48 protein-coding genes, 1 tRNA gene, 1 pseudogene and 1 other annotated feature are annotated in these 57671 nt (G+C 38.6%); of the genes and pseudogenes, 14 read left to right on the top strand and 36 right to left on the bottom strand.

What is annotated here, in order from left to right; translation table 11 throughout:
- Positions 1-322: 322 nt before the first annotated feature.
- Positions 323-1246 (bottom strand): type I pantothenate kinase, encoded by a 924-nt coding sequence (gene coaA, locus ACO5V7_RS05955; protein ID WP_485485443.1) that lies wholly within the window; start codon positions 1244-1246, stop codon positions 323-325.
- A gap of 170 nt (positions 1247-1416) precedes the next feature.
- Between coaA and mvk the strand changes: the two genes are divergently transcribed.
- From mvk to fni, 4 genes are read left to right on the top strand one after another with little or no spacing between them, the layout of a single operon-like run.
- Positions 1417-2391 (top strand): mevalonate kinase, encoded by a 975-nt coding sequence (gene mvk / locus ACO5V7_RS05950; protein ID WP_485485442.1) that lies wholly within the window; start codon positions 1417-1419, stop codon positions 2389-2391.
- A complete protein-coding gene (gene mvaD, locus ACO5V7_RS05945; protein WP_485485441.1) occupies positions 2388-3410 on the top strand; it encodes a diphosphomevalonate decarboxylase in 1023 nt (340 codons plus the stop codon). Before mvk ends, mvaD begins: the two co-directional genes overlap by 4 nt.
- Complete coding sequence (locus tag ACO5V7_RS05940; protein WP_485485440.1) at positions 3397-4497, top strand: phosphomevalonate kinase; 1101 nt, start codon at positions 3397-3399, stop codon at positions 4495-4497. The genes mvaD and ACO5V7_RS05940 overlap by 14 nt, the downstream gene beginning before the upstream one ends.
- Before the next feature lie 9 nt (positions 4498-4506).
- The gene (fni, locus tag ACO5V7_RS05935) at positions 4507-5571 is read left to right on the top strand and encodes a type 2 isopentenyl-diphosphate Delta-isomerase (protein ID WP_485485439.1); all 1065 of its coding nucleotides are present in this window, start codon (positions 4507-4509) and stop codon (positions 5569-5571) included.
- 42 nt (positions 5572-5613) lie between these two features.
- Here the strand turns inward: fni and ACO5V7_RS05930 are convergent, their stop codons facing one another.
- Together ACO5V7_RS05930 and ACO5V7_RS05925 are read right to left on the bottom strand one after the other, a co-directional pair.
- A complete protein-coding gene (locus tag ACO5V7_RS05930) occupies positions 5614-5805 on the bottom strand; it encodes a hypothetical protein (RefSeq protein ID WP_048710930.1) in 192 nt (63 codons plus the stop codon).
- Between the two features lie 12 nt (positions 5806-5817).
- Entirely contained in the window at positions 5818-6804 is a 987-nt protein-coding gene (locus ACO5V7_RS05925) for a YeiH family protein (RefSeq protein ID WP_485485459.1), read from the bottom strand.
- A 121-nt stretch (positions 6805-6925) separates the two neighbouring features.
- Between ACO5V7_RS05925 and ACO5V7_RS05920 the strand changes: the two genes are divergently transcribed.
- Positions 6926-7762, top strand: a complete 837-nt coding sequence (locus ACO5V7_RS05920; protein WP_485485438.1) for an Rpn family recombination-promoting nuclease/putative transposase — start codon at positions 6926-6928, stop codon at positions 7760-7762.
- Between the two features lie 50 nt (positions 7763-7812).
- Here the strand turns inward: ACO5V7_RS05920 and rpiA are convergent, their stop codons facing one another.
- The 5 genes from rpiA to ACO5V7_RS05895 all read right to left on the bottom strand — a co-directional run bounded on the left by rpiA (position 7813) and on the right by ACO5V7_RS05895 (position 14221).
- A complete protein-coding gene (gene rpiA, locus ACO5V7_RS05915) occupies positions 7813-8481 on the bottom strand; it encodes a ribose-5-phosphate isomerase RpiA (RefSeq protein ID WP_485485437.1) in 669 nt (222 codons plus the stop codon).
- Positions 8482-8559: 78 nt separating this feature from the next.
- Positions 8560-11403 carry an excinuclease ABC subunit UvrA gene (gene uvrA / locus ACO5V7_RS05910; protein ID WP_485485436.1) on the bottom strand — a complete coding sequence of 948 codons (2844 nt, stop codon included), beginning with the start codon at positions 11401-11403 and terminating at the stop codon, positions 8560-8562.
- 63 nt (positions 11404-11466) lie between these two features.
- Positions 11467-12231, bottom strand: a complete 765-nt coding sequence (locus tag ACO5V7_RS05905; RefSeq protein ID WP_485485435.1) for an exodeoxyribonuclease III — start codon at positions 12229-12231, stop codon at positions 11467-11469.
- A 105-nt stretch (positions 12232-12336) separates the two neighbouring features.
- Positions 12337-13542 carry a sensor histidine kinase gene (locus tag ACO5V7_RS05900; protein ID WP_485485434.1) on the bottom strand — a complete coding sequence of 402 codons (1206 nt, stop codon included), beginning with the start codon at positions 13540-13542 and terminating at the stop codon, positions 12337-12339.
- Entirely contained in the window at positions 13529-14221 is a 693-nt protein-coding gene (locus tag ACO5V7_RS05895; RefSeq protein ID WP_039849301.1) for a response regulator transcription factor, read from the bottom strand. Before ACO5V7_RS05895 ends, ACO5V7_RS05900 begins: the two co-directional genes overlap by 14 nt.
- Before the next feature lie 190 nt (positions 14222-14411).
- Here ACO5V7_RS05895 and ACO5V7_RS05890 point away from each other — a divergent pair, with 190 nt between their 5' ends.
- From ACO5V7_RS05890 to purR, 5 genes are all read left to right on the top strand, one after another.
- The gene (locus ACO5V7_RS05890) at positions 14412-15236 is read left to right on the top strand and encodes a lipoate--protein ligase family protein (RefSeq protein WP_485485433.1); all 825 of its coding nucleotides are present in this window, start codon (positions 14412-14414) and stop codon (positions 15234-15236) included.
- 127 nt (positions 15237-15363) lie between these two features.
- Positions 15364-16716 (top strand): HD domain-containing protein, encoded by a 1353-nt coding sequence (locus tag ACO5V7_RS05885; protein WP_289015275.1) that lies wholly within the window; start codon positions 15364-15366, stop codon positions 16714-16716.
- Positions 16717-17537: 821 nt separating this feature from the next.
- Positions 17538-18359 (top strand): sugar-phosphatase, encoded by an 822-nt coding sequence (gene yidA / locus ACO5V7_RS05880; RefSeq protein ID WP_485485432.1) that lies wholly within the window; start codon positions 17538-17540, stop codon positions 18357-18359.
- A gap of 2 nt (positions 18360-18361) precedes the next feature.
- The gene (locus tag ACO5V7_RS05875; protein WP_485485431.1) at positions 18362-18706 is read left to right on the top strand and encodes an ASCH domain-containing protein; all 345 of its coding nucleotides are present in this window, start codon (positions 18362-18364) and stop codon (positions 18704-18706) included.
- Positions 18707-18923: 217 nt separating this feature from the next.
- Positions 18924-19751 (top strand): pur operon repressor, encoded by an 828-nt coding sequence (gene purR, locus ACO5V7_RS05870; protein ID WP_070443741.1) that lies wholly within the window; start codon positions 18924-18926, stop codon positions 19749-19751.
- Positions 19752-19833: 82 nt separating this feature from the next.
- Here the strand turns inward: purR and ACO5V7_RS05865 are convergent, their stop codons facing one another.
- From ACO5V7_RS05865 to ACO5V7_RS05850, 4 genes are all read right to left on the bottom strand, one after another.
- Positions 19834-20772 carry an AEC family transporter gene (locus ACO5V7_RS05865; RefSeq protein ID WP_485485430.1) on the bottom strand — a complete coding sequence of 313 codons (939 nt, stop codon included), beginning with the start codon at positions 20770-20772 and terminating at the stop codon, positions 19834-19836.
- A gap of 108 nt (positions 20773-20880) precedes the next feature.
- Complete coding sequence (locus tag ACO5V7_RS05860) at positions 20881-21690, bottom strand: metal ABC transporter permease (protein WP_485485429.1); 810 nt, start codon at positions 21688-21690, stop codon at positions 20881-20883.
- Positions 21639-22343, bottom strand: coding sequence for a metal ABC transporter ATP-binding protein (locus ACO5V7_RS05855; protein WP_485485428.1), 705 nt, complete (start codon positions 22341-22343; stop codon positions 21639-21641). Before ACO5V7_RS05855 ends, ACO5V7_RS05860 begins: the two co-directional genes overlap by 52 nt.
- A 188-nt stretch (positions 22344-22531) precedes the next feature.
- Complete coding sequence (locus ACO5V7_RS05850) at positions 22532-23848, bottom strand: SHIRT domain-containing protein (RefSeq protein ID WP_485485427.1); 1317 nt, start codon at positions 23846-23848, stop codon at positions 22532-22534.
- A gap of 218 nt (positions 23849-24066) precedes the next feature.
- On the opposite strand from ACO5V7_RS05850, the gene ACO5V7_RS05845 reads away from it, so the two are divergent.
- The 3 genes and pseudogenes from ACO5V7_RS05845 to ACO5V7_RS05835 form a co-directional block, all read left to right on the top strand.
- Positions 24067-25086, top strand: a complete 1020-nt coding sequence (locus ACO5V7_RS05845; RefSeq protein WP_485485426.1) for an SPFH domain-containing protein — start codon at positions 24067-24069, stop codon at positions 25084-25086.
- A 2-nt stretch (positions 25087-25088) separates the two neighbouring features.
- Positions 25089-25292, top strand: a complete 204-nt coding sequence (locus tag ACO5V7_RS05840) for a type II toxin-antitoxin system antitoxin (RefSeq protein WP_485485425.1) — start codon at positions 25089-25091, stop codon at positions 25290-25292.
- A 114-nt stretch (positions 25293-25406) separates the two neighbouring features.
- Positions 25407-25710, top strand: a pseudogene (locus tag ACO5V7_RS05835) (IS3 family transposase); the annotation flags it as partial.
- A 161-nt stretch (positions 25711-25871) separates the two neighbouring features.
- Here the strand turns inward: ACO5V7_RS05835 and ACO5V7_RS05830 are convergent.
- The 4 genes from ACO5V7_RS05830 to ACO5V7_RS05815 form a co-directional block, all read right to left on the bottom strand.
- Positions 25872-27161: an SHIRT domain-containing protein gene (locus ACO5V7_RS05830; protein WP_485485424.1), complete on the bottom strand. Its 1290-nt coding sequence runs from the start codon at positions 27159-27161 to the stop codon at positions 25872-25874.
- Positions 27162-27588: 427 nt separating this feature from the next.
- A complete protein-coding gene (locus ACO5V7_RS05825) occupies positions 27589-28713 on the bottom strand; it encodes a PIN/TRAM domain-containing protein (RefSeq protein ID WP_485485423.1) in 1125 nt (374 codons plus the stop codon).
- 15 nt (positions 28714-28728) lie between these two features.
- The gene (gene radA, locus ACO5V7_RS05820) at positions 28729-30114 is read right to left on the bottom strand and encodes a DNA repair protein RadA (protein WP_485485422.1); all 1386 of its coding nucleotides are present in this window, start codon (positions 30112-30114) and stop codon (positions 28729-28731) included.
- Positions 30115-30126: 12 nt separating this feature from the next.
- Entirely contained in the window at positions 30127-30690 is a 564-nt protein-coding gene (locus ACO5V7_RS05815; RefSeq protein ID WP_485485421.1) for a dCTP deaminase/dUTPase family protein, read from the bottom strand.
- Positions 30691-30942: 252 nt separating this feature from the next.
- Between ACO5V7_RS05815 and ACO5V7_RS05810 the strand changes: the two genes are divergently transcribed.
- The gene (locus tag ACO5V7_RS05810; RefSeq protein WP_485485420.1) at positions 30943-32046 is read left to right on the top strand and encodes an ABC transporter ATP-binding protein; all 1104 of its coding nucleotides are present in this window, start codon (positions 30943-30945) and stop codon (positions 32044-32046) included.
- A gap of 62 nt (positions 32047-32108) precedes the next feature.
- Here ACO5V7_RS05810 and ACO5V7_RS05805 read toward each other — a convergent pair whose 3' ends face one another.
- The 20 genes from ACO5V7_RS05805 to ACO5V7_RS05710 all read right to left on the bottom strand — a co-directional run bounded on the left by ACO5V7_RS05805 (position 32109) and on the right by ACO5V7_RS05710 (position 57657).
- Positions 32109-32447: a hypothetical protein gene (locus ACO5V7_RS05805; protein WP_485485419.1), complete on the bottom strand. Its 339-nt coding sequence runs from the start codon at positions 32445-32447 to the stop codon at positions 32109-32111.
- A gap of 39 nt (positions 32448-32486) precedes the next feature.
- A tRNA-Ser gene (locus ACO5V7_RS05800) sits at positions 32487-32574 on the bottom strand.
- A 219-nt stretch (positions 32575-32793) separates the two neighbouring features.
- A complete protein-coding gene (rlmH, locus tag ACO5V7_RS05795; protein WP_485485418.1) occupies positions 32794-33273 on the bottom strand; it encodes a 23S rRNA (pseudouridine(1915)-N(3))-methyltransferase RlmH in 480 nt (159 codons plus the stop codon).
- 516 nt (positions 33274-33789) lie between these two features.
- The gene (locus tag ACO5V7_RS05790) at positions 33790-35022 is read right to left on the bottom strand and encodes a S1C family serine protease (RefSeq protein ID WP_485485417.1); all 1233 of its coding nucleotides are present in this window, start codon (positions 35020-35022) and stop codon (positions 33790-33792) included.
- A 107-nt stretch (positions 35023-35129) separates the two neighbouring features.
- Complete coding sequence (locus tag ACO5V7_RS05785) at positions 35130-35933, bottom strand: MBL fold metallo-hydrolase (protein ID WP_485485416.1); 804 nt, start codon at positions 35931-35933, stop codon at positions 35130-35132.
- A gap of 12 nt (positions 35934-35945) precedes the next feature.
- Complete coding sequence (locus tag ACO5V7_RS05780; RefSeq protein WP_485485415.1) at positions 35946-36809, bottom strand: two-component system regulatory protein YycI; 864 nt, start codon at positions 36807-36809, stop codon at positions 35946-35948.
- Positions 36799-38154 (bottom strand): YycH family regulatory protein, encoded by a 1356-nt coding sequence (locus tag ACO5V7_RS05775; RefSeq protein WP_485485414.1) that lies wholly within the window; start codon positions 38152-38154, stop codon positions 36799-36801. Before ACO5V7_RS05775 ends, ACO5V7_RS05780 begins: the two co-directional genes overlap by 11 nt.
- Entirely contained in the window at positions 38144-40000 is a 1857-nt protein-coding gene (gene walK / locus ACO5V7_RS05770) for a cell wall metabolism sensor histidine kinase WalK (protein WP_298648624.1), read from the bottom strand. Before walK ends, ACO5V7_RS05775 begins: the two co-directional genes overlap by 11 nt.
- A gap of 82 nt (positions 40001-40082) precedes the next feature.
- Positions 40083-40799 (bottom strand): response regulator YycF, encoded by a 717-nt coding sequence (gene yycF / locus ACO5V7_RS05765; RefSeq protein WP_298648622.1) that lies wholly within the window; start codon positions 40797-40799, stop codon positions 40083-40085.
- A 28-nt stretch (positions 40800-40827) separates the two neighbouring features.
- A complete protein-coding gene (locus tag ACO5V7_RS05760; RefSeq protein ID WP_485485413.1) occupies positions 40828-42117 on the bottom strand; it encodes an adenylosuccinate synthase in 1290 nt (429 codons plus the stop codon).
- A 31-nt stretch (positions 42118-42148) separates the two neighbouring features.
- Positions 42149-43534, bottom strand: coding sequence for a replicative DNA helicase (gene dnaB / locus ACO5V7_RS05755; protein ID WP_485485412.1), 1386 nt, complete (start codon positions 43532-43534; stop codon positions 42149-42151).
- A gap of 185 nt (positions 43535-43719) precedes the next feature.
- Positions 43720-44172, bottom strand: a complete 453-nt coding sequence (rplI, locus tag ACO5V7_RS05750) for a 50S ribosomal protein L9 (protein WP_259949778.1) — start codon at positions 44170-44172, stop codon at positions 43720-43722.
- 19 nt (positions 44173-44191) lie between these two features.
- Positions 44192-46219, bottom strand: coding sequence for a DHH family phosphoesterase (locus ACO5V7_RS05745; RefSeq protein ID WP_485485411.1), 2028 nt, complete (start codon positions 46217-46219; stop codon positions 44192-44194).
- 302 nt (positions 46220-46521) lie between these two features.
- Entirely contained in the window at positions 46522-46764 is a 243-nt protein-coding gene (gene rpsR, locus ACO5V7_RS05740) for a 30S ribosomal protein S18 (RefSeq protein ID WP_005608178.1), read from the bottom strand.
- 22 nt (positions 46765-46786) lie between these two features.
- Positions 46787-47284, bottom strand: a complete 498-nt coding sequence (ssb, locus tag ACO5V7_RS05735; RefSeq protein WP_298648608.1) for a single-stranded DNA-binding protein — start codon at positions 47282-47284, stop codon at positions 46787-46789.
- A gap of 46 nt (positions 47285-47330) precedes the next feature.
- The gene (rpsF, locus tag ACO5V7_RS05730; protein ID WP_005608182.1) at positions 47331-47630 is read right to left on the bottom strand and encodes a 30S ribosomal protein S6; all 300 of its coding nucleotides are present in this window, start codon (positions 47628-47630) and stop codon (positions 47331-47333) included.
- Positions 47631-47754: 124 nt separating this feature from the next.
- Complete coding sequence (locus ACO5V7_RS05725) at positions 47755-53472, bottom strand: ZmpA/ZmpB/ZmpC family metallo-endopeptidase (RefSeq protein ID WP_485485410.1); 5718 nt, start codon at positions 53470-53472, stop codon at positions 47755-47757.
- A gap of 227 nt (positions 53473-53699) precedes the next feature.
- Complete coding sequence (locus ACO5V7_RS05720) at positions 53700-54833, bottom strand: 5-methyltetrahydropteroyltriglutamate--homocysteine S-methyltransferase (RefSeq protein ID WP_485485409.1); 1134 nt, start codon at positions 54831-54833, stop codon at positions 53700-53702.
- Between the two features lie 44 nt (positions 54834-54877).
- Positions 54878-55115, bottom strand: a binding site (T-box leader).
- Positions 55116-55277: 162 nt separating this feature from the next.
- The gene (locus ACO5V7_RS05715; protein ID WP_485485408.1) at positions 55278-56924 is read right to left on the bottom strand and encodes a hypothetical protein; all 1647 of its coding nucleotides are present in this window, start codon (positions 56922-56924) and stop codon (positions 55278-55280) included.
- Positions 56914-57657, bottom strand: coding sequence for an ABC transporter ATP-binding protein (locus ACO5V7_RS05710; RefSeq protein WP_298648592.1), 744 nt, complete (start codon positions 57655-57657; stop codon positions 56914-56916). Before ACO5V7_RS05710 ends, ACO5V7_RS05715 begins: the two co-directional genes overlap by 11 nt.
- Positions 57658-57671 lie beyond the last annotated feature (14 nt).

The following is a 57671-nucleotide window of genomic DNA, read 5'->3' as shown; positions in this document are numbered from 1 at the left end:
TAAAGAAACCATACTACAAGCTACAATTTTTTCACCTACATTGTACCACTACTATTCCGCATTTTAAAGAGCATTTTTAAGGATTAGAAAATAAATTTTCCGCACCAATTACAGATGTATTCCTTCTTACGATTCCCCGTACTCTTACTAAGAAACCCGTATGATTCACCTACTAAAACAGAGTAAATATGACTTTGTACAAATAGTCGAACTCGACCTCACAGAAATGGCGTGCGTTTCCCGAAACATCCGCATGACTCGTTCCGAGTCCTTTGCGGTGTTCCGGTCCAACGTTCCATTTCTGAGCGTTCGGTCTCGTATCCTAATATTTTTTAATTTGTACAAAATCTATGTGATGTCCCACTGTTTTATGGAGGATGAAGTCGGCGCGGGTTTTCGTTGGTAAGATGTACTCCTTAAGGTTCTGCAGGTTAGTCTTCTGCCACACATCTTTCGCCATCGCAATCGCGTCCGCACGATTCCCAATCGCATATTGATAGTAATAGTTATCCGGCTGTGATTTCGCACGATCCATCAACAATTCGAAACGCTCCAAGTACCATTGCTCAATCAGCGTTGCATCGGCATCTACGAAAATCGACCAGTCGAAGAAATCACTCACGTAAATTTCACGATTTGGCGGCAGTTGCAACACATTAATCCCCTCTACAATCAAGATGTCGGGCGACTCAATCGTCTGCACTTGCCCTGGCACAATATCGTAAATCTCATGCGAATACACCGGCGCATCTACGCTTGGATTACCGGTCTTCACTTCGAGTAAGAAATGAACGAGAGCTTCCATGTCGTAACTTTCCGGGAATCCTTTGCGATCTAAAATACCGCGGTTAATCAGCTCCTGAGTCGGTAATAAGAATCCGTCTGTGGTCATTAGAAACACTCGCTTATCCGGGTAGCGTTGTTGTAGCATCGTTTGCATCAAGCGTGCTGTCGTACTCTTCCCAACGGCCACACTCCCAGATACCCCGATAATAAACGGAACCGTCTTCTTCGTTTGATGAAGAAATTGCTGTTCCTCCGTGCGTAATTCAATATGTTTTTTAAAGTATAAATCGAAATAATCGAGCATTGGCACATACACTTCTTGCACGTCCTGTAGGGAAATGCGGTCGTTTAATGATGTTAAGTGCGCAAGTTCTTCTCTCGTCATTGTGAATGGATGTGCGCCTTCGTACTGGCTCCATTCACTTCTTTGAATTTTGTAATACGTGTCGTTTTCTTTCAACGGATTCGTCTCCTTCAGCTACTGAGTCCTATTCTTGAATTGTACCACATGTTGAACGCGGTTTCTATTTCTGATTCTCTTAAGTTTTTCCCATGAAATCGCCGTGTTTGTTTACGTAAGGGCGTGGATTTAGTAGAATGAAAAGTGAATATAAGGAAAGGATTTGTCGTATGAAACCACAAACAGGAACAGGTCTGGCAAATGGAAAGATTATTCTTGCCGGTGAACATGCCGTTGTGTACCACGAACCCGCGATTGCACTGCCAATTGACGCGGTTTACGTGAAGGCGGATATCGTCTCTGCAAAAGAGGGCCAAACGATTCAATGTGAACTTTATACAGGCGACGTGGATGAGATGCCTACTTCGATGGCAGGGCTACAGTTTACGATTCGCGAAGCTTTCAAAGCGGCCTCTGCAAAAGAAGTGACGGCTCATGCGTATACGCTCTCGATTGAGTCTACGATTCCTGCAGAACGTGGGATGGGATCCAGCGCTGCGGTCAGCGTTGCGGTGGTGCGTGCCATTTTTGATTTCTGTGATGCGACTCTTCCTGAAAAAAACTTATGGGACATCGTTCAAGGGGCGGAAACCATTTCGCATGGGAATCCGAGTGGCGTCGATACGGCGACAACGAGCGGGACACGTCCTGTATTTTTCCAAAAAGAACAAGAACTAAAAACGCTCGACCTCGATATGCCAGCCTACCTCGTGATTGCCGATTCGGGTGTCACTGGGAATACGAAGCAAGCGGTGCAGCATGTGAGCACCTTGCAAGACCGCATCATCGACCCTACTACACAGGAGACCGGTTCAGATGCGGTCCAATCGATTGGTGCCATCGTGAATGAAACGAAAGCGGCCCTCGAGGAACAAGACCCTCAAAAACTAGGGCAACTGATGAGTGAAAATCATGAGCTCCTCCAACAACTCGGCGTGTCGCATGACGTCATCGATACACTTGTCGATACGGCCCATCAAAACAACGCACTTGGGGCAAAAGTTACAGGCGGCGGCCTTGGCGGATGCATGATTGCCCTCGTTGAAACCGAGGAAGACGCCCTTCATTTACAAGAACAATTCATGAAACAAGGAGCGCAGGCGGTCTGGATTCAGTCGCTGGCGAAAAAGGAGAATACCAAATGACATCGAACATTGGAATCACGCGTGCGCATACGAATATCGCACTGATTAAATATTGGGGCAAGGAAAATAAGGAGCTCTTCATTCCGATGAATAGTAGCCTTTCTTTGACCCTCGAAGCCTTTTATACCGATACAAAAGTCGAACTCACAGACGCTTTAACAGAAGATGAATTCTATCTTAATGGCGCCAAACAAGACGAAGCGGCAACGGCTAAAATCACACGCTTCTTAGACTTGTTCCGCGCTGAAACAGGAGATACGCGTCGTGCTCGTGTCGAGAGCTTAAACTTCGTCCCTACAGCAGCGGGCCTTGCGAGCTCTGCTTCCGCCTTTGCAGCACTAGCTGGTGCGATGAACGAGGCGACAGGCCTTCAGTTGCCTGCCCAACAATTATCAACTTACGCACGTCGTGGAAGCGGCAGTGCTACTCGTAGTCTCTTTGGCGGATTTGTCGAATGGAATAAAGGAGACTCCAACGAGAATAGTATGGCGATTCCTGTCGACGATGCAAACTTTGACATCGGGATGATTATCATCGTCGTGAGCGCGGCCGAGAAGAAAATTTCGAGTCGTGCCGGCATGGAACTGGCCGTTTCTACTTCTCCGTTTTACGAAGGTTGGGTCACTTCAGCCGCGACCGATTTAGCCGACATCAAAGAGGCCATCAAGGACCGCGATATTCATCGTATCGGCTCTATTGCGGAATTTAACGGCATGAAAATGCACGCAACGATGCTGGCAAGTAACCCTCCATTCTGTTATTTCGAACCGGAGAGTATTATCGCCCAACAAACGATTCGCACGATTCGAGAAGAACGAGGCATTCCGGCCTACTTCACGATGGATGCTGGGCCAAACGTCAAAGTCATTTGCAAGGCGAATGATATTCCAGCGATTATGGAAGAGCTTGGCAAAGTATTCCCGAGTGAAAAACTCATCCCTACGCTTCCAGGAGAAGGCATTCGTAAATTGACAGAAGACGAATGGAACGCTTCTCGTGCGGCTTTTGAAGGGAAGTGAGCGCGTGACGATTACTTCAAAAGCTCCCGGTAAACTCTTTATCGCCGGAGAATATGCGGTTGTCGAACCCGGACACGGTGCCATTGTTGCAGCAGTGTCGCGCTACTTAACCGTCACAATCGACGAAGCTACTAGTGTAGGAACCTTAACCTCTACGCAAAATCCAGACGTCGTTGTGGAATGGACTCGCGAAGGTGAATTGTTCCGTGCAAAGGAAGAACATCCCTATAAACTGGTCGAAGAAGCGATTTTGGTCGCAGAACAGTATGTTCGTGAATGCGGAAAACTAACAAACGTCCTCTACTCGCTTTCGATTACAAGTGAACTCGATGACGCTAAGCGTGGTATTAAATACGGACTTGGTTCCAGTGGTGCCGTTGTAGTCGCAACGATTCGAGCCGTTCTTGATTTTTACGAAACTCCCCGCACCCCACTGCTCCTCTATAAACTGAGTGTTTTAGCGAATCTCCGCTTATCCCAACGTGGATCCTTTGGAGATATCGCAGCCTCTTCTTTTGGAGGAATGGTCTATTACACAAGTCCCGATCGAAGCAGTTTACTCGAACAATTACAAAGCCAAACTATCAAAGAAATCTGTGATAATTACTGGAAAGCCCTCTTGATTGAACGTCTTCCAGAAATTCCAGACTTCAACCTCTTAGTCGGATGGACAGGACAAGTCGCTATCACCGATTCACTCATTCAAGCCACTGAGAAGAAACGCAAAGTCGAAACCGATAGCGCCTTTTACAAGGAATTTCTCGCAAAGAGTCACACCATCGTTCAAGGCCTACAAACAGCTTGGAACAAACAAGACATCCCAGCCTTACAAGAAGGCATCCGTGCCAACCGTGCACTCTTAAATGAATTTGCACAAGTGATGCAGCTGGAAATCGAAACACCTGCACTCCAAACACTGTGCGAGCTCGCAGAACAAAATGGTGCCTGCGCAAAAACGTCTGGCGCTGGTGGCGGCGACTGTGGAATTTGCTTTACACAAAACGAAACTCAAAGACAACAAATTGAAACTCAATGGGCCAAGGCTCAAATTCAAGTACTTCCGCTTTCTATCGCTGAAGCCTGGTAAAGGAGATTAATGATGGATTTATTTCAACAACAAATGAATCGAAAGGACGAGCATGTGGGGCATGCGAACCAGCAATACCGTGCAACGAGTGCCCCCGAGTTTGTGGAAACGCGCTTCGTGCATCATCCCTTCACAACCGTTGATGTGGCTGATGTAACATTGCAGACCAAGCTTGCTGGACTCACCTTCGATGTTCCCTTTTTCATCAACGCCATCACGGGTGGTAGCCCACTCACGACTGCGTTAAACCAACGTCTAGCCATCTTGGCTCGTGAAACGGGTATGGGCATGGCCACTGGTTCGATGAGTATCGCGATGAAATTTCCGGAAAGTTCGGAAAGCTTCAAGGTGATTCGCCAGGAAAATCCAAACGGGATCCTCTTCGCAAACCTTGGTGCGCATTACGATGCTGAGGCTGCTAAACGCGCTGTCGATATCATCGAAGCCAACGCGATTCAAATTCACGTCAACCGTGCACAAGAACTCGTGATGCCAGAAGGTGACCGTGTCTTTAGTAACTGGCTTAAAAACATCGAAGAAATCGTCAAAGCGAGTGCCGTTCCCGTTATCGTAAAAGAAGTTGGATTCGGATTTAGCCGTGAAGCCATCGCGCAACTGGAAAGTATTGGTGTCGCTGCCATCGATATTAGTGGTACTGGCGGTACGAATTTCGCCAAAATCGAAAACGGCCGTCGCAAGGAAGATAAACTCGATTTCCTTGAAGACTGGGGCCAAACGACTTTAACGTCGCTCATGGAAGCCCAAGGAAGTCGCACCCCAATCATCGCTTCTGGCGGTGTGAAGACGCCACTCGACATGGCCAAATGCTTCGCTCTAGGAGCTAGCCTTGTCGGATTGTCTGGTGAAATGTTGCATCTCGTACGGAAAGACGACTCCCTTCCAGACGCAATCAATACGGTTCAAACCTGGAAAGAGCAACTGACAACAATCTTAACGCTTGTCGGTGCCGATAGTATTTCTAATCTCCAACAAGCTCCTATCGTAGTCGCACCAAGCCTCCAAAACTGGTGTGATGCCCGCGGGATTGATTGGAAACATCTTGCACAACGTTAAAAGCAAAAAGAGCTTAGGCAATGCCTAAGCTCTTTTCTATGTTTACGGGAAAAATAAGTAATGGATTATGCGCAGTACGTAGAAGAAAATCCCCACGATGAGTAAAACAACCATCGCGACATGCACATACGGTCCTACTGGTGTGTTCACGAAGGCTTGTAGTGCTGGAATTTTTGTATATAAGACAAAGTATAAGGCGCTAATCCAAAACCCGAGTCCTAATAATCTTTTCATGAGATGTCCTTTCTATAAAACGAAGTACTGCATGATCAAACTAGAGACAGCCACCATAAACCAAGTTGCTAGCCCCGTTAAGATTGGTTTTGCCCCTGCTTCTTGGAATTGTTTGAAGGACACTTGCATTCCGATACCGGCTAATGCCATTGCCATCAACCATTTAGACACTAATTTTGCATATGGTACAAGGAAGTTTGGGAATAAGTCCACGCTTGTAATAATCGAAGCGACCATGAACCAAATGATAAACATTGGCACGATTTTCTTCCATTGTACAGTTTGTCCTTCTTGTTTCATGCGACGTGCTTCGACGAGTGATAACACAATACACGCTGGAACAATCATCAACGCACGAGTTAGTTTTACGATTGTCGCGATTTCTAAAGCTTCCGCACTGTAACTTGCGCCAGCTGCGACCACGCTGGACGTATCGTTAATCGCTGTTCCTGCCCAAAGCCCGAACTGAGACGCGTCCATGCCCATCATATGTCCTAAGAATGGGAATAGGAATACCGCCATTACATTGAAAAGGAAGATGGTTGAAATCGACAACGCTACTTCATCGTCTTCCGCCTTAATGATTGGTGAAGCTGCAGCAATCGCTGAGCCCCCGCAAATTGCAGTCCCGAATCCGACAAGAATCTTCAATGGACGAGAAAGTTTGAAGAAGTTCCCTACAAATAACGCTGTTAAAAATGCAATCGAAATCGTCACAATCGTCACTGGGAACGATGACGCACCTGTTTGGCTCACTTGCGCAAACGACATTGTAAATCCAAGCGCGATAATGGAGTAATGTAATAATTTTTTCGCTGAATAATTGATGCCTGGTCTAAAATCACTTGGGATTTTCCAAAATTGGTTTAAGACCATCCCTAAAATAATGGCAAATACCGCACTTCCAATCACGGGGAATAAATCTCCGAGTATGACTGCGACAACTGCTACAGCAAATGTACAAAGCAGCCCTTTTCTTTTTTCCATGAATGATGACATTTCATCAGATCCTTTCAATACTAAATCTTTACTAGTATAGCACACTCCGTCTTGATTTTCGCACACAAATTGAAATGTCCTCCCTCTTTTTTGTCGTATCTCAGGATAGGAGGGATGAAAAATGAGAAAGATTTTACCAACAAATGATTTAATGTTTAAAAAAATGATGACAAGCGAAGGAAAAGAATATATCTTACAAAATTTTATTCAAGTTGTTACTGGGATGAAACTATCTAATGTGAAGCCAACCAATCCATATCAAATTCAAAAATATCGTGAAAATCTCGCTGGAGTAAACTTAGAAATGTACCAAACCATCGTGGATATTGCCGCAACAACAGAAGAAGGTATTGATATTATCATTGAAATGCAACTATATAAGCATAGAGGCTTCTTTGAACGTATTCGCTATTATATGGCATCAACTTATATGGATAGTTATTCTGCAGGCCATCAAACCTATAAACCTGTTATTTCAATTATCGTAACTGATTTTTCTGTTTTTAAAGAAGATCCTGAACCAAGAGTAGAAATCGGCCTTGTGAATTTAGAGAAAAATCGAGAAGTTTTAAATGAAAAAGGTCAACCTTTCGAACGTGTTTATCTCGTCAATCTAGCAACCACATTACCTAACCAGGACGAAGCCTTGAATGAGTGGAGAAATTTCCTTAAAAATGGTACAATCACGGCAAAAGCATCCAAAGAAATTCAAGACGCTTATGCTGTTGTTGATTTCTATAATTTAGATTCGGAGGAAATGAAGATGGCGGAACAAATGGAAAAATACGAAGAAGTCTATTGGAAAACAATCGAATATGCCAAAGAGACCGCTAGAGAAGCAGCACTTAAAGAAGGTCAAGTTTTGGCATTTCTTAAAATGAATCTTCCTATCACAGAAATCATAAAGCACACCGGATTATCTGAAGAAGAGATTCAAAAAATTAAAAATACACTATAACAAAACCCGCTTAGAATCACGCATCCGTGCTGACTCTAAGCGGTTATTTTTTAGAATTGTTTTACGACAACCCCATCTGGCGTTCCGACAAGCACGATATCCGTCATGTTGGTGAAGAGGCCTTGCTCTACCACACCTGTCATACCTTTAATTTTTTCTCCGAATGCGATTGGGTCTTTAATTGGATAAACATCCAAGTCGATAATGTAGTTTTTGCTATCAGTTAAGTAGCGTTCTTCGTCACGTTCGCGGAATGTTGGTTTGTATCCTAGCGCTTCAAAACGTTTAAATAATTGTTCTGATCCGTACGGCACCACTTCCACTGGTAATGGGAAACGACCTAGGTAGTCGACCATTTTTGATTCGTCTACAATCCATATTACGCTCTTTGATTGCTCGGCAACGATTTTTTCGAATAATAACGCACCACCGCCACCTTTGATTCCTGAAAAATCAGGAGCGATTTCGTCTGCGCCATCGATTGTGACGTCGATATAATCCACTTCATCCACGCTCTTCAATGGAATCCCAAGCGCTTCTGCTTGTTTCTTCGTTGCTAAAGAAGTCGTTACCCCAACAATTTCAAGTCCTTCTTCTTTTACTCGTCGACCGATTTCTTCCACAAAATAGTAGGCTGTCGAACCAGTTCCAAGACCAACCGTCATTCCACTTTCTACATATTCTGCGGCTTTCTTGCCGACTAATTCTTTCATGTTCATTCAAGTTTCCCCCTGAGAAATAATCTATGTTGAGTATAGCATAGCTAACTTCTTCAAACTATCTCTTCTCGTAAATTTCTACTTCTTTTTATGAGAGGTTGCTGCTTCTAAGGCGCGTTTTAAATAACGACCTGTGTGACTATTTTTATCCTTCGCCACTTCTTCAGGCGTCCCTGTCGCAATGACAAGTCCACCACCGCTACCGCCTTCTGGTCCCATATCAATGATATAGTCAGCAGTCTTAATGACATCTAAGTTATGTTCGATGACAAGCACGGTGTTTCCAGCTTCGACTAAACGATTCAACACTTCAAGCAGGCGTGCGATATCATCCGTATGCAAGCCAGTTGTTGGTTCATCAAGCACGTAGAACGTATTTCCTGTTGAAACACGTTGGAGTTCACTGGCTAACTTCATCCGTTGTGCTTCTCCTCCAGAGAGCGTTGTGGCAGATTGCCCAAGGGTGACATAGCCGAGTCCAACATCCTTAATCGTTTGTAATTTACGTTTGATTTTTGGAACGGCTTGGAAGAATTCTACCGCTTCATCTACGGTCAATTGAAGAATATCCGCGATACTCTTTCCTTTGTATTTCACTTCGAGCGTTTCAGAGTTATAACGCGTTCCGTGACAGACTTCACACGGCACATATACGTCTGGTAGAAAGTGCATCTCGATTTTCAAAATGCCGTCCCCTTTACAAGATTCGCATCGTCCACCCTTCACATTGAAACTAAAGCGCCCTTTCTTATATCCGCGGATTTTTGCTTCATTTGTTGTCGCAAATAAATCACGAATATCATCAAAAACACCTGTATACGTCGCTGGATTGCTTCGTGGGGTTCTTCCGATTGGGCTTTGGTCAATATCGATAATCTTATCGAGGCTCTCAAATCCAGAAATGCTCTTGAACTTCCCTGGTTTTTCCTTCGTACGCGTAATCTCACGCGCTAAAGCTTTCTTCAATACACTATTGACAAGTGAGCTCTTACCAGAACCCGATACCCCTGTAACGGCAACAAAGCGTCCAAGTGGCACATCCACATCGATATCGCGTAAGTTATTTTCCGCAGCGCCTTTTAAGTGAATCCAGCCCTTATCTTCCCTACGGCGTTCGCTTGGGACTGGAATGTATTTCTTCCCAGCTAAATATTGCCCTGTCAGCGATTTAGTATTCTTTTCCACTTCTTTTGGAGTTCCTGCAGCGATAATCTCGCCACCGAATTCACCCGCACCTGGACCGATATCAATCAAGTAGTCCGCAGCACGCATGGTATCTTCGTCATGTTCTACAACAATCAAGGTATTTCCAAGATCACGCATGCTCTTCAATGACTCAATTAAGCGGTCATTGTCGCGTTGGTGAAGTCCAATCGAAGGTTCATCTAAAATATAGAGGACGCCCGATAGATTAGAACCGATTTGCGTCGCTAAACGAATCCGTTGCGCTTCTCCCCCAGATAAGGTTCCTGCGGCACGGCTTAATGTTAAGTATTGCAAGCCGACATTGCGTAAGAATTTCAAACGAGAGCTTACTTCTTTTAAGATTGGAGCTGCGATTTGCTCATCTGTCTCCGATAAGTTTAAGTCTTTGAAGAAGTCAATCTCATCATCCACAGATAGAGAGAGGACTTCGCTAATATTTTTCCCGCCTACTTTGACAGATAGGGCTTGTTCATTTAAACGGAAGCCATGACAAGTCTTACAAGCGGATTCTGTCATATATTGGCGCATTTGTTCTCTTGTAAAATCACTATTGGTTTCACGATAGCGGCGTTCCACATTCACTGCCACGCCTTCAAATGGGATTTCTACATCTCGGACTCCACCAAATTCATTTTCATGATGGAATTGGAAAGTAGCATCTCCGGACCCATACAGAACCATATTGACTTGTGACTGTGTCAATTTTTCAAACGGAATATTCATCGGAATCTTAAATTGCTCACAAAATTGGCTGAGCATCGATGGATAATAGTTGGAGCTAATAGGATTCCATGGAACAAGCGCTCCTTCTTCTAATGTCAAACTCTTATCGGGAACAATTAATTCCAAGTCCACTTCGAGTTTTGATCCAAGGCCATCACATTCCGGACAAGCTCCAAATGGCGCATTAAATGAGAAAAGACGTGGCTCTAATTCGCCTACTGTAAATCCACAAATCGGACATGAATGGTGTTCACTAAAGAGATGTTCTTCCCCACCAATCACATCTACAATGGCATACCCCTCCGCTAAACGAAGGGCTGCTTCAATCGAATCGAACAAACGAGAGCGACTCTTATCACTCACCACGATACGGTCCACGACGATTTCGATATTATGCTTTTTGTTCTTCTCTAAATTCAGTTCTTCAGTGACTTCATGCATCTCGCCATCGACGCGCACACGCACATAGCCATCTTTTTGAATTTTTTCAAAGACTTTCTTATGCTCCCCTTTCTTTTGGACAACAACAGGAGCAAGCACTTGAATCTTTGTTTTTTCGGGCATTTCCATCACACGATTGACCATCTGTTCGAGAGATTGGCTTTCAATCGGTGTGCCATCATTTGGACAGATTGGTTTCCCAACACGTGCATATAATAGACGTAAATAATCATTAATTTCTGTAACCGTTCCTACTGTTGAACGTGGGTTTCTGGATGTGGTTTTTTGGTCGATCGCAATAGCAGGACTTAAGCCATCGATGCTATCTACATCGGGTTTGTCCATTTGCCCTAAAAATTGACGCGCATATGCAGATAGACTTTCCACATAACGGCGTTGTCCTTCAGCGTATAAAGTGTCGAAGGCTAACGAACTCTTCCCTGAACCAGATAATCCTGTAATCACAACAAATTGATCACGAGGAATACTCACATCAATGTTTTTTAAATTATGAGATCGTGCTCCATGCACGACAATATGGTCTTTTGCCATTTGAATACCTCTTTATAATTGATACATCCATTGTATCAAATTTTTGCAACACGAACAAATGTTCTACAATTCAATGTTCATTTCTACTGGACAATGATCGCTTCCGGTGACATCACTTCGGATTTTTACTTCTTGAAGGAAGGCTGTTAGCGGTTGTGAAATCACAAAATAGTCAATTCTCCATCCGACATTTCGAGCACGGGCCCCTCCCATGTAACTCCACCAACTGTAGGCTCCTAGCGTATCTGGATATAAGTAACGGAACGCATCTACCAAGTCATTGTTGACTACTTGATCAAATTTTGCACGTTCTTCTTTTGTAAATCCTGCATTCATCGTATTTGTTTTCGGATTTGCCAAGTCAATTTCTTTATGCGCCACATTTAAGTCCCCACAGAAAATCACTGGCTTTGTTTCTTCTAGTTTTTTAATAAAAGCAAGGAAGTCATCCTCCCAGACCTGGCGATACTCGAGTCGAGACAAGTCACGTTTCGCATTCGGAGTATACACCGTCACTAAATAGAACTTCTCGTATTCCGCTGTAATCACACGCCCTTCTTGGTCATGCTCTTCTATTCCAATTCCATATTCTACAGATAAAGGTTTTTCTTTCGTGAAAATGGCTGTCCCTGAGTATCCTTTTTTCACTGCTGAATTGAAGAATACCTCATATTCACTAAATTCCATTCCCAACTCTACTTGGTCTTGTTGCGCTTTTGTCTCTTGTAGGCATAAAATATCTGGATTGCTCTCTAATACATATTCTTGAAGCGCTCCTTTATTTAAAACAGAACGAATGCCATTCACATTCCATGTTGCTATTTTCATCTTGATTCCTCCCTCATAATGTCTCTTGTCATAGTATCAACTCTCTCGCTTTTTTGCGAATAAAAATAACCGAAAAGGAAAGCACGTAGCCGTCCTTCTCGGTATTTATTTGTGATTTGTCATTTCTTTTAAAGATCCTTGGTTTTCAGTGGGTAGACAAACATAGAAACTCGTTTGTCCGTTTTCCGACTCGGCAAACATGATTCCTCCATGAGAATGCACAATGTTTTCCGCAATCGCTAACCCTAAACCTGTGCCACCTGTTTCTTTTGAACGAGAGCCTTCTGCACGATAGAACCTTGTAAAGAGTTGATCCAATACTTCTTTTGAAATCGGGTCGCCTTCATTTCTAACCGCGATGGTAATGACGCCCTCTTTCTTCAACACTTCCATTAGGATGGTTGAATTTTCATGACCGTATTTAATGGCATTCGATAACAGATTGTTAATCACACGTACCATTTTCTCAGCATCTAATTCCAGCACCACGTCACGGTTTTCTGAAGGCACTTCGATTGCCATATGACGTTTTTGGGCTTCTAATTCAAAGTCCGCTGCAATTTGTTCAAGAAAATTCACAATCGGAATATCGTTCAGACGCAATGGAGCCCCATTCGGTCTACTCGTCGTGTATTCAAACAAATCATCCACAAGCAATTTCATTTGCTCGGCTTTTGAATATGCGATTTCTGCATAACGCTTCGCATCCTCCGTATCAATCTTCGGCTGATTCACAATCAAGCCTAAGTATCCAAGGATGGACGTTAGTGGTGTCCGGATATCATGTGAGACGTTTGTAATCAATTCATCTTTTGACTTTTCGATAGCACGTTCTTCTTCTAGAGCGTTCACCGTCGAATCTACAAGACGATTAATACTATTCACAACTTGTCCCATATCCCCACTTAACTGGAATGGAATTCGTCTATCGTATCGTCCTTCCGCAATCAAATGCAGTTCATCTAAAATATGATTCAATTGCATTTGTTGATATCTTCGCATTAATCTCCAATAGGTAAATGCAATTGCAAAAATAATGGAAGTAATCGTGAAGATATTTTTATAGAGCAGCATTTGATCTGTGCCAATTTGTAACACATCTCGTGCTGAGAACTGAATCGAAATAATTCCTGGCTCATTCACTAACTGACTAATCATCACTAAGATGCCGAGATAGAGTAGAAATACCACACAGAGAGTGACAATTCCCTCTAAAACCAGTTCACTGATTTCTTTACGCGTCAGCGTGAGAATGGTCGGTTCATTTTTTGCTTTTCCAATTTGAAGAATCTTTTGTTTATTTGTCTTCAATTTTATAGCCTACTCCCCATACTGTTTCGATGACTTTTTCTCCTCCAGTGGCTTCGGCAATTTTATCACGCAAATGACTTACGTGTACCATTACTGTTTTTGTAGAAACAATACTTTCTTGTTGCCATACTGTCTCAAAAATTTCATCAGCGCTAAATACTCGGTTTGGATGACTCGCTAATAAGAATAAAATTCCAAATTCTAATACTGTTAACTGAATTTCTTTTCCATCAGAAGTCGTCACTTGATGAGATTCTTTTTTGATTGTTAATGGTCCAATTGTAATTTCTTCGTTGGCTGGACCTTCTTGCGTAATGGTCGAACGGCGAAGTAATGATTTCACACGTGCAATCACTTCTAGTGGGTTAAATGGTTTAGTCACATAATCATCCGCCCCATTGGTTAATCCTTGAATCTTATCGATGTCTGTAGACTTCGCACTTAATAAAAGAATTGGTAATTGCGCATTTTCTTTACGAACTTCATGTACCACTGAGATTCCGTCTAGACGTGGCATCATAATATCCAAAATAATCATATCGATATCTGGATACATTTTTAATTTTTCGAGAGCTTGTTTTCCATCGTATGCTTTTACGATTTCATAGCTTTCATTTTTTAAATAAATGGTTAATAGTTCAACGATTTCGCGATCGTCATCTACTACTAAAATTTTCATGGGCATTCCCTCTTTTCGTTCTTTTTTCAACTTTATCCTATAAAAAAATTCCTATTTATGCTAGTCATTTTTAAGATTCTTGAATTTTACTTAATAATTTCCTAAGAAACGGCTTAAAAACGGCATATCGGACGACCCTATTCTGAACTTTTGTTATAATAAAACACGAAGAACTCTAAAGGAGAAGACTATGACATCATCACCGATTCAACACCAGACCGTTCAACTGGTCGCCACTCAAATCGAAAAGACCACTTCACTAGAACAAATCTTGACTCCTTTTGCTCTAGATGAAACTATTATTCGACATTTAACGAAGGAGCAAACGGGACCTTTCGTTCATTTTTGGACACTAGAAGATATTATTATTCTTGGGATGACCGATACAAAAGTCCCATTTCTAGAGGAAGGCTTACATCAACTTCGCTCACATGGATTTACTCCGATTGTCCGCCAAGCAGGAGGCCTCGCTGTCGTTAGTAACGAAGGGATCTTAAATATTAGCCTTCTTTTCAAAAACGAACAAATGCCTACAATCAATCAAGCATACGAGTGGATGCAGCAATTAATTCAGCAAAGCTTCCCTGAAGCTAGTGCATTAGGCGGTATCAATGCATTTGAAGTCAGTGATTCCTATTGTCCTGGGGATTATGATTTAAGTATTCAAGGAAGAAAAATTGCCGGGATCGCACAACGCAGGTTAAAAGACATAGTTTGTGTGTCCATTTACTTAAGTGTATTTGGAGACCAACGCTATCGCGGTCAAGTCGTTCGTGATTTTTATGACCATGCAATTCAAGGTCAAGAAACCAAATGGCATTTCCCAACGGTAAACGCTGATAGCATGTGGAATATTGGAGATGCTTTAGGACTATCCCTCACGATTGAAGAAGTACAAATCCGCGTCTTACAGGCATTAACGCAGATGGGGTGCTCTCTTGAAGAGACAAAAATCGACTTCACTCTCACTCCGGAATTTCAGAAAGCACTCGAGCGATTTATTCAAAGACAATAACCCTTCAAAAATAGCGTTATAAAGGCTTTTTTCAACAAAATCCTCTTGCATTTCCGCCAAAAATAGCATACACTGGAAGTGCTTATGATAACATTTCACAATCTAAACGAAAGAAGGAGTAAAACGAATGACAGAAGCATTCAAACGTGAAAAAGTATTTCGTGACCCCGTTCACGATTACATCCATGTGCAACATCCAATTATTCTGGAATTGATTAACAGCCGTGAATTACAACGACTCCGCAGAATTAAACAAACTGGTGCCTCTATGTACACTTTCCATACTGCAGAACATTCAAGATTTTCGCATTCTCTTGGAGTGTATGAAATTGCTCGACGCATTTGCGATAATTTTGCCAGAAATTACGCTACTCAAGAAGAAGGAGATGGCCTTTGGGACGATCGTAATCGCCTCGTAGTGTTATGTGCAGCTTTACTGCATGATGTAGGACATGGCCCTTACTCTCATACCTTTGAGAAAATTTTCGACACAAACCATGAACAAATCACTATTGATATCATCTTATCTGAAGGAACCGAAGTGAACCAAATTTTACGTAAAGTTTCTTCTACCTTCCCACAAGAAGTGGCTAGCGTGATTCAAAAAACGCATCCAAACCCTCAAGTAGTTCAATTGATTTCTAGCCAAATCGATGCGGATCGTATGGACTATTTGCTTCGTGACGCTTATTTCACAGGGGTTAATTACGGAACCTTTGACCTAACACGTATCTTACGTGTGATTCGTCCATATAAAGGTGGCATTGCGTTTACTTATTCAGGAATGCATGCTGTTGAAGATTACATCGTGAGTCGTTATCAAATGTATATGCAAGTGTATTTCCACCCCGTTTCTCGTGGAATGGAAGTCGTATTAAATCACTTATTAAAACGCGCTTCGGCTTGCTACAACTCAGAATCAAATCCTTTAAAACATTCTGCAACATTCTTAAAGCCTTTCTTCGAAGGAACCTGGACATTGGAAGATTACTTACGCCTCGATGACGGTGTATTAAATACGTACTTCTCTCACTGGCTCTTAGAAGAAGATGCGATTTTAAGTGACTTATCCGATCGTTTCATTAACCGTCGTCCATTCAAATCGGTGCCATTTAACCGCAAAAACGATGGTCCACAAGTCGAACGCATGAAACAAATCGTAGAAGCTGTTGGTTTTGATCCTGAATATTACACGGCCATCAACAACAGTTTCGATTTACCATATGATTTCTATCGTCCAGATTCTATTAAGCCAAGAACACAAATTGAACTCGTAGAACGAAACGGAAATATGGTTGAGCTTTCTCAAGTAAGCTCGATTGTAGAAGCCATTTCTGGAAAGGTTCGTGGAGACGAACGCCTCTACTTCCCTCGTGAAATGGTGACACGCGACATGCAAAACGAACTCTTTATGGACGACTACGAAGAGTTCCAAACGATCGCTGCACAATTGGACGTTTTCTCGAATCAAATGAAGTAACAGGATGTGAGGAAAAGCGTTTAGAGGCGATGACGGTTCGAAGGTTAGCCGCAAGGGACTTGGCACAAGTCGTGAGGACTAACCTCGAAAGGCTTGAGCCTCTGCTTTTCCGAACTCAACTTCACAGGATGTGAGCAATCGCGTCTAGAAATGGAACGTTGAACCGGAACGCCGGAAGGGACTCGGAACGAGTCGTGCGGACGTTTCGGGAAACGCACGCCATTTCTGCGATTGCGAACTCAACTACACAGGATACGAGGGCGAACGCTCAGGACTGAATCACTGGACCGGAGTAACGCAAGTGACTTGGCACAAGTCGTGCGGATACTACGGGAAGCAAAACTTCACAGTGCGAAGTTTTGCAGTCCTGTGAGCCCGAGTTCAACTTCGCAGGATGTGAGGCAGAAAGACAGAAGCCAAGAATGATTTCACAGTGTGAAGTCATTCTGCTTCGTTGTCTTTCGCCCGCAAAGTTTATTAGCCATTCTTGAATCACGGGTGGTGAAAAGAATGGCAATAAACCACTGCGTCGAAGTGGATGCGTATAAATATGGTGAGGCACCCGAGAGCAAGTGGCTTCTGCGAACTCAACTTCACAGGCTATAAGCATCATCTACCAATTACTTTTTATAAATAAAAAAACACAATATACCTTATAAGGTATATTGTGTTTTCCATATTTTACGGAACACTCCGAAAGTTTTACGTAATGGATTTATGTATAAGCATTGTATTTTTGCTCAGATTCTTATTTTAAAGACGTCTAATTATCCAGCTCAAAACCTTACTTAACGCTATTTAACAATTTTCAAGGAGGCACTATGTCTATCAAATTAATCGCCATCGATATCGACGGCACACTGCTCAATTCAAAACGCGAAATCACACCTCGAGTAAAGGCTGCTTTAAACGCTGCAAGCGCGCAAGGAGTCTATGTGGTTCTTTGTACAGGTCGTCCATACCTTGGTGTGGAAGGTCTTCTTCAAGAACTCGACCTCGTCAATGACCACGATTATGTCGTGACTTACAACGGAACTCTTGTACAACAAACAGGTTCGAAAAAAGCACTCGTTCGCTTCTCAATGACGCATGAGGACTTAGAACGCGTGAACGATTATGCTACAAAATATAATGTACACTACCATGCCATCGATGAAAAATCTATTTTTGTGCCAAATGAGACCGTTGGGAAATATTCCAAACACGAGAGCGATTTGGTGGGAATGCCAATCGTGCACCAATTATACAAGGATATTCCAACCGATAAAGAATTCGTCAAAATCATGTTCGTGGATGAGCCTGAAGTGTTAGAAGAATTACTTCCAAATCTTTCTGACGACTTCAAGAGTAGCTACAACATTTTCCGTAGTGCCGGCTTCTATCTCGAAGTGATTCACCCTGAAGCAAGCAAAGGAAAAGCCGTGCATCATCTAGCTGAAAAACTAGGACTTACACGCGATGAAGTAATGTGTATTGGAGACCACGAAAATGATCGTGACATGATTGAATACGCTGGTCTTGGTGTTGCAATGGGCAATGCCGTTGATTCCATTAAAGAAATTGCCAACTTTATTACAACCACAAACAACGAAGATGGCGTTGCTGTTGCCGTTGAAAAATTCGTTTTAAACAAGGAGAACTAGTCATGCTACATGAGATGACTCTTTTCCCAAAACCGTATGCTTCCATTGCCTCCGGTCAAAAAACGATTGAGCTTCGTCTCTATGATGAAAAGCGACAATCGATTCAAATTGGTGATCAGATTCGATTTTCCAATTCTGAAGATGATTCTAAGTCTACACTCTGCGAAGTAGTTCAGTTACATATCTTTAAAGACTTTAGAGAACTGTATGAAAACCTCCCACTACTAAAATGCGGTTATACTTCAGAAGACGTGGTCAATGCACATCCCGACGACATGTTGACTTACTATTCAAAAGAAAAACAAGCACTCTACGGTGTTGTCGGCATCGAACTCAAACGCATTTAAACTGTAAAACGGACTCACGATATGAGTCCGTTTTTAATTAACTTTTAAAGTACTTCTACATTTTGATAAGATATCTTTATAAAAATAGAACGTTCGTTTTATAAAGAGATATTTTTTGTGCTTTTTCCCGAATGATACAGTTTTTCGAAATTGTAATTTTCGTCATTTTATGTATAATAGTATAGAAGTAGTTCATTCAAAGAGGGAGGACGATTCAATGAAATTGAAAAGAAGTGAGCGTCTTATTGATATGACGCAACGTCTATTAGATAATCCACATACGTTAATTTCATTAACTACATTTACAACTTTGTACCAGTCCGCAAAATCTTCTATTAGTGAAGATATTGCTATTATTAAGAAGACTTTTGAAAAACAAGGTGTTGGGATTATTCGTACAGTCCCTGGTGCTGCGGGCGGAGTGATTTTTGTACCAAAAATCAAACGCGAACAAGCATTAGCTGCTGCGGAGAAATTAAAAGAACAAATGAATGATGCAAGTCGCTTATTGCCAGGAGGATATATTTATCTATCTGACTTACTGGCAAAACCAAATGTATTACATGATTTAGGAAAAATGATTGCATCTGCTTACGAAGATAAGAAGATTGATGCCGTTATGACCGTTGCAACAAAAGGGGTTCCTATTGCACAAACAGTAGCTAATTACTTAAACGTTCCTTTCGTCATTGTTCGTCGTGATTCAAAAATTACAGAAGGTTCTACTGTAAGTATTAACTACGTTTCCGGTTCTTCTTCTCGTGTGGAGAAAATGGAATTATCCAAACGTACACTTCCTAGTGGATCTAATGTATTAATCGTTGACGATTTCTTAAAAGCTGGCGGTACGATTAACGGAATGCGTAGCTTAATTCAAGAGTTCGATTCAACCACTGCAGGAGCGGTTGTGTTCTGTGAATCTGGAGTCTCTAATCACAATGTATCCGATTATTCTTCTATCATCAAAATTACAGAGATCGATACTGAATCTCAAAAAATCAAAGCTGTTTTAGGAAACTTCTTTGATACTCATGAATTTTTATAAGATAAAATGAAATAAAGCGAAGAACCTATAAGGGGTCTTCGCTTTTTGTATGCATAAAAAATTATCATATATGATAATTTCGCTAAATGAAAAATAAGAATAAGGACCACAAAGGCAATACCGCTAAGTAAGCAATGGTTGTCATGGTCACGATATTCGTGGCAAAATCAACATCTCCTCCTGCTTCTGCCGCTAAAATCGGCATAATAACCAGCGTTGGAATAGTGGATTGAATAATAAAGGTTTCTTTTAATAGCGTGTTATCTGTCCCACCAATGAGTAGAACAAGAACCATTAAAATTGGGAAAATAATAAAACGGCCAGCTAGAGCAAGTACTGTATCACGTTCTAACCGCAGTGTTCCAAGCCCGCTTTGTTTAAGATTAATCCCAATATACATTAGTGACAATGGAGTTACTAAACTTCCCACGATACTAATCGAATTCTGAGCAAAGGTTGGAATTGGAATCCCTAATGCTACCACTCCTAAAGCCACCAAAAACGCAATGAGTGGTGGTGAACAGAGATTCTTCCACTCGATTCCATTGTTTTTGTTTCCGCCAGGACGGTCAGTAGCTACAACATACGTTCCAACGGTAAAAATCGACAATGTATTCATCACATAGTAAACCAAGAAGTACGGCATCGCTTCTTCTCCAAAAAGGGAGAGGTTGAGCGGGAGCCCCATAAAGACCGTGTTCGCATTAACGAATGTATTGAGCATAATCCCTCGTCTTCCAACAGGAACTTTAAACAACACCACAGCGCCCCATGCGACGATATACCCTAGAATTACAGTAATCAATGGATAAAAACTTGCTCCAAAGAAACTGACGAGTTGATCTCCTGTAATAAATTTTAATACGGAAACAAAGATAGATGCTGGTAAAGCAATCTTCAAAATCAAATCCGCAATGCTCTTACTGAATCCTTTCTGAAACCATCCCTTGGCCTGCAAGAGATAACCGAGCGCGATAACAGCTAGTATCGTCACCAGACTCGATAACGCCTGTATAATCACATGCTTTTCCTCCAAATAATCTTATGACAGTTACTATACGCTCTCCTAGCCATTTCGTCAAACTGAGCCACAAAAAAAGCCTACCAAATGAATGGTAAGCTTTGTTCATTATGCTCTTTTACGAAAGGCACTCAGGATAAATGAGATGAATAAAATCACAAGGAACACACAAGTAATCGCAGCTCCCGGAGGTGCTTCGTAAATATAGGATGCTGAAAGGCCTGCAAAGAAACCAATCAGACTAATGATAATTCCGCCTATAATTACTCCGTTAAACTTACTGCTAACACGAAGCGCAATCGAAGCTGGCAATACGATAACGGCTGATACTAGAAGAGATCCTGCGATTGGCATCATCACAGCAATCACAACTCCTGTAATAATTGTAAAGAGATTCGTCATCAATCGAACGGGCAATCCCGCGGTCATCGCTGTGTCTTCATCGAATGATAGAACATAGAGTGGTTTACGGAAGATCGCATATAGACCAACTACTATGACAGCTAATAAAATCATAATCCACATTTGCTCTTTTGTAATTGTCACTATCGAACCAAATAAAAATTGGTCCACACTCATCGTTGAACGACCTTTTTGTAAGTTCATTAAAATAAGAGCAATCGCCATTCCACCAGACATCAAAATCGCAACGGTAATTTCGGAATATCCTCTAAAATACTTTCCAATGGCTTCAATAAAAATTGCTGCAATAATGACTACAATTAGTGTTGTGAACGTCGGATTCATCCCTAGAAGAAACCCTAGTGCAACTCCGACTAAAGAAACGTGCGATAAAGTATCCGCCATGAGCGACTGTCTTCTAAGAATTAAGAATAATCCAAGAATTGGCGTAATAAAAGCCATTGCTATTCCTGAGATGAATGCTCTTTGCATGAAACCATAGAAAAACATCTCCATGGAGAATCCTCCTTTCGTTGCAGATGGATATGTTTATCCACGTATTGTTCAAGTGCTTCTTCCTCATGAGTGACCATTAAAATGGCTTTCCCATGATGAACGCATGCATGATGTAATAAATGATAGAATCGTTCTCTAGAAGCTTTGTCCATACCCGCAGTTGGCTCGTCTAAAACGAATAAATCTGGGTCTGTTGCAAAAATTCGCGCTAAACAAATGCGTTGTTTTTGTCCCCCTGATAAATCTCCGATACGCTTATGACGCTCATCCCACATCCCAACGGATTTGAGAGAACGCTCGATATGTTCGTGATCTTCTGCTGTTAACTTTTTAAACCAGCGACCTTGTTGGTATCGCCCTGAAGCAACTAATTCATAAACATTCGAAGGGAAACCTACATTAAAAGAAGAAATCTGTTGCGGAGCGTATCCAATCGATAACTTCTCGCCATTTCTATTTTTCTTAGCAATCACTGCTTTTCCAGTCTTTGGAGTTAAAAGTCCCAAAATATTTTTTACGAGCGTTGACTTTGCGGCCCCGTTTTCCCCTGTCAAAATAACAAACTGACCTGGTTCAACCGTAAAGCTAATATCTTCAAGTACTGTCTCTTGTTCATATGAGAAAGAAAGATGTTCTACTGAAATATAATGCATAATTTCTCCTTTCTAAATCGTAGTGATTCTTTTTTATACAATGGATAGAATAGCATATCCACCTTATTGAGTCAATGATTCACTCTCTTCAATATTAGTCCCATTTTTGAATAGAAAACAACCTTCCAAGATTTTTCCTGGAAGGTTGTTTCATATTTCTATATCAATTAGTCGTTTAAGAATGAATGTTAGTCTTCTTTACGGTTACGACCCAGAACGATCATACCTAAACCTGCAAAAGCGACACTTGCTCCTGCTACAACTGTTGATAAAGCAGCAACCGTACCTGTATTTGGTAATTCTGGTGCTTTTTCTTCTGAAGCTGGCACTTCTGTTGTTTTTGGTTGTTCTACAACTGATTCGACTGCTGTTGTTGGTGTCTGCGTTGTTTCTTCTGTTGTTTCTGGTTGTGGAGTTGGAGCTGGCACTGCATCCGCTACAAATGTCCATGTTCCTTTGAATTTTAAATTCCAACCATTATGATCCCATTCACTGATTTGTTTTTCAGTAAAGTCATACGCAACAAATGTCCATGTTCCTTTGTTTGTGTCATCGTAGTAAGTTGTTTGTGTTGGTTGTTTGGCAACCACTTTCTTGTCAGCGTAATCAGTATCGTTTCTCTTAATATAATAATACTCTTCAGTTTCTTCTGGCATAAATCCATTAATGGCTGCTGGTAAATCCTTACCTTCTGTTCCACTCACAAATTCATAAGCCACTTTACGACTTGTTGGAGTAAAATCAAACTCATATGATGTAACAATTTCAGGAAGATTATTAATGTTGGCATATGATTCCAGTTTACTTCGTCCATCATATGTCAAATTAATTGGTGGCTCCACAAAAGTCCAATATCCTTCATTTTCTTCATCAATATGATGGCCAAAACCACCTATTTCGTCATCCCATTTACTTATTTTATCATATGCTTTTTTACTTTCTTCATTTCCATTTGAATTTGTGTAATCTACATACGATACTCTAATTTTTTGTGTTTCTTTTTCTAAATTTAATAAATTTTTAGGAAGCGTGATTCCAGGATAGGTATATTGAGTCTGATTTGAAACCTCTATTGAAGAAGAGACCAAAACGTAATCAAACCATTTCCATTTCCCTGTGAAGACTACATCGCCTCCTTGAACCGTTTTACTATCCGCATCAAACCCTTGGAATACCCAATAACCTTCTCCTTCAACGGCTTCACTTCCTTGTCTCTCTTCAACTACTCTTTTCATAGGACCAAATGGATATACTGTTTGTCCTTCCACGTAGTCAACGATATCTACTGTTGGTACTGATCGATCTATTACATCTTGAGGTAATACTTTTCCTGGAGTAACGCTTTCGTAGACATTTTCCGCATGGTAAACTTGTGGAGCTGCTTCCTGAGCGAATACCCCTTGTGTATTGGATACGATTGATGGTGCTAATACGCTTGCGATTGCCATTGTAGCAGTCATTCCTACAATTTTACGAATTACATTTTTCTTTTTGTTTGAATTCATTTTTATATTCCTCCTTTTTACTTACAAGTTCAGATTCTAACATAAATTTATTGTCATTGCAATCATTTTGTTTTTTATTTTCATTTACTATTCATCTTTTGGGCAAAAAGTTCTTTTCCTATTCATATTTATATTCCTCTCATCTTTATTATTTCTATTGACATACATATATTCATTTGATATCATTTAGATATCAAATAGACAAAGGAGTCTTTTTTATGAACGAAAAAATCTTAAAAACAAAGTCTAACGGTTTTGCTGCGTTATTTATCATTGTTCTAATGATTATTTTTGCAATTGCCAGCTTTATTTCTTCCATCTCCTTTTTGAAGAATGAAGCATTAACTATCGTTGGCGTTTTGCTTAGTATCTTTTTATTTATTGCATCGATCATTTCATTTGGTGGTCTGAAAGTTGTCAAACCTCAAGAGGCCATTGTTTTGACTCTTTTTGGGAATTATACAGGAACGATTAAAGAGCCGGGATTCTATTTTGTAAATCCTTTTAGCGTGGCAGTGAATCCTGCTGCTAAAACAAAACTAGGCCAAAGCGGTGATGTAGATCGTCAAAATACACCAATATCAGTTGGTAACTCAAGACCTGAAGCCAACTTAGACGCCTTTAATAAACATATTTCCTTAAAAATCATGACCTTAAATAATTCTCGTCAAAAAATTAATGATTGCTTAGGAAATCCTGTAGAAATCGGAATTGCCGTAACTTGGAAAGTGGTTGATACCGCTAAAGCGGTCTTCAATGTCGATAACTACAAAGAATACTTATCGCTTCAATGTGACAGCGCCCTTCGTAATATTGTACGCATCTATCCTTATGATGTAGCCCCAAATGTGGATACTACTGGAGATGGGATTGCCGATGAAGGAAGCTTACGTGGTTCCAGTGAAGTTGTTGCAAAACGAATTCGTGATGAAATTCAAGCACGTGTTGAAAATGCTGGACTCGAAATTATTGAAGCACGCATTACTTATCTAGCATATGCTCCTGAAATCGCTGCAGTAATGCTTCAACGTCAACAAGCTTCAGCAATTATTGATGCTAGAAAGATGATTGTAGATGGTGCCGTTGGAATGGTTGAAATGGCGTTAGAACGCTTAAGTGAAGGAGAATTAGTAGAGCTTGACGAGGAACGTAAAGCTGCGATGGTCTCTAACTTACTAGTTGTTCTTTGCGGAAATCATGATGCTCAACCAATCGTTAACACAGGAAGCCTATACTAACGATGGCTGACTTAAAGAAAAAACAAATTCCATTACGACTGTCTTCTAAATTATATGCTGCTATCGCATCATGGGCAGAAGATGATTTTCGATCAGTCAATGGACAAATCGAATACTTATTAACAGAATGCGTGAAACAACGTAAGAAAGATGGCAAATACGTCGCTGAAACCATTGATGAGCCATTTGAAATCGATATTGAGTAACAATAACGATGGACGAAATTGGCGGCACTGACCCCCGTAAATGAGAATTAAATAAAAACACCTCCAAGTTGGATTTGGTACAATATTATCAAATACACATGGAGGTGTCTTTTTATGGTTAAAAATCGAGTGGCTTATTCTATTGAACCAAAGAATAAAGCCGTAGAAATGAAATTACAGGGGTATAGTACAAAACAAGTAATGCTGGAGTTAAACATTAAAAACAAAACTCAAGTAGAAACATGGTTTAAGTGGTATAAAAACGGAGAAACTTATCGTTTCCACCAACCGGTGGGAAAACAATATTCCTATAATAAAGCAATATCTGAACTTTCGGAAATCGATCAATTAAAATTAGAGTTACGAAGAAAAGAAGTTGAATTAGAAATATTAAAAAATACAAGGAATTGGAAAGGAAAAAAGAATCCAACAAAAATTGGACTACCTGTCTCCGGTTGAATACCGGAGACAGGTAGCCCTAGGGTGTTTTTATTAAATTCTCACTTTTTGGGGTCAGTCCCACTTTTCCTGGAAGGTTGTTTCATATTTCTATATCAAGTAGTCGTTTAAGAATGAATTTTAATTTTCTTTACGATTACGACCAAGAACAATCATACCTAAACCTGCAAACGCAACACTTGCTCCTGCAACAACTGTTGATAAGACAGTAGCTGTACCTGTATTTGGTAATTCTGCAGCCTTTTCCTCTGAAGTTGGCACTTCTGTTGTTTTTGATTGTTCGACAACGGTTTCCGCTTCTGTTGTTGGTGTCTGCGTTGTTTCTTCTGTTGTTTCTGGTTGTGGAGTTGGAGCTGGCACTTCATCGGCTACAAATGTCCATGTCCCTTTGAATTTCAAATTCCAACCATTATGATCCCATTCACTAAGTTGCTTTTCAGTAAAGTCATACGCAACAAATGTCCATGTCCCTTTGTTTGTGTCATCGTAGTAAGTTGTTTGTGTTGGTTGTTTGGCAACTACTTTCTTGTCAGCGTAATCATAAGAGTTTCTCTCACTATAATAATACTCTTCAGTTTCTTCTGGCATAAATCCATTAATGGCCGCTGGTAAATCTTTACCTTCTGTTCCACTCACAAATTCATATGCCACTTTACGACTTGTTGGAGTAAATTCAAACTCCATGCGCACTATCATATAAGGCAATGTATATCTTACGAAACTATCTTCAACTCTAATTCCAGTATTACCGTTTCCTAAACCATAACCCCGTGGTGCGAATGTCCAATAACCTTCATTTTCTTCATCGATATGATGTCCGTAATCCAATGCATCTTCATTCGAAAGGAAAAACTTCTCTTCTATTTCATTTATCTTTTCATTATATTGTCCTGTAGAATAATCATAGTACGAAAGTCTAATATTTTGTGATTCCTGCTCTAGTTTTCTTAATCCTTTTGGATAAGGAATCACACCCTCATTAACTAATTTATAGGATACATTGATAGAATCAAACCATTTCCATTTACCTGTGAAGACTACATCACCACTTTGAATCGTTTTGCTATCAGCATCAAATCCTTGGAATAGCCAATAACCATCTGTCTCAGAGTAATTACCGTTCCCACCTTCACCAGCTACATCACTAAATGAAGTTTTTGGGGTAACCACTGTTCCATCGACATATTGAGCATCTGCTGGTTTTCTATCTAATACTCTCTGCGGTAGAGCTTTCCCTGGCGTATCGCTTTCAAATACGTATGTTACTTTGTATTGTCCCACAGGTGCCTCTTGTGCTAACACTGTTTGTGTGTTCGATAAAATTGATGGCGAAAATACGCTTGCGATTGCCATTGTAGCAGTCATTCCCACAATTTTACGAATTACATTTTTCTTTTTGTTTGAATTCATTTTTATATTCCTCCTTTTTTCTTACAGGTTTAGACTCTAACATAGATTTATTTTCATTTCAACTATTTTGTGTTTTAATTTCATTTATCCTTCATCTTTTCAATAAAAAACTCTTATTTTATTCATGTTTATATGGGACTGACCCCAATTTGTCCATCCTTTTTTCTCTCCTCAAACTCTCAGTAGTCGTCGCTTTTTATTTAGCTAATAGAAAAGCAGTGTGATTACGGAGAATCGTACGGATTTTATAATAACAGTAAAGCGATTCGCAAAAAAGACGAATTAAAGGGAGTTCGGAATTGATTCCGTACTCCCTTTTTGAGTTTTTTAGTCGAGAGACTTTAGGCTCGAGCCGGTGCAACGTTACCGTTATTATAAAATAATCCGCAAGGATTCGAAGGAATCATAATGGAAGGTTTGAAGCACTTTATTGTTTAATTTTCTTTTGGCTATGCAGTGGTTTGGCAAAAATCATACGTCCAGCAGCTGTTTGAAGAGCGCTCGTTACGACCACTTCAATCTCTTCATTCATATAATATTGTCCATCTTCAACAACAATCATTGTTCCGTCATCTAGATAAGCTACGCCTTGTTGACGTTCTGTTCCTTGTTTGACTACGGTAGTCTTCAACGTTTCACCCGGAATCACCACCGGCTTAATGGCTTGCGCTAATGCATTAATATTAAAGACCGGAACATTTTGGAATTCACTCACTTTATTTAAATTAAAATCGTTCGTGATAATAATGCCGTCAATCGCCTTCGCCAAGCGAATCAACTTACGGTCTACTTCATTGATATCATCATAATCTCCATCGTAAATCTCTACTTGAATATGCTCTTCTTTTTGAAGGGCGTTCAAAATATCTAATCCACGGCGACCCCTCACACGTTTTAAACTGTCAGCACTATCCGCAATGTATTGAAGTTCGTTTAATACGAATACCGGAATCACTAGTACCCCTTCTATAAAACCAGTTTTAGCAATATCGTAAATACGACCATCAATAATGACACTCGTATCGAGTAGTTTATATTTTCTAAAATTATCTCCTGCTTTTCGCTGTAATACGGGACCTTCTTCTGCTTTTTTCTTATTGACTGTGAAGACTCTTAGAATATCCTCACGACGAGTAGTTCCTACGTAAAATCCAAGATATCCAAAAATAATACTTAGAGCAATCGGCAAGGCTTGAGTAATTGCAGGGATTTGTAAATTAGTAAATGGGAGCCCCACAAGCCACGCCACTAAAAGTCCAATCAGTGCTCCTATCATTCCAAAGAGTAAATAGCTTACAGACAGTTGATTCACTAGCTTCTCAAGTCTTCTCACACCGGATAAAATCGGATCCGTTACGAAAAAAGAAATAAAGAATAGAATAATTGCGCCTAACAAAATATTCGTAACTTGAGAAGTAATCCAGTCGTTAGAAATTGATAAAGCTGCCCAAATGCTTGGGAGGTAGGTTGCTCCTAAAGACCCTCCAAGCAATACAAAAATGAGCTGCAATAATTTTTTTCCGTAGGATTGAAATTTTTTGGGTTGTTCCATTAAATCCTCTCCTTTCTATTTTTCATGATTGAAAGCTTTATAAATAGCTTCTTTAACAGAAGATACACCGACAACTTCGATATTTTCAGGAATTTTCCATCCATCTAAGTTGTTTTTTGGAATAAAGACACGCTTAAATCCGAGCTTTTCTGCTTCACGGACACGATCATAGACACGGTTCACTTTTCGGATTTCACCCGTTAAGCCGATTTCGCCTATAAAGCAATCTCCCATCTGCGTTTCTTTTTCTTTATAGCTTGAAACGATACTCATCGCAATCGCTAAATCGACTGCAGGTTCATTAAGTTTCAAACCTCCCGTTGATTTAAAGTACGCATCTTGATTTTGTAAGAGAAGTCCTGCACGTTTCTCAAGCACCGCCATCAAGAGCGCAACACGATTATAGTCCAGACCGCTTGTCGTACGGCGTGCATTTCCAAAGGCCGTTGGTGACAATAGACATTGCACCTCAGTCAAAATAGGTCTTGTCCCTTCAAGTGACACCACAATCGCCGAACCTGTCGCTCCAGCAAGACGCTCTTCTAAGAAGACTTCGGAAGGATTCGTTACTTCGTTCAGTCCTTCTTGATGCATTTCAAACACACCAATCTCATTCGTTGAGCCAAACCTGTTTTTCACAGAGCGAAGCACTCGGAAACTATGATGTTTATCCCCTTCAAAATAAAGAACGGTATCTACCATATGTTCCAACATACGAGGACCTGCTAAGGCACCCTCTTTAGTCACGTGACCCACAATAAAGATGGCAATCTGATTGAGTTTAGCAAGTCGCATTAATGTGGCCGTTGCCTCACGAACATGAGACACGCTTCCGGCTACCCCGTTTGCCTGCGGATGTGTCATCGTTTGAATCGAGTCGATAATGACATAGTCCGGCTTCAAGGATTCCACTTGTGCAACGATATCTTCTAAGTTTGTCTCCGCATAAATATAAAATCCGTCTGCTTGCATCCCAAGACGCTCTGCACGCATTTTAATTTGAGACGCACTTTCCTCTCCGGATACATAGAGAACCGTTCCTTGTGTTTGTTGTAGTTCACTAGAAACTTGTAATAATAAGGTAGATTTCCCAATCCCAGGGTCCCCACCAATCAATACAAGGGACCCTGGCACCACGCCACCCCCAAGAACGCGGTCGAGTTCGCTAATAGACGTTTGGACACGATTGACACGTTCATAAGAAACTTGATCAAGTCGCATCGGTTTTGTTTTATGCGCTTCTTCCGAATGTTGCACTAAGGAGGGACGTTTCGTGTTACTCGTCGTTTCCTTAAATTCTTCCATTGTTGACCAATTTCCACAGTTTGGACATTTTCCTAAATATTTTGGTGAGTTATATCCACATTCTCTACATACAAAACTTGTGGCTGTTTTTGCCATATTGGCCCCTTTCTAACGAACGCCAGAAGAACCAAAACCACCTGTACGTTCATTCATATCATTTTCTTCGTCCGTATCTGCTTTTAAGAATGGTAAGAAAATACCTTGGCCAATACGGTCGCCTTTTTTAATTTCTTTATCGAATAATCCAAAGTTGATCAATTGGAAGTAAATATGTCCTTCATTATCTGGATTATTATAGTAGTCACTATCGACAACCCCAATTCCGTTTGGTAATACTAAAAAGTGTTTGAGTGGATTACTTGAACGGTTCGCAAGTTGTAAATATTCATCTTCTTGCATATAAGATTTAATTCCTGTTGGAACAAGAATCGGTTTTAATACCTTTTGTTCTTTTTGTAATTCTGCCTCAACCGTTTCTTTATCGGTTGTGTAAATCCATTGTTTTAATTGAGTAGCAGCAAATTTAAAAATCATTTTCCAAATACTTGGCAACACAATATCTTCTGCCGCTTCAAAATCATAACCTGCCGAATGTTTTGTAGAACGTTTAGGAACATTAATTCCTTTTCCTTCGTAGACAGATATCACTTCGAATCCACGTTTTCTTTCCATTTCATCACCTTTTTCATTTAAAGTTTCTATCCCTTATGATAACAAAGTTTTGCAAAGCTTGCATCCGTGTTTACTCATTTTTTGAAAATCCTTACATTCTTTATCTTAAGATACGGTAAAACGAATCCTTCGAATCTGGATTTTCGGCAATATGCACAAAATTCAGGGTGCTTTTTGTGCAATCTACCCTATCTCTTTCTAACCAAAAAAAGTACACTAATAATGTTAAAACAATGACAGGGGGAAATCCTAATGGTAGAAATGCAATTAAACCATATTCACAAAAAATATGACAACGCGGAAAACTATTCCGTAACAGACTTTAACTTACACATCAAAGACCGCGAATTCATCGTATTCGTAGGACCTTCTGGATGCGGTAAATCAACTACACTTCGTATGATCGCTGGTCTTGAAGATATTTCTGAAGGGGAATTAAAAATTGGCGACGTTGTAATGAACGACGTAGCTCCAAAAGATCGTGATATCGCGATGGTATTCCAAAACTATGCCCTATATCCTCACATGAGCGTATATGACAACATGGCATTCGGTTTGAAATTACGTAAATACGATAAAGCTGAAATTGACAAACGTGTTAAAAACGCAGCGGAAATCTTAGGCTTAGCACAATATTTAGAACGTAAACCAGCAGCTTTATCTGGTGGTCAACGTCAACGTGTGGCTTTAGGACGTGCGATTGTTCGTGATGCGAAAGTATTCTTAATGGACGAACCTCTTTCTAACTTAGATGCTAAATTACGTGTTGCGATGCGTGCTGAAATTGCGAAATTACACCGTCGTTTAGAAACAACAACCATTTACGTAACCCACGACCAAACAGAAGCGATGACAATGGCGGACCGTATCGTTATCATGAAAGATGGTTTCGTACAACAAATCGGTACTCCACAAGAAGTGTACAACACTCCTAACAACGTATTCGTAGCTGGATTCATCGGATCACCAGCAATGAACTTCTTCAATGTCACATTAAAAGACGGCGTTATTACAAATGGTAAAGGTTTATCATTACAATTACCAGAAGCGAAGAAAAAACTTCTTGAAGAAAAAGGATATGAAGGAAAAGAACTCATCTTCGGTATCCGTCCAGAAGATATCAAAGGAGCTCAAATTGCTATCGATACTTATCCATCGTCTTCAGTGAAAGCAGAAGTTGTAGTATCAGAATTACTTGGTGCAGAAACAATGCTTTACACTCGTGTTGATGATACTGAATTCGTATCTAAAGTGGATGCACGTGACTTCCACAACCCAGGTGAAACAGTTGAATTAGCATTCGACTTAAACAAATCTCACTTCTTCGACAAAGATACTGAACAAGTAATTCGCTAAGAATAAACTCAACTCAAAAAGCTGACAGCTCGTTAAGAGTCGTCAGCTTTTTGAGTTTTTTATTATTCGTCTACTTCCTGAAACTCACATTCAAAGCGATAGACAAAAAATTTTTCAATCACCGATTTGATTTCATCATCACTAAGATTTTGAATAATATCATCAAAATCAATGGCTTCTAATTCTTCCTCAGTAAGCTTTTGATACGCAGGTAAATCAGAGTACTTTTTCAATTCATCATAGACAATGAAATCTCCATCAATAAAAGATTCAATGAGTCCACGTCTTTGAAGAAGATAAAACAACTCTTGGTAACTATCCCCTGTAAAACGATACACCGTCTTATCCGAATAAATTCCACAACAATGCGTTTGATTTAAATTTAATTTTACTTTGGTCATCTTCTTTCCCTTCTTTCATTGACTTCCTTTTTTTATATAAGGAGAAGAGGAGATTTGAACTCCCGCGCCGCCTTCACGACCTATCGCATTTCGAGTGCGACCCCTTCAGCCTCTTGGGTACTTCTCCATATTTTAAGTATAGTACGGATTTTTTCCTCAATCAATGCTTTTTACACAAAAAACCACCGACACGTGGCCGGTGGAAAAAAGGATTAGAAATATTTATTTGGGAGGATAAATATTCTCTTTGGGAATAACTAGAGTATAAAGACAGCTTATGAAATAAATATGAAGATAAATTCTCTATTTTGCACTTTCTTTTTATTTTTTTTATGAGAATATTTACTTATTTATGATAAGCATGACCTGAATTAATGCGAAATGAACGGTAAATTTGCTCGGTTAGAACGAGTCTCATCAGTTGATGAGGTAAGGTAATACGACCAAATGATATCTTACGGTCTGCGCGTCTTTTCACAGCTGGACTTAACCCTAGAGATCCCCCAATAACAAATACCATCGAACTCTTACCATGCACTGCAAAAGTATCCATCTCTTTTGCCAATTGTTCTGAACTCACCAAGTCTCCTTCGATAGCCATCGCTACGACTACATCTCCTTCTTTAATTTTAGAAAGGATACGTTCTCCTTCTTTTTCGAGTACTTGCTCCATTTCTTTATCGCTCAAATTCTCTGGTGCTTTTTCGTCTGGAACTTCAATAACCTGGAACTTGCAGTAACTTCCTAATCGTTTTGCGTATTCATCTATTCCTTGTTTTAAATATTTTTCTTTTAGTTTGCCAACACTCACAATTGTGATATTCATTTAATCCCCTCGTTTCATCCAATATCTTACCTTTTTTTGAGGAAAAATGCTTGTTTTATCCTCTTATCCCCTACTTATCCACAGAGTTATCCACATGTACACATGTTCGCCACTAAATTTTGACATTTTTTATTCATACCCCCTAGATATAGATTCACTTTCTTTAAATGTTACATAAATGTTATATTTCATTCTTGGGCTTTTCCTTCAGTTATCCACAGTTATACACACTGAATCTAAACCTTTAAAAATGCTGTTATTTCAACATTCTTTGTCATTTTATGAAAAAGTTATCCACAATAATTCTTTTTCATGTTTATAACTTTTTCCAATCAAATTCCGTATTCTAGGCTTTTTAGCGCTTTCTGTTTTCAAAAGAGGTTCCCCTAAGTTTGGACTTGACAAAGAGTTTTCCAAAGACTTTTCCACAGAGTTATCCACAATTCGGTGGATAAGTTTGAGGATAAGTCAAAAAAGTCGGATTACACATTTGCAATCCGACTCTCTCTTTATTTTTTATAAACTTGGGTTATTGGTTTCTGTTAGTGAAACCGTTGTTGTATGCTTTTGTCCGTTACGATAATACGTTACTTCCAATTTATCTCCAACTTTATGGCTATAGAGTATTTTTCTTAAATTTTGAATTCCCTCTACTTTTTGACCATCCATTTCTACAATTACATCATAAGGTTGAAGTCCTGCCGCTTTTGCACTTCCTTTAGAAGAAACTTCTGCAACAACTACCCCGCCCTTCACATCTTTTGGTAAATCTAATTGATGAACGACTTGTGAATTCACATTCGTTAAGTTCACCATTGAAATTCCTAGAGCCGGACGAACGATTTTACCATTTTTTTCCAATTCATTGATGATGGATACCACTTCATTACTTGGAATGGCAAATCCCATTCCTTCAACAGAAGATTTAGAAATCTTCATGGAGTTAATCCCAATCACTTGTCCCGCGCTATTAATTAAAGCTCCACCTGAGTTTCCTGGGTTAATCGCTGCATCAGTTTGAATCGCATTTACAATCCAATCTTGTTGACCATCTCCATCCACGTCTGTAGGAACTGGACGATTATTTGCAGAAACAATCCCTTGCGTAACACTGGTAGCAAATTCACTGCCGAGAGGAGATCCAATTGCAATAGCTGTCTGTCCTGCTTTTACCTCATCAGAGTTCGCAAACTCAGCTACAGTACTTACTTTATCTGCTGGAATACGAATTACTGCTAAGTCCGTCCATTGGTCACTCCCAACTAATTCTGCCTTTTCCCTAGTTCCATCAGCTAAAAGAACTTCTAACTCTTGCGAATTTGCAATAACATGATTGTTCGTTACGATGTAGGCATATCCATTTTCTTTTTTATAAATAACGCCACTACCTTCTGAAGCTGTCCTTAATTCATCATTTGATTGCTGTTGTTGCTGATTCCCATAAAAAGAATTACGGCCAGATGCTTGTTTGTTAATAACAGAAACAACCGCATTTTTGACATTTTCAACCACTTTTGAAATATCATTATTGGTATTCGCAGCAGCTGTAGAGGTTTTTGTAGTAGTTACATTGTTCTCTGTGGCTTGTGTAGTAGGTGCTGGTGTTTGATGGTTTAAAGGATTTGTAACCGCCATAATTCCAATTCCGCTTGCGACTGCAATGGTTCCTCCAACAATCCCACCAACAAATCCATTTCTAAAACTTCTATTTTTACGTTTTCTAAGCTTTTTTTGTTGTTCTTCTTCCATTTGCTCACTCCTCTCGTTGTTACTTTAAAGATAAATTCCAAATATGAATTTAGTGTGAACAAACGCTTATAGTCTATTTAAAAATCTCTTGCATTATTCCTAAGAAGTTAAACTTCAAATAAACTTGTAGGCTCATACGGATCCGTATGAAATAATTCGAAGGAGTGATGAACTCCTTTATCATGAGTTTTAAATACAGTTTCTGCTGTTTGATAAGCAATTTCTTTCATATTATTATCTTGACTTAAATGGCCTAAATAAATTCGTTTGGTTTGATCACCAAGCATTTCACACATCGCTAGAGCCCCATCATCATTGGATAAATGGCCTTTATCGCTTAAGATTCGTTGCTTTAAATGCCACGCATAAGGTCCCATTCTTAACATTTCCAAATCATGATTGCTTTCGATTAAATACGCATTAGCATTTTTTAACAGAGCTCGAAGTTTATCACTTACATATCCAGTATCTGTTAGCATAACAAATTGGCGTTGATCCTTTTGGAAGCTATAAAATTGTGGAGCCGCCGCATCATGAGAAACGGCAAAACTCATCACATCAATATCTCCAAAAGTTAATGTATCTCCTGTATTAAAGATTTCTTGCTGCTCTAGAGCTACCTTTCCAATTTTACTGGACATTGCTGCCCATGTTTTTTCGTTTGCATAAATAGGAATGCCATACTTTCTTGCAAGAACACCTATTCCCTTGATATGATCCGAATGCTCGTGAGTCACTAAAATGGCATCAATATCGGATATAGAACGATTTATTTTTTCCATCTGAGCACTAATAGCTTTACCAGTGAGTCCACAATCCACTAATAATTTTTGCTTAGGAGTCTCGATATAAGTCGCATTCCCTGAACTCCCACTCGCTAATAAACTCACTTTAAAACCTAACTCTTGCATACTATGTCCCTTCTATTGTTGTTGCACTGTTTGTGTTGTTGTGTTATTAGTTGTTGCACGTTGTGTTTGCGTATTCGTTGTTTCCAAGGTTTCATTCGTTAACACGGTTCCATGAATCGCATCTACACGTCGTGCCACTAATTGACCATCTGCTTGACGAATTTCAACATACCAAGCAGGAGAATAAATGGAAAACTCTTTTAGTACTAATGATTGGAAGTAAGATAGCTTAACCGTTGAAACTATTGATTTTGCTGGAATTTTCCCCGCTAGGAATAAAACTTCAACAGCGCTTTGTGCAGTGATTAGACTTCTCTTATTTCCAAGTACTTGCACATTCCCTGCATAGGTCTGTTCATAACTAACTGCTTGGTCATTCGCATTCAATGTGACTATAATTTGGCTGGTTCCGTCCATAATACTCAATTTATCAGCTTTTTGTGCATAAATCACCTTACGTGTGGTAGCATTATAAGAAGACCATACATATTTATCACCGAATAAAACCTTATTATTGATAAAGTTTGTTAAGGTATTAAAGCTCTCCTCATTTATCGTAGTCGATAAACCTAACTGAATCGGTGGTAGCAATTCTGCAGTGATGACATTTTTTTCCAATGTGACGCTTTGATTTTGTAAATTATTTAAACCTGGCCCGATTGAAACGGGTGTTAATTGGATAATCGGAGCTGTTTCGTCCGTTGAAGGTAATGACGGCAATGTAATCCCATCTTGTTTCATCTGATCAATAACATTAATACTCGAATTCAAGGGTGTTTTCGACTCTACCTTTTTCTGCCAAACGAGTCCAAATAGGAATACATCTAGGAAAAAGAAACAAACAATCAATACGATTGCACTTCTTCTAAAATCCATCTCCTTCACCTCCTACTGTTTGTTTGTTTACAGTATCTCCCGCTTTTTTCTCATTTTTTAACTCTGATAGTGTCTTCCATCTGTTTTTTATTTTTATATACCAAGTTGGAATGAACTCTACAATTTGATTGTTTTCACTACTGGTCGTCCAAGAATAACCAATTCGAATCTCTTCGATTTCATTCATAGAGAAACCTTCATTAAGCAGTTCCACCACAATATCTTTTCCACCAACAATCGATACTTTTTTACTCTTTGAGGGTAGAGGCGTTTGCGCAATTAAAGATGATGTTCTTAATTTTTCAATTCCATGCGCAGTAGCTTTTACTTGAGTCATCCCTTCTCTTCCGCTAGAAAGAATTGGATAAGAGCTCACATAACGAACATACTCCACTATATTGGAACTTAAATCTACTGAAGAAAAACTCATTCCAAGTTGCCATCCGCCTAGACGCTTCATCTGTGTAAAAGTCTGCGTTAAGTTATTAGTATATAAGAGTATTTCTTCCCCTGGTTTATTTTCAAAGAAAGTAATAATATTGGTTGTACGATCCATCTTCAATTGAGATAAATTATCGTTATACACCACACTCTTTCCGTCTCCACGTGTTCTAATTTCCGTTTGATTTGTAAAGAGTTGACGAATATAAAAAGTAATTGGAATCTGTTCAATCAAATACGCAGATTGTTCAACCATTACCTTATCTTGTTCGACAAAGAATTGCTTTGTCTTTCCTCGATACGATTCTACTTCATAAAATTCATCTGTTTTATACAATGCTTCCATCTTCGCATTTAAAGTTTCATCGATTTTCGCACTGTATATATTCTTATTTTCATCATTGACAAAGTACGCAGTATGCGAATCATCCGTTCGAATAACAATCCGTGAAAATGTCTCATTAACATAATCATCATTCAATCCATCAAAATAACGATTCATAATTCCGAAAGAAATCAAACCGTCAAATAAGATTTGCGAATGAGCTTCTCTTAAAACAAGGTTTTCATAACTAATATCATCTAATTTAGACAAACGTGTTGTATTCGAAAAGCTTTTTGATAAAAGGGTATTTAATTCTCTTAGAATCGACATTTGGCTTGTCATTTCAAACTTATTATTATTATTTGTTAAGATAAGGCGTGTCGGTCTAAAAACATCCTCAAACGTATAGTTCGCTCGAATCTGCGCTCCGGAATTTTGAGTGGTCGTCAGATTAGCAGATTGATTTTTAACTCCAAAAAACTCAACTGGACGAATGACAATTAAATACGTAAATATCAAGCTAATGAGCATCAAAATAAATAATGACGATAATAGTACTCTAAATTGCTTAAATCTCATCCCATTCACCATCCTCTTCAAATGGAACATATGGTAATGAAATAAAGAACGTTGATCCTTTATTTTCAATACTATTCACCCAGATTTTTCCTCCATGAAGTTGTACTACTTCTTTAGAAATGGCAAGACCCAGTCCACTACCGCCCATTGCTCTTGAACGAGCTTTATCAACACGATAGAATCGGTCAAATAAGTGTGGAATATCTTTACGAGGAACTCCTAGTCCTTCATCACTCACACTAACAATGAGATCGGTATGAGTTTCCATGAGTCGAACAATAATACGTCCTCCATCTGGAGAATATTTAATCGCATTGTTGATAATATTATCTAATACCTGAGTCATCTTATCTTGGTCAATTTCTACCCATAGGTTTCTTTGCGTAATATCTGTGAGAATTCGATAGTTCTTTTCTCTATATTGATCGGATTGTAAAACCATATCAAATCGATTCACAATATGCTTCACCAGTTCATTCATATTCACAAACTCTTTATCAAGTTCCAATCGATTTTGGTCCATCCGTGATAAGTTCAGCAAGTCGGTAATCATACGCATCATTCGATCCGTTTCTGTTTCGATGACATTCAGAAACTCTGGGGCAATTTCTTTATTTTCCCATGCTCCATCCACTAACGCTTCCGTGTAACTCTTAATGCTTGTTAGTGGGGTTCTTAATTCATGAGAAACGTTCGATACGAAATTACGACGTTCACGATCAATTTTTTCCTGTTCCGTAACGTCAGTTAACACGCATACAAGCCCACTGATAAAACCGGATTCACGCTGAATCACTGAAATTTCACATTGAACAATGGTTTCCTCGCCATCTTCTTCAATCGTAATCATTCGCTCTTCTTGAGATTCCAACAAGTCTCTAAAAGAAACACTATTATCTAAACGCAATACTTCAAGTAATGGCGTTCCGATAACATGCTCATTTCGTAAGTTCAAAACATCCAATGCAGCAGCATTAATAATCACAATTCTTCCACGACGGTCTGTTGCAATAACCCCATCACTCATATGACGTAGAACACTATCTAAGCGTTGCCGTTCCGCTTCCGTTCCTTCTTGGGCTTCTTTGATTTTTACAGATAAATCATTAATCGCTTGCCCTAACTGACCAAGCTCATCGTCTCCGTAAATCATCACTTCACCCGTATAGTTTCCTTCTGCAATTTGTTCTGTCTGTTGTTTCATTTCAGCAATCGGACGAGTAATCCCTTGAGAAATCATGACGGTAATCACAATCGCTAAAATGATAATAAAAACGGAAGAACTAATAAAAATAATCCCAATATCTTTTACTTGAGTGTACCGCGATTCAATATTAGACGTTACTGAAATGATCCCCACTGGATTTCCAGAAACACCACTGAGGGGATCAATCGGAGAAACATATTTCCAATATCTAGAATCTCCGTCAATATAGTTGTAACTGTACACAGTATTTGAGACTACCACTTGTTGTACATCCGCCTCTGTAGAACGAGTCCCTACAATTGATTGTTGGGTTTGATTCGTGGTTCCCAAAATATATCCCTGCATATCCATAATACGAATTTCTACAATACTATTTCCTGTTGGATAATCTTGTAACAATTGCGATATTTCAGCCGATTTGGCCTCATCTGTTGTATCCTTAGCCAAAATGGGCTGCACATTATTTTTCAAGAACCCTACTTGTAGCTGAATTTGTTCCTGAAAGTTCGAAATCATTTGAGATTCTAATTGCGTTAAGAAGTTCGCGACAATGAGTTGCAACGAAATCATCAAGAGCAAAATGAACAGCATCGGAATCTTAAATTGAATGGAACGAAAAAATCGTTTCACCTTCTTCATGAGTCACTTTCTCCTCTACTTTTTAGCAAAATACGCTTTCCTTACCAGAATATACCATGGCAAGGAAAAGCGCATTTGTTGTTTAAGCTTCTTTTTCTTGGTCTGGGGTTTTAATATAATATCCTACCCCACGGCGAGTCATAATCCATGTTGGATGACTCGGTGTGTCTTCAATTTTTTCACGTAAACGACGAACTGTTACGTCTACTGTACGAACATCCCCAAAGTAATCATAACCCCATACCGTTTGCAATAAGTGTTCACGAGTAATCACTTGTCCGATATGTTTTGCTAAATAATGAAGCAATTCAAATTCACGATGCGTTAATTCGATTTCTTCACCACGTTTTGAAACCACATAGGCGTCTTCATGAATCGTTAAAGCGCCTAAAACAATTTCGTTAGCTGTTTTTTCTTCTTCTGTTTCCGCTGGAGCTAATTGTTGACGACGTAAGTTTGCTTTGACACGCGCGATTAATTCTCGGTTGGAGAAAGGTTTTGTTACGTAATCATCCGCTCCTAATTCAAGACCTAAAACTTTATCAATTTCAGAATCTTTAGCTGTTACCATGATAATAGGCACATGACTTGTTTTACGAATTTCACGACAAACTTCTAATCCGTCAATTTTTGGTAACATCAAGTCTAAGATGATTAAATCCGGATTTTTTTCATTAAAAGCAACGAGTCCTTCTTCACCATCAAACGCAGTGATGACCTCAAATCCTTCTTTTGAAAGACTAAACTTGACGATGTCTGAAATTGGCTTCTCATCATCTACAACTAGGATTTTTTTCATGTAAATCCTCCTTTACTCTACTTCTTTTTTATGCCCAAACACTTTCTAAAATGTTAGTTTGTTCTCTATCTGGCCCTACACTGAATGTAGAAATTCGTACGCCGACTAATTCTGAAATACGGCGAACATAGTTGCGTGCATTTTCAGGAAGCTCTTCGAGTGAACGGCATCCTGTAATGTCTTCGTTCCAACCTGGTAATTCTTCATACACAGGTTCGCATTGTCCTAATTCTACTAGGCTTGCTGGATAGTGAGAAATTTCTTCTCCATTTGGCTTACGGTAAGCCACACAGATTTTAATCGTTTCTAATCCTGTTAATACATCGATACTGTTCAAGCTTAAATTTGTAATGCCTGATACACGTTTAGAGTGACGCATTACAACGCTATCGAACCAACCAACACGTCTTGGACGTCCAGTTGTTGTACCATATTCACGTCCGACTTCACGAATACGTGAGCCGATTTCATCGAATAATTCTGTTGGGAAAGGTCCATCCCCTACACGAGAAGTGTACGCTTTACATACCCCAACGACTTTATTAATTTTCGAAGGTCCAACACCACTACCGATAGTCACACCCCCAGCAACTGGGTTAGAAGAAGTTACGAATGGATAGGTTCCTTGGTCGATATCCAACATCACCCCTTGTGCTCCTTCGAATAATACGCGTTTCCCTTGATCTAATGCATCATTTAAAATAACAGAAGTGTCGCACACATATTGTTTCATTTGTTGGCCATACTCATAGTACTCTTCAAAAATATCATCAAACTCGATTGGTTCAGAATCATACATTTTAGTAAAGAGACGATTCTTTTCGGCTAAGTTAATTTTTAGACGTTCCGCAAATACATCTCTATCGAGTAAGTCTGCCACACGAATTCCAACGCGAGCTGCTTTATCCATGTAGCAAGGTCCAATCCCTTTATTCGTTGTTCCAATTTTGTTGTCGCCTTTAGCTTCTTCTTGTAATTGGTCTAAGCGAATATGGTATGGCAAAATGACATGCGCACGGTCTGAAATACGTAAGTTATCAGTAGTCACATTTCTTTCGTGTAAATACGCAAGTTCTGTGATGAGAGATTTTGGATTTAAAACAACCCCATTTCCAATCACACTGATTTTCTCTGGTGAAAAAATACCGGATGGAATTAAGTGAAGCTTATAAGTCACACCATTGAATTGAATCGTATGACCAGCATTATCTCCACCTTGATAGCGGGCAATAACTTCTGCGTTCTCACTGAGGAAGTCTGTAATTTTACCTTTCCCTTCGTCTCCCCATTGTGTTCCAACAACTACTACTGATGACATTTGACGCACCTCTTCTATTTTTTTAATTTTACTATGCCATTGGAGCTCTTTGCTCAATTTCATCCGGCACTAAATTTGTAAACTTATTAAATTCCTTCATGAAGTTTAATTCAACCGTTCCACGTGGACCGCTACGGTTTTTCTCAATAATAACCTCAATGGTACTATTTGGTTCCACTTCTGGAACATGTCCATTTTCATCTGGCTCTTGACGATAATAATCATCACGATATAAGAACGCTACGATATCCGCATCTTGCTCGATGGATCCAGATTCACGAATATCCGACATGATTGGTCGTTTATCTTGACGTTGTTCCACTCCACGCGATAATTGCGAAAGTGCGATAACGGGAACTTTTAATTCCTTCGCTAATTTCTTCAAGTTACGAGAAATTTCAGAAACCTCTTGTTGACGACTCTCTTTTCCGTTTCCTTCGATTAATTGTAAGTAATCAATCACTACTAAGCCGAGATTATTTCTCTCTTGCTTCAAACGACGACACTTCGCACGAATCTCTGACACACGAATTCCTGGCGTATCATCGATATAAATAGGTGCTTCAGCAAGAACCCCTGTTGCAACGAAGTATTGGGTATATTCTTCATCGGTCAGTTTCCCTGTTTTCAAATGTCCTGCATTAATGCTTGCATGAGAACAGATAATCCGTTCCACTAAAGACTCAGCACCCATTTCAAGACTGAAAATAGCCACAGTTTCATTCAAGTTAACTGCAACGTTCTTAGCAATATTTAACACGAAAGCGGTCTTCCCAACAGATGGACGTGCTGCTAGAATAATCAGCTCATCGGCGTGAAATCCTGAAGTCATTCGATCTAAACCGATGTACCCTGTAGCAATACCAGTGACTTCTCCATTATTCTTGGAGCGTTCTTCTAGGCTTGCATACGCATCATGTAAAACATCTCGGATTGGAATGAATCCCGCTTTATTTCGTCCTTCAGATACAGAAAGAATATCTCTTTCAGCTGTATCTAAAACATTTGCAATTGTTTCATCTTCTTGATACGCATTTTTTACAATATTTGTCGATGTCTTAATTAACTTACGACGAGTCGATTTCTCTAAAACAATTTGAGTGTAAAATTCAACATTGGCTGCTGTTGGAACTTTATCAAGAAGCTCAATAATATTTGCTTCTCCACCCACATTTTCAATTTGATTCTTCTGCCTTAGTTTTTCTGAAACGGTGATTGGGTCAATCGCTTCTGAGTTTTGATTTAATTCAATCATTGCAGCAAAAATCAATTGATGCACGACACGATAAAAATCATCAGGCACAAGAAATTCCATAACCGAAATAATCGAGTCTTGCTCTAAAAGAATTGATCCCAAAACGGCTTCTTCTGCCTCAAGATTTTGTGGTGGAACTAAATTTGGATATAGTTCTTCCATTCAAACACCCTTTCTACTAAAAATAACCATAAAAATACAGTTTCATTGTATCATAAAACACCATAATAAAACAGAAGATTGGGCTCAAAATAAGAGATAACTTAATCTATTCGTGAAATGTTTCACATTATTTTAAAAAGAAAGAGACTATCTTGTAGGATAATCTCTTTTCGACTTTTATAACTTTATTGAGCAACGATATTCACTGTCATAATCGCTTGAACATCATGGTGTAATTTAACAGGTACACGAGTGTATCCTAGCGCACGAATTGGAGCTGCTAATTCGAATTTACGACGATCAAGTTCAACATTGAATGTTTTATTAAATTCTTCTGCAATTTGTTTTGCTGGGATTGCTCCGAATAAACGTCCATCTTCCCCTGCTTTAGCTTTAATGGTAACGACTGTTTCTTCGCGTTCTAGGAACTCTTTTAATTCTTTGGCTTTAGCTAATAATTCAGCATTATGTTTTTCTTCGGCTTTCTTTTGTCCTGATAAAGTCGCAAGGTTTGCTGAAGTAGCTTCCTTTGCAAAACCATTTTTAATTAAGAAATTTTGTGCATAGCCATCTGCTACATTTTTAACTTCGCCTTTTTTACCTTTGCCTTTTACATCTTTTAAGAAAATTACTTTCATACTCTGTTCCTCCTCGTAGTTATAGATTAATTTCAGTATCTAATTCTTGAATAACAATTTTCAACTGTTCAATAGCTTCTTCGATACTCATATCCGTTAGCTGTGTAGCTGCATTCGATAAATGACCGCCACCACCCATTTTTTCCATCACTCGTTGAACGTTCTTATTGCCAAGACTTCTCGCACTAATCCCAGTACGACCGTCATTCCGTTTAGTTACAACAAATGAGGCATCTATATTTTCCATGGATAACATCATATCCGCAGTCTGAGCAGCTACAACTGTAGGGTAGACAATTGTCTCCTCTCCATGAACAATTCCGATATTGTTCGGAAGAATCTCAAGTGAATTTAATAAATGGCTTCGCATCAAATACGTATCTACATTTTCTTTCAGTAAACGTTGAATGAGAATGGTGTCCGCGCCAACTGATTTTAAATAACTAGCCGTATCGAAGGTTCTAGAACCTGTACGCAACGTGAAATTTCTTGTATCTACGATAATCCCCGCTAATAACGTCGTTGCTTCAATAGTCTTAATTTGTTCTTCCTCATTCGATTGATATTCTAGAAGTTCGGTAATTAACTCACCAGCTGAAGAAGCATACGGTTCAATATAAACCAAATCAGGATTTGCAGGAAATTCTTGTCCACGTCGATGGTGATCAATAATGACCAATTGATTTGCTTTTTCAACAACTTCTGGTGAAGCAGTTAGGGACGGTTTGTTTACATCCACGATAATGACTAATGTTTCTGGCGTTAATAAAGCTTCCGCCATTTCTGGAGTCACGATAGAAGAGGAGAGTTCCTCATCTTCCTTAATCACAGCCATTAATTTCTTAATATCGTGAGAGTATTGGTCTGGGTTCGTGACAATCCACGATGTTTTACCATGCATTTTAGCAATTCTACGAATCCCTAAACATCCTCCAACACAGTCCATGTCAGGATATTGGTGTCCCATAATGATAATTTGGGTTGCTTCAGCCATCATGTTTTCTAAGGCTTGAGAAACCATACGAGAACGCACTCTTGTCCGCTTCTCTAAAGGGTTACTTTTTCCACCATAGAACCTTGTTTCTTCTTTTTTTGAACGAACTACTACCTGATCCCCACCACGCCCCAGCGCTAAGTCAAGATTTTCTTGTGCTTGAGCGGCGATTTCATCATAATTCATTACATTTTCTGTAGAATCTGCATAAGAAAACCCCATACTTACGGTCAGTGGTGTATTTTGCTGAGCTGTTGTTTCTCTGACCTTATCAATAATATCGAACTTGTCTTTTTCTAATCTAGATAATATTTTTTTATCGAGAAATGCTACAAAACGGTCTGTATCTACTCGTTTTAAATAAATATTATTATGGTTCGCCCAACTCGTTAACTGGTTCGTCACGAAGTTATTTAGGTTAGATTTCTTGCGATCTGTTAAAGATTGCGATACTTCAGCAAAATTATCAACGAATATTTGTCCAAAAACGGGTCTTTCATCTAAATAGGTTTCCTTAATTACGGCATATTCCGTTATATCCATCATATAAAGCATACCTATATCTGAATGAAATACCGTTTGGAAATATTTATCTTTCCAATGAATCACTTTTTCTTCATTCGGCTCTAAATGATTAACCATACTTGCTAAATCCGTATCAATTTTTTCTAGTGAAAATCCTAATAGTTCTTTTTTATCAAAATATTTTTGTAGGTAAGGGTTAATCCACTGTATTTCACTATTAGAATCTAAGAGCAACATACCAATTGGCATCTTAATAGAGGCGTCTTGTGATCCTTTGTTGATTTTGTAAGATAGATTCGATATATAGTGATTCGTTTCTTTTATTATATAATCTGCAAAAGAGTAGAGTAGTATACCAATTAATATTACAAATAAAGTTAGAACAATCCCTACCCATATATTCATTACATAAGCTATTATAAGCATGCAGAGGACAATTCCAATGAAGGAGTATCCGTATTTTTTTATTGCATCGCCTTTAAGAAATGTCGGTAAAGCCTTAATACGTTCTGTTAGGCTTTTCTTCATTACTGCACCTTCTTTCTATAGACCCATTTTACCATATTTTTAAGAAATCGTCAGTTCTTCTAAAATGTTTCACGTGAAACATTTTGTAGAAAGAGGGTAGAGTCGTTCATAAATGTTTCACGTGAAACATTCTGTTGAATACCTGATGTAGTTTGTTGTTAAAGTGCTGTTTTACAAAATTTGAATGTTGATAAGAGCTTAAAGTTCTTCCAAATGAAGAAATCTCATCATTAACAATTTAAACTTTTGATATATAATAAAATAAAAAAGGATTGAGAAGTTCTCAATCCTTTTATTTAATATTAGTCTACTGTTGTGAATGGTAATAATCCCATGATACGCGCACGTTTGATTGCAACAGTTAAAGTACGTTGGTGTTTAGCACAAGTACCTGTTACACGGCGTGGTAAGATTTTACCTTTTTCAGAAATGTAACGTTTTAATAATTCTACATCTTTGTAATCAATGTAGTCTACGTGGTTTGCACAGAAGTAGCAAACTTTTTTACGACGGCGTTGACCGCCACCTCTACGTTGTTGAGCCATTATGGTATCCTCCTTTTAAACTTTAGAATGGTAAATCATCATCTGAAATGTTGATTGTCTCTCCATTACTTAAGAATGGATCTGACATTCCACCACCGAATGATGAAGTAGGAGTGTTAAATTGATTAAAGTTATTCGTTTGATTTTGTTGGAATCCACCTTGTGAGCTTTGATCGTTTGCTGGGCGTTGTTCAGTAACATTACGTGATTCTAATAACGAGAAGTTCTCAGCTAGCACTTCAGTCACATAAACTTTTTGGCCTTGTTGGTTATCATAGCTACGAGTTTGAATACGTCCTTCAATTCCTACTAGTGAGCCTTTACGAGTGAAATTCGCAAAGTTTTCTGCAGCTTTACGCCACATTACACAATTGATAAAGTCTGTTTCTCGTTCACCGTTTTGGTTTTGGTAACGACGATCAATTGCAATAGAGAAGCTCGCATAAGCAGTTCCGTTTGAAGTATAACGTAAATCAACGGCACGTGTTAAGCGTCCAACTAATACAACATTATTAATCATTTAATTCTTACTCCTTTCAAGATTTTTGTTTACATATAATAAACAATTATGCTTCTAATTTAACGATCATGTGACGTAAGATGTCATTGTTGATTTTCGCTAAACGGTCGAATTCATCGATTGCAGCAGCATCTTCAGCAGTGATGTTCACTAAGTGATAGATACCTTCTTGGAAATCTTTAATTTCGTATGCAAAACGACGTTTCGCCCAGTCTTTAGATTCAACAACAACTGCACCGTTGTCTGTTAAAACAGCATCAAATCTTGCAACCAATTCAGCTTTAGCAGCTTCATCGATGTTTGGACGGATGATATATAAAATCTCGTATTTTGATGTTTGACTCATTGACTGTCACCTCCTTATGGACTTTTGGCCTACTGAATGTTCAGCAAGCAAGGAGAGTATTATTTCTAATACTCACGTTCTGTAATTATAACAAACTTTGATATGAAAAGCAATTTAAGTATTTTTATTTTTTAAATACTTCTTCTTTAAAGCTATTGGTTGCTTTCAGTAATTGTTTGAATACTTTTGCCTTTAATTCAACCACATTTTGAGGATTTACCGAACCATTCTTCAAACTTCTTAGATCTTTTTGAACAGCTTCCTCAAATAGTGTTTGTAATTCTTCATAGCTATTAATCGTTTTTCCGTTTAATTCAAATGAATGGAATCCTTTTTTAGCTTGTTGAACAACTTCATCAAAATAGGCTTTCTTCCAATCTTCTAAATTATTAAAACGACCTTTAGAAATTTTTTGAATGATAAATTCATCGCTAAGAGGTTTTTTCTCTTTGTCAGCATCATTCTTATATTTGTTAGAAGCATAGCCAATAAAGCCTTCTTCATAACCAAAATATCCCCACATTCGGAATGTATTATGTTTAAATAATAACCCTCCTGGAGAACCTTTACTTGTATTTCCACCATAGATACCAGCTGTCATACGGACGTTCACATATGCAGAATCATAATCATCTGGCTTGAAAATGCGATTATCGAAATCTCGATTGGTAATAAAGTTATGATCCACTAAGTCATTCACTGAACGTAATTGAATTTGTTTTTCTTCCTGGGTAAGTGGGCGAACTTTATCGTATTGATCATTTTGATTTTGCTTCGCATTTCGAAGTTCACGATCTACTTTCTTAAACCATGCATTATTCAAGCTTTGGTTATTTTGTTTAATAACAGATTCACCTTCTAAATAATCCAGTAGCATTAAGGTGTCGTTATATCCCTTCATATAATGATCGATTTCCGTACGCGAATGTAGTTCATTTGGATTAGGATTATACCATTGATCACCATTATTTGGACGTTCAAAAGCCATGTTCAATCCTAACGCTCCATATTCGCCCATACCTCCTGGTACAGCAGTCTGTAGCATTCCTTGTGCAAAAGCTTCAACACCTGTTCCTTCTCTATGACGATAACCACCAAGATATACCACGCGGTCATTAATGTGTGTCGTTTCATGCGTATAGGCAGAAACCCCATAATCACTAATGGAATCAGACATTACGAAGACAACTTTTTCAGTTGGATGAGGATTTGCGTAAATATATGCATATGCACCTGCATAACCACCATTGTTTCCATAGTAATCCCCAACAGGTCCATAAAATTCTCGAATTGGAGCATAAACATTTGGCTGTCCATAACGTCCGTATTTATCTGGCCATCCTTGTCCATGAACATTATAGCCTTCCCAAATTGGAGTAACTGTATCTTTAGCAAGTCTACCTTTTACTTTATCGATGGCTAAACGATACCAGAAATCTAAATAATTAAGCTGACGATCGGCTACTAAATTAATATCGGCCTTCATTTCTTCAATCGTCTTTCTATATTTATCCGCAGAACCAATCGTAAGAGTATTGTAATTTGAAATCAAGAACATCTTTGCCTTCTCTACATTTAATAAAGGTAAAATCATTCTTCTATGCACAGGAACAATTAAATTATCAAATATGCGATATTTTGCATTTTTTAACCCTTCCATCTTAGAAGCACGTTCTACGATATAAACTTTCTCTTTGGTTGCATCAATAAACCAATCATTCATATTTTTAAATTCAGTCAATAGTTGACGGTTATAATTTAAAAATTCATCTAAATTTCTAACTAATGTATGTTTCGCTAATGCTTCTCCAAAGGCATCAAAGGTACGATTTCCTTTTAATGTACTTTCTTTAGAACCAATCTCAATCAATCTTTCCAATACATCAGAATTAATTCCATAGAAATCTGGTTTAAAAAGCATTAATTCTTTGATATTGAATTGGTCAAAATGAACCCCATAATAACGATGTAAATAGACCATTCCTAGCATTAATGCTGCTTTATTTTTTTCTACTTTATCAAGAATCATTTGTTTTGCCGCAGAAGATTCATTCAATTGATGGTCTTCGTTTTGAACTAGTTTAGTCACAAACGTTGTTAAGTTTTCTTTTACATGTGCAAAGCTTTCTTCTAAATAAAGATCTTTTACATATTCGCGTTTTTTCTCAATCGTATTATCTTGAGGTTTTTGACGTTTTTCAAGATACTGATACACATCATTCGACTGTAATTCTACTGAAGTTAATTTTTCAACAATGTCATGAATCAATGAACTATGGTTTTTATCAACAATATTCGGCGTATATTTAATCCCTAATTCCACAATATCGTATTCCTTAACATTCGAAATCCCTTCAGTACTTTCTCTTAAAGTATAGAATTCTTTTGTTTTATCTGCATAATGAACGAGGATACGATCGGCTTGACTTAAATCCGTTACAAAATTTGTTTGATTCATCGCAGTAACCGATAAAATTTCTTTTTGATTAAAAGCATGGTTTTCTTCTAAACGGTTCGCTTGATTGATAATAAACTCCTTATTATAAAATGGCTGAATCTTTTCCAAGTTCTTATAAGCTTGTTTATGAGACTCTTTGTAATCTTGAATCGCCGTATAAGGATTTTCTTTCGAAACAAGTCGGTTTAAAGCATCGATATGGGATTCTTCGCTTACAAAAGTATTCGCAGTAATCTTATAACTTGCCACACGAGCATCCGCAGCTTCTTTTGTTAACTCGATTTGCTTACCAGGATATTGATTATAGGACTTTTTACCTTCACTATAACCTTGTACGCTATATAATTGATTGATGTGAGGATGAGAATACTCATTAGTCATATCATCCGAACCAAATAACATTTCTCCATTAATTACTTTTGCATAACTGACATTATCTTTTACCGTTCCAAATGGCCAAGTTTTACTTGCAAAAGCTGCCGATTGAATAGGTTCTCTTACACGAATGATTCCTTTAGCAACGGACTGCGTTAGAGAACCTTTCGTCCCCGTTAAATAATCTCCAATCATTCCATACTCAACATATGGCACTAATAAACTAGCACGGACTTTATTCCCTGTTAAAGTAGCATCAACATAAGCACGTCTTACAATTGCACGGTAATTTTTGTCTGCAATCCCTCCTAAATTAGAAGCATTTCCACTTGTTGAATGTAATTTTCCGATAAAAGCAACATTTTCAATACGAGTGCCTTCATTCATATAATTGACAATCCCTGCCACATTGTTTCGACCAGAAATAGAACCTGTTACTTTAACATCTTCAATCACTGAAGTTCCATTCATCGTTTGAGCAACAGTAGCGATATCATCTTGATTCTTTTGATCAATATCTACATTTTCAAAATTCACATTTTTAATAGTTGCATTCTTAATGACATTGAATAATGGATGCTCCAAGTCTTTAATCGCAAAACGTTTACCATCTTCACTTAATAGTTTTCCAGTAAATTCTGCTTTAATATATGATTTTCCTTGAGAGGCTACGTTACGCGCACTCATACTTTGACCAAGTCTAAATTCTCCTGTCGGATTTTCACGAATCGCATTCACTAAGTCTTCAAAATCATAATACACATTTCCCACATGGGTTCTTGGCTTTTCAATAAAGTAAGTATATACGTCCTCAAAAGTTTGATTTCTCTGACGATCGACTAAATTTTCAGCCATAGCTGTCACTTTATAGACTTCTTTTCCGTTTGAGGCAATTTCTTCAATCGTTTTTACCGCTAATAAAGTTGTTTTATGATTTTCAGAAGTGATCTTTAAATAATAATGACTGGTGTCTGTTGGAACAGATGTCAATCGAGTTTCGTTATGTTCCTCTTGATTTTCGTATCTAACTAAACGAACTTCTCTCACATCTTTAATTTCAATTTTCTTTAGTTCTAATCGAACCGTTTGGTCTTCCAACAGTTGAGTTTCCGTGCCGTTTCCTCTATCAAATATCATTGATGTAGATAGAGTATAGTCTTTATAGTAATCAAGACCTTCTAGAACAGAGTGTAATTCATTCTCTGAAAGGGTTACTTCTTTTTCAACTTTGCCTTCTTTTTTCAAAGTGAGGGTAATCGATTGAATGGTAACGCCTTCTGGTTTCGTTAATGAATAATCCACTTCAACCGTACGTTTTAAATCATTTTTTTGTAAAGAATTAATCGATAAAACTGGTTTTTCTAGTTCTTTCGTTCCTTTTTTAATAATCTTATCTTCAGCTGGTTCTATAATGGTTTCTTCTACACTAGGTGCTTCGGAAGTTTTTTCCCCTTTAACGGTTTTAAACGTTTTTGTAATTTTTTTACGTCCTTCTTTACCGTTTTTTGAAACAGTCATCGTTCCTTTTGCTAAAGTCTCATCCTCTTCAACGATTTCTTTAAAAGGAATACTTTCAAAGGTTTCTTCAGAGGTTGTTCCGTCAATGGCTTTTGTTCCTTGAATGATTTTCTTCGGTTTAGCTTGTTTGATGACTTCTTCAGTAATGTGTATTGGGTCTCCAACTTTAATGCCATTTACTGTTTTATAATGTTTTGTGAGGATAGATTGTCCCTTTTCACCTTCTTGAAGAATTGTTACATCGTCTGTATATTTAGAAGAATCTTCTATAATTTCAGTCGTAAAATCAACATCAACTGTCTCTTTTTCTTCAACAACTGCTTCTACGACAGTGTTTTCCTTTGTTCCGACTGCTACAATTTCATCCACAGCAGGCTTCGAGATAGTGGATTCAATCATTTTTCTTTCTTCATGTCCATTTTCTACTCGTATTTCTGTAAAGACTGTCCGTTCTCCATTTATTCCTTGCTGGAGGACTTTCGTTTCTCCTTTAGGAAGAGTCACATCATTTTGAACGATTTTTCCATGAGGAATTGGTTCAACAGTTACTTCTAATGTAGGTTTATTCACAGTAGGAGAGGGTTCTCCCTCTTCAGGAGTTACTCTAGTTTCGACGTTAGGAAGCGTTATTTCTTCCTTTGTTCCATTGGCAACTACTTCAGGAACCGCTTCTTTTGAGATAATAGAGTCAACGATGACTTTTACTTCTTTTCCATTTTCAATACGAATTTCTGTAAAAATTGTTCGTTCTCCATCTACACCTTTTCGAAGAATTTTCGTTTCTCCTTTTGGAAGAGTCGCATCATTTTGAATTGTTGTGGTATAAGGAATAGCTTCTTTTGTTACTTCTAATCTAGGTTTGTTCCCAGTTGAAGAAATTTTATCTTCATTTGGACTAACTGGATCTTCAACGGTTGTACTTGTTGTATGATTTTGAATAGCTTCGGTAGTATTTGCAGTAGATGGTTCTGATAGAGTATTTGGTTGCGGTTGATTTTTTGCTTCTACATACCCCACATATTCATACCCATCGATTTGTATGATTCCTTCCTGAGTTGGTTCATGAATGGCTTTACTTAAATCCATCGCAAATGCAGTAGAAGGAATAAAGGTAGCCATCCCCGCAGTAGTGAAAAGAATCGCTCCTAGAATCTTATTTTTCTTTTTCTTAGAAACTACCAAGATGATACTAGATGCTGCTAGAGCTAGTCCGCCTAATACAAAAGAAGTTGGATTTGTTTCTGTACCTGTATGAGGTAAATTTCCCATTGTCTTTTTATATACTAGATAATAAACTTCTTCCTCTTGTGGAGGTACTTCATACTGAATCAACTGCTTTTCTTCATCACTTAAGCTAGCATAATCCAAATGATGATACTGTGTAGTCCCAGCAGCATTTACTGTAGTGCCCATACCAAAAAAAGCTGAACCAATTAATACAGATCCAGCATATTTCTTTATTTTTCGAATGGAAAAAATTTCTTTTTTCATAGTTGAATCCTTTCTTTAATTCCTAATCCTTTTAGAAAACTACTTTTAAAATATTGCAACTCATTATAACACATTTTATTAAAAATCCTAGCCGTCTGTTCTTACAAAAAACATATGCATTTCATACAAAATTTTCTTTGATGTATCATAGATAATACACTCATCCAATTAAAAACTATAAAAAAAAGCTCCTACAAAACAGCTGTAGGAGCTTATTTCATTTAATGTTATCCCCAAACCTCACGTGCGATTTCGCTAATTAAGGCAATTTTCTTCCATTGATCGTCTTCAGTAAGGATGTTTCCTTCTTCTGTTGATGCAAATCCACATTGTGTACTTAAGTATAAGTCTTCTAGTGGAACATACTCACTTGCTTCTTTAATACGAGCAATGACTTCATCTTTATCTTCTAATTTTCCTGATTTAGAAGTGAGAAGTCCTAGAACGACTTTCTTACCATTGTTTACTTTAGCTAGTGGCTTGAAGTCGCCGGCGCGGTCTGTATCGTATTCTAAGTAGTACGCATGTACGTTTTCGTCTTCGAATAATGCGTCGCTTACTGAATCGTAGCCACCTGAACTTGCCCAAGTTGAGTGGAAGTTTCCACGGCATACGTGAGTGTTCACTGTTAAATCCTCTGGTAAGTCTTCTAGAATTCCGTTGTTTAACTCTAGGAATTCACGTTTGTGTTCTCTTCTTAATTCTTCAGGTGTTAAATGACTTTCTTTTGAAATGATATTTAAGAAGTTATCATCTACGATCACACCCCATGTACAGTCATCGATTTGTAAGAGACGGCAACCTGCATCATATAATTCTTTAATCACTTGTCTGTAAGCAGCAATGATATCTTTAAAGAGTTCTTCTTTTGAAGGGTATACTGAGAAAGTTTGCTCAATATGCTCAGCGTCACGAATCAATTCGAAGTAGAATTGCGCTGGAGCAGGGATTGTTTGTTTTACGATGAAATCTTCATCTTCAAATTGTTTCAAGAATTTGAAGTGTTCTACGAATGGGTGATTTTCACCAGTGATTTTTCCAACGACATCTGCTGAGTCTGGTTTTGTAATTTCATCGTGGAATTGATATCCGATTTTTGCTTGAGTGTGGTCCACTCCGTTCAATCCCCAGAAGAAATCTAAGTGCCAATATTGGCGACGGAATTCGCCGTCTGTGAATCCTTTTAATCCAGCTTTCTTTTGTTGTTCGACTAACTTTTCGATGGCTTTATCTTCGACGGCTGTTAATTCCTCGCGTGTAATTTCTCCTTTTGCAAATTTTTCTTTTGCTTCTACTAATTCTTTTGGACGTAAGAAACTTCCTACGTGATCGACTCTAAATGGTGCTTGTAATTTTGACATTGGACATTCCTCCTATAAATAAAAAATCCTCACAGTATCGCTACTGCAAGGACGAAATTTCGTGTTACCACCTTGTTTTGTAGAATCCTCACGAATCCTACCTTACCGAGTACGCACACTGGGTGTTATACTCTACAGCTATAATGGGCTACCCATTTACATCTAATGATTCGATGTAAAATCACTCCCAGGCCATCTTCAAAAATTCAATTTGATCTCTTTCCACCTACCGAGACTCTCTTAGCAAATTTTCTTTTCTACTCACCTGTTCTTTGTGATGTCTGATGAACATGGTCTAAGGATAACAGAGAACAAACCGCATAGCAATAGGTTTTCTTATACCGTTTTTCTATCGACTGTTATAACTTTAAGTTATACACCTTAAAAAGCCTATAACATAGGTTATAAAAAAAGACTTAGAGACAATCTCTAAGTCTTCAATCATTATTCAGAATCGACTAATTCATGTAATTTTTTCTTATAGTAGAATGTTGCGTAAATCGATAAACCGAGAATTAAAACAACATAAGCAATGGTAATGAACCAAACCAAGGTACGATCCCATTTTGGTAATTCAGTTAATAAATAAACAGCTCCAAAGATAAATCCAAAGAGAACGACCATGAAAATAATCGCTTTTACCCCGCTACGCATACGGTTTAAGAGTTCAATGACATTCGTCCAACTTGGGGTAAAGAGCTTCAAGTCTCTGGCATATCCCCAACGACTAAGCCCTAGACTGATGATTCCCCATGAGAGAATAATGCCTAAGGTCATATAAATCGGTAAGCGAAGCGCCGTACAAATGACCGTCATAAGAACAACAGGGATAGCAGACTGAATCGCAAAGAGAATCCAGAATTTACGTTCCAAAAATTGATGCATATCGAATGGAAGAACTTTAAGATAATAATAGTTTTCTCGCTCGAGTGAAATTCCTACCGCTAATAAATTATTTCCTCCTGTATTGAAGAATGCAATGAAGGTAATCAGCATCGCAAATGGTAAGAAGGTATTTAGATTTAAAAAGTTCATAAAACTAAAGCCTACTAAAATATTCGACAAACTAAAGGCCATTGGAATAAGGAAGAGATATGGTAATATTCCTGCACTAATAATCGTTTGCGTTAATACAGAACCTTCCGTTAATTGGCGAAGAGTATAGCGAATCATGAATTTTGTCGAAAGCTTGTTGCCATCTAACTCCATTTGTTTTACACGTTCGACTTTTACTTTCGAAGACGATGTTTGCGAAACAGCTTGATAGAAGTTTGGCAATACAATGAACTTCACGAGGAGTAAAATCGCCACAAATACTAAGAGCACTAATCCAATCATCGGATAAACACTCATATCGAGTGGGTCTAAAATCGCATTATAGAAGGCTAGTTCTGGCTTAAGGAAAATTGGCATTTCTCCTATTGATATCTCTATCTGAACGGATTTTGTCAACATCATCACTTGATATCCCAAAATGGCTCCAAGAGAAATTACAAAGATTAAAATATTCGTAATCACGGATTGATATTTTCTAAAAAGCGGAATCTTCGCTAGGAAGAAGCAGAGAAGAAACATCGATACGTAAACAATCGCACTGAGTACAAGCGCTCCTATTAAGGCAATCGGAATTGTGAGGAGGAAATTGCCCCCTGAAAAATACACGTGGATTCCAAATAACATCACAATTGGAATAAATCCTTGCAATGTAGCCACTACAATCGAAAGGCTCTTCCCAAGAATGACTTCTAATTCTGTAAAAGCATAAGGTAAATACGATTCAAAGTCTTTACTTTCATAAAAGACATTGTAAACAGCTGGTAATGCTTGCGAAATTAAAATCATCAAGAATAAGAAAACCGTACTCGCAAATTGAAGTGGAGGGTATGAACGTCCCGAAATTGCTCCTGGAATTCCAAATAAAGTTCCAAACATCACCGCAAACATCAATTGTTGCATCAATGTTCTCATCGCAACATTCACCGGTTTCGATGGGTTTTTCGCTTGTTTCTTTCGATAATTTTGTAACATTGCCGGTTGAGTTGCAAAGATTAAATTGGTCTTCACCAGCGTAAGAATTCGATTAAACCGCATGTGAATCCACTCCTTCTTGTCTACCGGCTAGTGATAAGTAGATTTCTTCAAGCGTGCTATCTGGTCGTTGTCCTTTCAACTCTTGAATCGTACCGTAGAAAAGTAGTTTTCCTTTTTTCAAAATCGCAATTTTATCGCAAAGTTGTTCTGCTACTTCTAAAACGTGTGTCGAGAAGAGAACAGTATTCCCTTTATCGGCATGTTCGCGCATTAATTTCTTCAAGTCGTAAGAAGCTTGTGGGTCAAGACCCGTCATTGGTTCATCGAGTACCCAAATTTCAGGGTCTGATAAAAGCGCTCCGATAACGAATACCTTTTGACGCATCCCATGTGAGAATGAATCAATCACTTCATAACGATGTCCTTCAAAATCGAATAAATCTAATAGATAAGCAAGTCGATTTTCTACTTCATCTAGAGTCATTCCATAGGAAGAAGCAACTAATTCCCAGAATTCATTGGCTGTTAATCGTAGGAATAGGTCTGGACTATCAGCCACATAGCCAATTTTTTCTTTAATCGCAAGTCGATTAGCTGAAAGTTCTTGTCCGTCCACAACAATTTCTCCGCTTGTTGGATGAATGACGCTCACGAGTGATTTGATTGTGGTTGATTTACCAGCCCCGTTATGTCCGATTAATCCAATAATTTTTCCACTTTCAATCGTTAAGTTGAGCCCATCTAAAGCGACGGTTTGTCCATATATTTTTGAAACATTTTTAAATTCAATCATGTAAATTCCTCCTT

Source organism: Granulicatella sp. (assembly GCF_057274575.1).
The sequence above is the reverse complement of the archived record's forward strand: the minus strand, read 5'-3'. Positions and strand labels throughout refer to the sequence as shown.

Bases quoted from the DNA above. Each gene is read 5' to 3' on its own strand.
- mvk (WP_485485442.1), top strand. From the start codon at position 1,417: ATGAAACCACAAACAGGAACAGGTCTGGCAAATGGAAAGATTATTCTT.
- mvaD (WP_485485441.1), top strand. From the start codon at position 2,388: ATGACATCGAACATTGGAATCACGCGTGCGCATACGAATATCGCACTG.
- fni (WP_485485439.1), top strand. From the start codon at position 4,507: ATGATGGATTTATTTCAACAACAAATGAATCGAAAGGACGAGCATGTG.
- ACO5V7_RS05930 (WP_048710930.1), bottom strand. From the start codon at position 5,805: ATGAAAAGATTATTAGGACTCGGGTTTTGGATTAGCGCCTTATACTTT.
- ACO5V7_RS05925 (WP_485485459.1), bottom strand. From the start codon at position 6,804: ATGTCATCATTCATGGAAAAAAGAAAAGGGCTGCTTTGTACATTTGCT.
- ACO5V7_RS05920 (WP_485485438.1), top strand. From the start codon at position 6,926: ATGAGAAAGATTTTACCAACAAATGATTTAATGTTTAAAAAAATGATG.
- rpiA (WP_485485437.1), bottom strand. From the start codon at position 8,481: ATGAACATGAAAGAATTAGTCGGCAAGAAAGCCGCAGAATATGTAGAA.
- uvrA (WP_485485436.1), bottom strand. From the start codon at position 11,403: ATGGCAAAAGACCATATTGTCGTGCATGGAGCACGATCTCATAATTTA.
- ACO5V7_RS05905 (WP_485485435.1), bottom strand. From the start codon at position 12,231: ATGAAAATAGCAACATGGAATGTGAATGGCATTCGTTCTGTTTTAAAT.
- ACO5V7_RS05895 (WP_039849301.1), bottom strand. From the start codon at position 14,221: ATGAAAATTTTAGTAGTAGATGACGATCGCGAAATCGTTGAACTATTA.
- ACO5V7_RS05890 (WP_485485433.1), top strand. From the start codon at position 14,412: ATGACATCATCACCGATTCAACACCAGACCGTTCAACTGGTCGCCACT.
- ACO5V7_RS05885 (WP_289015275.1), top strand. From the start codon at position 15,364: ATGACAGAAGCATTCAAACGTGAAAAAGTATTTCGTGACCCCGTTCAC.
- yidA (WP_485485432.1), top strand. From the start codon at position 17,538: ATGTCTATCAAATTAATCGCCATCGATATCGACGGCACACTGCTCAAT.
- ACO5V7_RS05875 (WP_485485431.1), top strand. From the start codon at position 18,362: ATGCTACATGAGATGACTCTTTTCCCAAAACCGTATGCTTCCATTGCC.
- purR (WP_070443741.1), top strand. From the start codon at position 18,924: ATGAAATTGAAAAGAAGTGAGCGTCTTATTGATATGACGCAACGTCTA.
- ACO5V7_RS05860 (WP_485485429.1), bottom strand. From the start codon at position 21,690: ATGGAGATGTTTTTCTATGGTTTCATGCAAAGAGCATTCATCTCAGGA.
- ACO5V7_RS05855 (WP_485485428.1), bottom strand. From the start codon at position 22,343: ATGCATTATATTTCAGTAGAACATCTTTCTTTCTCATATGAACAAGAG.
- ACO5V7_RS05850 (WP_485485427.1), bottom strand. From the start codon at position 23,848: ATGAATTCAAACAAAAAGAAAAATGTAATTCGTAAAATTGTAGGAATG.
- ACO5V7_RS05845 (WP_485485426.1), top strand. From the start codon at position 24,067: ATGAACGAAAAAATCTTAAAAACAAAGTCTAACGGTTTTGCTGCGTTA.
- ACO5V7_RS05840 (WP_485485425.1), top strand. From the start codon at position 25,089: ATGGCTGACTTAAAGAAAAAACAAATTCCATTACGACTGTCTTCTAAA.
- ACO5V7_RS05830 (WP_485485424.1), bottom strand. From the start codon at position 27,161: ATGAATTCAAACAAAAAGAAAAATGTAATTCGTAAAATTGTGGGAATG.
- ACO5V7_RS05825 (WP_485485423.1), bottom strand. From the start codon at position 28,713: ATGGAACAACCCAAAAAATTTCAATCCTACGGAAAAAAATTATTGCAG.
- radA (WP_485485422.1), bottom strand. From the start codon at position 30,114: ATGGCAAAAACAGCCACAAGTTTTGTATGTAGAGAATGTGGATATAAC.
- ACO5V7_RS05815 (WP_485485421.1), bottom strand. From the start codon at position 30,690: ATGGAAAGAAAACGTGGATTCGAAGTGATATCTGTCTACGAAGGAAAA.
- ACO5V7_RS05810 (WP_485485420.1), top strand. From the start codon at position 30,943: ATGGTAGAAATGCAATTAAACCATATTCACAAAAAATATGACAACGCG.
- ACO5V7_RS05805 (WP_485485419.1), bottom strand. From the start codon at position 32,447: ATGACCAAAGTAAAATTAAATTTAAATCAAACGCATTGTTGTGGAATT.
- rlmH (WP_485485418.1), bottom strand. From the start codon at position 33,273: ATGAATATCACAATTGTGAGTGTTGGCAAACTAAAAGAAAAATATTTA.
- ACO5V7_RS05790 (WP_485485417.1), bottom strand. From the start codon at position 35,022: ATGGAAGAAGAACAACAAAAAAAGCTTAGAAAACGTAAAAATAGAAGT.
- ACO5V7_RS05785 (WP_485485416.1), bottom strand. From the start codon at position 35,933: ATGCAAGAGTTAGGTTTTAAAGTGAGTTTATTAGCGAGTGGGAGTTCA.
- ACO5V7_RS05780 (WP_485485415.1), bottom strand. From the start codon at position 36,809: ATGGATTTTAGAAGAAGTGCAATCGTATTGATTGTTTGTTTCTTTTTC.
- ACO5V7_RS05775 (WP_485485414.1), bottom strand. From the start codon at position 38,154: ATGAGATTTAAGCAATTTAGAGTACTATTATCGTCATTATTTATTTTG.
- walK (WP_298648624.1), bottom strand. From the start codon at position 40,000: ATGAAGAAGGTGAAACGATTTTTTCGTTCCATTCAATTTAAGATTCCG.
- yycF (WP_298648622.1), bottom strand. From the start codon at position 40,799: ATGAAAAAAATCCTAGTTGTAGATGATGAGAAGCCAATTTCAGACATC.
- ACO5V7_RS05760 (WP_485485413.1), bottom strand. From the start codon at position 42,117: ATGTCATCAGTAGTAGTTGTTGGAACACAATGGGGAGACGAAGGGAAA.
- dnaB (WP_485485412.1), bottom strand. From the start codon at position 43,534: ATGGAAGAACTATATCCAAATTTAGTTCCACCACAAAATCTTGAGGCA.
- rplI (WP_259949778.1), bottom strand. From the start codon at position 44,172: ATGAAAGTAATTTTCTTAAAAGATGTAAAAGGCAAAGGTAAAAAAGGC.
- ACO5V7_RS05745 (WP_485485411.1), bottom strand. From the start codon at position 46,219: ATGAAGAAAAGCCTAACAGAACGTATTAAGGCTTTACCGACATTTCTT.
- rpsR (WP_005608178.1), bottom strand. From the start codon at position 46,764: ATGGCTCAACAACGTAGAGGTGGCGGTCAACGCCGTCGTAAAAAAGTT.
- ssb (WP_298648608.1), bottom strand. From the start codon at position 47,284: ATGATTAATAATGTTGTATTAGTTGGACGCTTAACACGTGCCGTTGAT.
- rpsF (WP_005608182.1), bottom strand. From the start codon at position 47,630: ATGAGTCAAACATCAAAATACGAGATTTTATATATCATCCGTCCAAAC.
- ACO5V7_RS05725 (WP_485485410.1), bottom strand. From the start codon at position 53,472: ATGAAAAAAGAAATTTTTTCCATTCGAAAAATAAAGAAATATGCTGGA.
- ACO5V7_RS05720 (WP_485485409.1), bottom strand. From the start codon at position 54,833: ATGTCAAAATTACAAGCACCATTTAGAGTCGATCACGTAGGAAGTTTC.
- ACO5V7_RS05715 (WP_485485408.1), bottom strand. From the start codon at position 56,924: ATGCGGTTTAATCGAATTCTTACGCTGGTGAAGACCAATTTAATCTTT.
- ACO5V7_RS05710 (WP_298648592.1), bottom strand. From the start codon at position 57,657: ATGATTGAATTTAAAAATGTTTCAAAAATATATGGACAAACCGTCGCT.